At 59.6% G+C, this 54,906-nt stretch carries 58 protein-coding genes and 1 pseudogene (2 of these 59 only partly in view); 31 read left to right on the forward strand and 28 right to left on the reverse strand.

Annotated features, from left to right (window positions below; translation table 11 throughout):
* The 7 genes from ICA15_RS08720 to ICA15_RS08750 all read left to right on the forward strand — a co-directional run.
* Positions 1-127, forward strand: the end of a protein-coding gene (locus tag ICA15_RS08720) for an amidohydrolase family protein (RefSeq protein ID WP_034152486.1). 779 nt of this gene lie to the left of the window's left edge; 127 of the gene's 906 nt are visible here — the last part of the coding sequence; the start codon falls outside the window, past its left edge; the stop codon is at positions 125-127.
* A 318-nt stretch (positions 128-445) separates the two neighbouring features.
* Positions 446-1,831, forward strand: coding sequence for a UbiD family decarboxylase (locus ICA15_RS08725; RefSeq protein WP_210553019.1), 1,386 nt, complete (start codon positions 446-448; stop codon positions 1,829-1,831).
* Positions 1,832-1,842: 11 nt separating this feature from the next.
* Complete coding sequence (locus ICA15_RS08730) at positions 1,843-2,463, forward strand: UbiX family flavin prenyltransferase (RefSeq protein ID WP_215731295.1); 621 nt, start codon at positions 1,843-1,845, stop codon at positions 2,461-2,463.
* A 110-nt stretch (positions 2,464-2,573) separates the two neighbouring features.
* Positions 2,574-3,629, forward strand: a complete 1,056-nt coding sequence (locus ICA15_RS08735) for a CobW family GTP-binding protein (protein WP_210553021.1) — start codon at positions 2,574-2,576, stop codon at positions 3,627-3,629.
* Positions 3,630-3,978: 349 nt separating this feature from the next.
* Complete coding sequence (locus ICA15_RS08740) at positions 3,979-5,346, forward strand: nucleobase:cation symporter-2 family protein (protein WP_210553022.1); 1,368 nt, start codon at positions 3,979-3,981, stop codon at positions 5,344-5,346.
* A gap of 13 nt (positions 5,347-5,359) precedes the next feature.
* Complete coding sequence (locus ICA15_RS08745; RefSeq protein WP_210553023.1) at positions 5,360-6,748, forward strand: amidohydrolase family protein; 1,389 nt, start codon at positions 5,360-5,362, stop codon at positions 6,746-6,748.
* A 198-nt stretch (positions 6,749-6,946) separates the two neighbouring features.
* Positions 6,947-7,147, forward strand: coding sequence for a hypothetical protein (locus ICA15_RS08750; protein ID WP_150615275.1), 201 nt, complete (start codon positions 6,947-6,949; stop codon positions 7,145-7,147).
* A 708-nt stretch (positions 7,148-7,855) separates the two neighbouring features.
* Here ICA15_RS08750 and ICA15_RS08755 read toward each other — a convergent pair.
* Positions 7,856-8,302 carry an NUDIX hydrolase gene (locus ICA15_RS08755; protein ID WP_210553024.1) on the reverse strand — a complete coding sequence of 149 codons (447 nt, stop codon included), beginning with the start codon at positions 8,300-8,302 and terminating at the stop codon, positions 7,856-7,858.
* Between the two features lie 509 nt (positions 8,303-8,811).
* Between ICA15_RS08755 and ICA15_RS08760 the strand changes: the two genes are divergently transcribed.
* Positions 8,812-9,240, forward strand: a complete 429-nt coding sequence (locus ICA15_RS08760; protein ID WP_210553025.1) for a nuclear transport factor 2 family protein — start codon at positions 8,812-8,814, stop codon at positions 9,238-9,240.
* Between the two features lie 165 nt (positions 9,241-9,405).
* Here the strand turns inward: ICA15_RS08760 and mqo are convergent, their stop codons facing one another.
* Positions 9,406-11,055, reverse strand: coding sequence for a malate dehydrogenase (quinone) (mqo, locus tag ICA15_RS08765; protein WP_210553026.1), 1,650 nt, complete (start codon positions 11,053-11,055; stop codon positions 9,406-9,408).
* A gap of 536 nt (positions 11,056-11,591) precedes the next feature.
* Between mqo and ICA15_RS08770 the strand changes: the two genes are divergently transcribed.
* Complete coding sequence (locus ICA15_RS08770; RefSeq protein WP_210553027.1) at positions 11,592-12,023, forward strand: nuclear transport factor 2 family protein; 432 nt, start codon at positions 11,592-11,594, stop codon at positions 12,021-12,023.
* 289 nt (positions 12,024-12,312) lie between these two features.
* On the opposite strand, the gene ICA15_RS28565 is transcribed toward ICA15_RS08770, so the two are convergent.
* Positions 12,313-13,176, reverse strand: a complete 864-nt coding sequence (locus ICA15_RS28565; protein ID WP_411959650.1) for a methyl-accepting chemotaxis protein — start codon at positions 13,174-13,176, stop codon at positions 12,313-12,315.
* Positions 13,171-13,926, reverse strand: a pseudogene (locus ICA15_RS28570) (MCP four helix bundle domain-containing protein); the annotation flags it as partial. The gene ICA15_RS28565 and the pseudogene ICA15_RS28570, both read right to left, overlap by 6 nt.
* Positions 13,927-14,171: 245 nt before the next feature.
* On the opposite strand from ICA15_RS28570, the gene sodC reads away from it, so the two are divergent.
* The 3 genes from sodC (at position 14,172) to ICA15_RS08790 (ending at position 15,626) form a co-directional block, all read left to right on the forward strand.
* Positions 14,172-14,693 (forward strand): superoxide dismutase family protein, encoded by a 522-nt coding sequence (gene sodC, locus ICA15_RS08780; protein WP_210553029.1) that lies wholly within the window; start codon positions 14,172-14,174, stop codon positions 14,691-14,693.
* A gap of 136 nt (positions 14,694-14,829) precedes the next feature.
* Positions 14,830-15,144: a DUF2388 domain-containing protein gene (locus tag ICA15_RS08785; protein ID WP_210553030.1), complete on the forward strand. Its 315-nt coding sequence runs from the start codon at positions 14,830-14,832 to the stop codon at positions 15,142-15,144.
* A gap of 80 nt (positions 15,145-15,224) precedes the next feature.
* Positions 15,225-15,626 carry a hypothetical protein gene (locus ICA15_RS08790; protein ID WP_210553031.1) on the forward strand — a complete coding sequence of 134 codons (402 nt, stop codon included), beginning with the start codon at positions 15,225-15,227 and terminating at the stop codon, positions 15,624-15,626.
* On the opposite strand, the gene ligD is transcribed toward ICA15_RS08790, so the two are convergent.
* From ligD to ICA15_RS08805, 3 genes are read right to left on the reverse strand one after another with little or no spacing between them, the layout of a single operon-like run.
* On the reverse strand, positions 15,627-18,227 hold the full coding sequence (gene ligD, locus ICA15_RS08795) for a DNA ligase D (protein ID WP_210553032.1): 2,601 nt from the start codon (positions 18,225-18,227) through the stop codon (positions 15,627-15,629). It abuts the gene before it with no gap.
* Between the two features lie 17 nt (positions 18,228-18,244).
* Positions 18,245-19,198 (reverse strand): methyltransferase, encoded by a 954-nt coding sequence (locus ICA15_RS08800; protein ID WP_150615263.1) that lies wholly within the window; start codon positions 19,196-19,198, stop codon positions 18,245-18,247.
* A gap of 11 nt (positions 19,199-19,209) precedes the next feature.
* Complete coding sequence (locus ICA15_RS08805; RefSeq protein WP_210553033.1) at positions 19,210-20,586, reverse strand: iron-containing redox enzyme family protein; 1,377 nt, start codon at positions 20,584-20,586, stop codon at positions 19,210-19,212.
* 322 nt (positions 20,587-20,908) lie between these two features.
* Here ICA15_RS08805 and ICA15_RS08810 point away from each other — a divergent pair, with 322 nt between their 5' ends.
* A complete protein-coding gene (locus ICA15_RS08810) occupies positions 20,909-21,367 on the forward strand; it encodes an REP-associated tyrosine transposase (protein ID WP_210553201.1) in 459 nt (152 codons plus the stop codon).
* Between the two features lie 167 nt (positions 21,368-21,534).
* Here ICA15_RS08810 and ICA15_RS08815 read toward each other — a convergent pair whose 3' ends face one another.
* On the reverse strand, positions 21,535-22,287 hold the full coding sequence (locus ICA15_RS08815; RefSeq protein ID WP_210553034.1) for a tellurite resistance TerB family protein: 753 nt from the start codon (positions 22,285-22,287) through the stop codon (positions 21,535-21,537).
* Between the two features lie 259 nt (positions 22,288-22,546).
* Here ICA15_RS08815 and pcsA point away from each other — a divergent pair, with 259 nt between their 5' ends.
* On the forward strand, positions 22,547-23,269 hold the full coding sequence (gene pcsA / locus ICA15_RS08820; protein WP_042559811.1) for a phosphatidylcholine synthase: 723 nt from the start codon (positions 22,547-22,549) through the stop codon (positions 23,267-23,269).
* A 135-nt stretch (positions 23,270-23,404) separates the two neighbouring features.
* Here pcsA and ICA15_RS08825 read toward each other — a convergent pair whose 3' ends face one another.
* From ICA15_RS08825 to ICA15_RS08835, 3 genes are all read right to left on the reverse strand, one after another.
* Entirely contained in the window at positions 23,405-24,217 is an 813-nt protein-coding gene (locus ICA15_RS08825; RefSeq protein ID WP_210553035.1) for a class I SAM-dependent methyltransferase, read from the reverse strand.
* Positions 24,218-24,381: 164 nt separating this feature from the next.
* Positions 24,382-25,593, reverse strand: a complete 1,212-nt coding sequence (locus ICA15_RS08830; RefSeq protein ID WP_210553036.1) for a cytochrome c biogenesis protein DipZ — start codon at positions 25,591-25,593, stop codon at positions 24,382-24,384.
* Positions 25,594-25,665: 72 nt separating this feature from the next.
* Entirely contained in the window at positions 25,666-25,929 is a 264-nt protein-coding gene (locus tag ICA15_RS08835; RefSeq protein ID WP_042559815.1) for a DUF2790 domain-containing protein, read from the reverse strand.
* A 294-nt stretch (positions 25,930-26,223) separates the two neighbouring features.
* On the opposite strand from ICA15_RS08835, the gene ICA15_RS08840 reads away from it, so the two are divergent.
* Both ICA15_RS08840 and ICA15_RS08845 read left to right on the forward strand, forming a co-directional pair.
* Positions 26,224-26,964 carry a response regulator gene (locus ICA15_RS08840; protein ID WP_150615256.1) on the forward strand — a complete coding sequence of 247 codons (741 nt, stop codon included), beginning with the start codon at positions 26,224-26,226 and terminating at the stop codon, positions 26,962-26,964.
* The gene (locus ICA15_RS08845; RefSeq protein ID WP_210553037.1) at positions 26,961-28,262 is read left to right on the forward strand and encodes an ATP-binding protein; all 1,302 of its coding nucleotides are present in this window, start codon (positions 26,961-26,963) and stop codon (positions 28,260-28,262) included. Before ICA15_RS08840 ends, ICA15_RS08845 begins: the two co-directional genes overlap by 4 nt.
* Positions 28,263-28,796: 534 nt before the next feature.
* Here ICA15_RS08845 and ICA15_RS08850 read toward each other — a convergent pair.
* Together ICA15_RS08850 and ICA15_RS08855 are read right to left on the reverse strand one after the other, a co-directional pair.
* Positions 28,797-29,546, reverse strand: coding sequence for a DUF2063 domain-containing protein (locus ICA15_RS08850; protein WP_210553038.1), 750 nt, complete (start codon positions 29,544-29,546; stop codon positions 28,797-28,799).
* Positions 29,539-30,378 carry a DUF692 domain-containing protein gene (locus ICA15_RS08855; RefSeq protein WP_210553039.1) on the reverse strand — a complete coding sequence of 280 codons (840 nt, stop codon included), beginning with the start codon at positions 30,376-30,378 and terminating at the stop codon, positions 29,539-29,541. The genes ICA15_RS08850 and ICA15_RS08855 overlap by 8 nt, the downstream gene beginning before the upstream one ends.
* A gap of 538 nt (positions 30,379-30,916) precedes the next feature.
* On the opposite strand from ICA15_RS08855, the gene ICA15_RS08860 reads away from it, so the two are divergent.
* Together ICA15_RS08860 and ICA15_RS08865 are read left to right on the forward strand one after the other, a co-directional pair.
* Positions 30,917-31,963, forward strand: coding sequence for a class I SAM-dependent methyltransferase (locus tag ICA15_RS08860; protein ID WP_150615845.1), 1,047 nt, complete (start codon positions 30,917-30,919; stop codon positions 31,961-31,963).
* An 87-nt stretch (positions 31,964-32,050) separates the two neighbouring features.
* Positions 32,051-32,902 (forward strand): NAD-dependent protein deacetylase, encoded by an 852-nt coding sequence (locus ICA15_RS08865; protein ID WP_150604209.1) that lies wholly within the window; start codon positions 32,051-32,053, stop codon positions 32,900-32,902.
* Between the two features lie 94 nt (positions 32,903-32,996).
* Here the strand turns inward: ICA15_RS08865 and ICA15_RS08870 are convergent, their stop codons facing one another.
* The 3 genes from ICA15_RS08870 to ICA15_RS08880 all read right to left on the reverse strand — a co-directional run bounded on the left by ICA15_RS08870 (position 32,997) and on the right by ICA15_RS08880 (position 35,755).
* Positions 32,997-33,692 carry a hypothetical protein gene (locus ICA15_RS08870; protein WP_210553040.1) on the reverse strand — a complete coding sequence of 232 codons (696 nt, stop codon included), beginning with the start codon at positions 33,690-33,692 and terminating at the stop codon, positions 32,997-32,999.
* Between the two features lie 263 nt (positions 33,693-33,955).
* Positions 33,956-34,342, reverse strand: a complete 387-nt coding sequence (locus ICA15_RS08875; RefSeq protein ID WP_150615251.1) for a c-type cytochrome — start codon at positions 34,340-34,342, stop codon at positions 33,956-33,958.
* Positions 34,343-34,423: 81 nt separating this feature from the next.
* The gene (locus ICA15_RS08880) at positions 34,424-35,755 is read right to left on the reverse strand and encodes a PLP-dependent aminotransferase family protein (protein WP_210553041.1); all 1,332 of its coding nucleotides are present in this window, start codon (positions 35,753-35,755) and stop codon (positions 34,424-34,426) included.
* An 89-nt stretch (positions 35,756-35,844) separates the two neighbouring features.
* On the opposite strand from ICA15_RS08880, the gene ICA15_RS08885 reads away from it, so the two are divergent.
* On the forward strand, positions 35,845-36,738 hold the full coding sequence (locus ICA15_RS08885; RefSeq protein ID WP_210553042.1) for a DMT family transporter: 894 nt from the start codon (positions 35,845-35,847) through the stop codon (positions 36,736-36,738).
* A gap of 3 nt (positions 36,739-36,741) precedes the next feature.
* On the opposite strand, the gene ICA15_RS08890 is transcribed toward ICA15_RS08885, so the two are convergent.
* Complete coding sequence (locus ICA15_RS08890; protein WP_210553043.1) at positions 36,742-37,557, reverse strand: AraC family transcriptional regulator; 816 nt, start codon at positions 37,555-37,557, stop codon at positions 36,742-36,744.
* A gap of 132 nt (positions 37,558-37,689) precedes the next feature.
* Here ICA15_RS08890 and ICA15_RS08895 point away from each other — a divergent pair, with 132 nt between their 5' ends.
* Positions 37,690-38,202 (forward strand): carboxymuconolactone decarboxylase family protein, encoded by a 513-nt coding sequence (locus tag ICA15_RS08895; protein WP_150615248.1) that lies wholly within the window; start codon positions 37,690-37,692, stop codon positions 38,200-38,202.
* Between the two features lie 503 nt (positions 38,203-38,705).
* Here the strand turns inward: ICA15_RS08895 and ICA15_RS08900 are convergent.
* Positions 38,706-40,151 carry a SulP family inorganic anion transporter gene (locus tag ICA15_RS08900; protein WP_210553044.1) on the reverse strand — a complete coding sequence of 482 codons (1,446 nt, stop codon included), beginning with the start codon at positions 40,149-40,151 and terminating at the stop codon, positions 38,706-38,708.
* Positions 40,152-40,324: 173 nt separating this feature from the next.
* Between ICA15_RS08900 and ICA15_RS08905 the strand changes: the two genes are divergently transcribed.
* Entirely contained in the window at positions 40,325-40,645 is a 321-nt protein-coding gene (locus tag ICA15_RS08905; protein WP_210553045.1) for a hypothetical protein, read from the forward strand.
* Here the strand turns inward: ICA15_RS08905 and ICA15_RS08910 are convergent.
* The 3 genes from ICA15_RS08910 to ggt form a co-directional block, all read right to left on the reverse strand.
* Positions 40,635-40,829: a lysozyme inhibitor LprI family protein gene (locus tag ICA15_RS08910; protein WP_210553208.1), complete on the reverse strand. Its 195-nt coding sequence runs from the start codon at positions 40,827-40,829 to the stop codon at positions 40,635-40,637. The genes ICA15_RS08905 and ICA15_RS08910 overlap by 11 nt on opposite strands.
* A 192-nt stretch (positions 40,830-41,021) precedes the next feature.
* Positions 41,022-41,555, reverse strand: a complete 534-nt coding sequence (locus ICA15_RS08915; protein WP_210553046.1) for a cysteine hydrolase family protein — start codon at positions 41,553-41,555, stop codon at positions 41,022-41,024.
* A gap of 65 nt (positions 41,556-41,620) precedes the next feature.
* Positions 41,621-43,348, reverse strand: a complete 1,728-nt coding sequence (gene ggt, locus ICA15_RS08920) for a gamma-glutamyltransferase (protein ID WP_210553047.1) — start codon at positions 43,346-43,348, stop codon at positions 41,621-41,623.
* 151 nt (positions 43,349-43,499) lie between these two features.
* On the opposite strand from ggt, the gene ICA15_RS08925 reads away from it, so the two are divergent.
* The gene (locus tag ICA15_RS08925; RefSeq protein ID WP_210553202.1) at positions 43,500-44,015 is read left to right on the forward strand and encodes a methylated-DNA--[protein]-cysteine S-methyltransferase; all 516 of its coding nucleotides are present in this window, start codon (positions 43,500-43,502) and stop codon (positions 44,013-44,015) included.
* A 65-nt stretch (positions 44,016-44,080) separates the two neighbouring features.
* On the opposite strand, the gene ICA15_RS08930 is transcribed toward ICA15_RS08925, so the two are convergent.
* The 3 genes from ICA15_RS08930 to ICA15_RS08940 form a co-directional block, all read right to left on the reverse strand.
* Positions 44,081-44,671 (reverse strand): NUDIX domain-containing protein, encoded by a 591-nt coding sequence (locus tag ICA15_RS08930; protein ID WP_210553048.1) that lies wholly within the window; start codon positions 44,669-44,671, stop codon positions 44,081-44,083.
* Between the two features lie 122 nt (positions 44,672-44,793).
* Positions 44,794-45,429 carry a lytic polysaccharide monooxygenase auxiliary activity family 9 protein gene (locus ICA15_RS08935; protein WP_210553049.1) on the reverse strand — a complete coding sequence of 212 codons (636 nt, stop codon included), beginning with the start codon at positions 45,427-45,429 and terminating at the stop codon, positions 44,794-44,796.
* 221 nt (positions 45,430-45,650) lie between these two features.
* Positions 45,651-46,088: a hemerythrin domain-containing protein gene (locus ICA15_RS08940; RefSeq protein ID WP_042559835.1), complete on the reverse strand. Its 438-nt coding sequence runs from the start codon at positions 46,086-46,088 to the stop codon at positions 45,651-45,653.
* A 147-nt stretch (positions 46,089-46,235) separates the two neighbouring features.
* Here ICA15_RS08940 and ICA15_RS08945 point away from each other — a divergent pair, with 147 nt between their 5' ends.
* Complete coding sequence (locus ICA15_RS08945; RefSeq protein WP_210553050.1) at positions 46,236-46,661, forward strand: GNAT family N-acetyltransferase; 426 nt, start codon at positions 46,236-46,238, stop codon at positions 46,659-46,661.
* A 103-nt stretch (positions 46,662-46,764) separates the two neighbouring features.
* Here ICA15_RS08945 and ICA15_RS08950 read toward each other — a convergent pair whose 3' ends face one another.
* Positions 46,765-47,115, reverse strand: coding sequence for a hypothetical protein (locus ICA15_RS08950; RefSeq protein ID WP_150597235.1), 351 nt, complete (start codon positions 47,113-47,115; stop codon positions 46,765-46,767).
* 134 nt (positions 47,116-47,249) lie between these two features.
* Here ICA15_RS08950 and ICA15_RS08955 point away from each other — a divergent pair, with 134 nt between their 5' ends.
* From ICA15_RS08955 to ICA15_RS08990, 8 genes are all read left to right on the forward strand, one after another.
* The gene (locus ICA15_RS08955; RefSeq protein ID WP_210553051.1) at positions 47,250-47,579 is read left to right on the forward strand and encodes a DUF6388 family protein; all 330 of its coding nucleotides are present in this window, start codon (positions 47,250-47,252) and stop codon (positions 47,577-47,579) included.
* Positions 47,580-47,604: 25 nt separating this feature from the next.
* A complete protein-coding gene (locus tag ICA15_RS08960; RefSeq protein WP_210553052.1) occupies positions 47,605-48,309 on the forward strand; it encodes a YoaK family protein in 705 nt (234 codons plus the stop codon).
* Between the two features lie 184 nt (positions 48,310-48,493).
* Positions 48,494-48,886: a sulfurtransferase complex subunit TusD gene (gene tusD / locus ICA15_RS08965; RefSeq protein ID WP_210553053.1), complete on the forward strand. Its 393-nt coding sequence runs from the start codon at positions 48,494-48,496 to the stop codon at positions 48,884-48,886.
* Position 48,887: 1 nt separating this feature from the next.
* Positions 48,888-49,244, forward strand: coding sequence for a sulfurtransferase complex subunit TusC (gene tusC, locus ICA15_RS08970; RefSeq protein WP_210553054.1), 357 nt, complete (start codon positions 48,888-48,890; stop codon positions 49,242-49,244).
* Positions 49,244-49,537, forward strand: coding sequence for a sulfurtransferase complex subunit TusB (gene tusB, locus ICA15_RS08975; protein WP_210553055.1), 294 nt, complete (start codon positions 49,244-49,246; stop codon positions 49,535-49,537). The genes tusC and tusB overlap by 1 nt, the downstream gene beginning before the upstream one ends.
* Positions 49,534-49,869 carry a TusE/DsrC/DsvC family sulfur relay protein gene (locus ICA15_RS08980; protein WP_150604188.1) on the forward strand — a complete coding sequence of 112 codons (336 nt, stop codon included), beginning with the start codon at positions 49,534-49,536 and terminating at the stop codon, positions 49,867-49,869. The genes tusB and ICA15_RS08980 overlap by 4 nt, the downstream gene beginning before the upstream one ends.
* Positions 49,866-50,867, forward strand: a complete 1,002-nt coding sequence (locus ICA15_RS08985; RefSeq protein WP_210553056.1) for a glycosyl transferase family protein — start codon at positions 49,866-49,868, stop codon at positions 50,865-50,867. Before ICA15_RS08980 ends, ICA15_RS08985 begins: the two co-directional genes overlap by 4 nt.
* Positions 50,868-50,958: 91 nt before the next feature.
* Positions 50,959-51,960, forward strand: coding sequence for a glutathione S-transferase family protein (locus ICA15_RS08990; RefSeq protein ID WP_210553057.1), 1,002 nt, complete (start codon positions 50,959-50,961; stop codon positions 51,958-51,960).
* Between the two features lie 94 nt (positions 51,961-52,054).
* Here the strand turns inward: ICA15_RS08990 and cysG are convergent, their stop codons facing one another.
* The 3 genes in view from cysG to crcB are tightly spaced (at most 15 nt apart) and all read right to left on the reverse strand, a layout consistent with a single transcriptional unit that may run on beyond the window.
* Positions 52,055-53,449: a siroheme synthase CysG gene (gene cysG, locus ICA15_RS08995; RefSeq protein WP_210553058.1), complete on the reverse strand. Its 1,395-nt coding sequence runs from the start codon at positions 53,447-53,449 to the stop codon at positions 52,055-52,057.
* The gene (serS, locus tag ICA15_RS09000) at positions 53,450-54,730 is read right to left on the reverse strand and encodes a serine--tRNA ligase (protein WP_150592299.1); all 1,281 of its coding nucleotides are present in this window, start codon (positions 54,728-54,730) and stop codon (positions 53,450-53,452) included.
* A gap of 15 nt (positions 54,731-54,745) precedes the next feature.
* Positions 54,746-54,906, reverse strand: the 3' end of a protein-coding gene (gene crcB / locus ICA15_RS09005; RefSeq protein WP_150615234.1) for a fluoride efflux transporter CrcB. It continues 214 nt past the right edge of the window; the window shows 161 of its 375 coding nt (coding positions 215-375); its start codon lies off the right edge, out of view; the stop codon is at positions 54,746-54,748.

A 54,906-nucleotide genomic window follows, 5' to 3' on the forward strand; every position in this document is an offset into this window, starting at 1 on the left:
GATCGATGAGGATCATCTGGAAGACTACCTGGGCAACAACATTGCCCGGTTGTGCGGGATCGAACCGACGCCACCGCCCAAGGATCTGGTCGAGGCCGACATTCGGCTGACCACGACGTACCTCTGACTTTACGCAAACCTTAGTGTGGAAATGGAGTTTTCTGTGGTGAGGGGATTTATCCCCGATGGGCTGCGCAGCGGCCCCAAAACCTGCCACCGCGTTGTATCAGGCAAACCGCGTTGACTGGTTTTACGACTGCTTCGCAGCCGATCGGGGATAAATCCCCTCGCCACAAAGGCCCTCGCCACAGGGGATCCGCGCACAGAGCACACAGCGACTTTACAGGCACGAAGATGACCCGGCGTTCGCTCGACCGGCAGGCCAACGGCTTGTCGATCGAACGCCCTCTCACCCCTGCGTGCCTGCTTTTTACGAGGTGAAACCATGACCCGTTCGACGCTCGGCGATTCTCAGGATTTTCACGTATTCATCGATGCCTATCGCCGCGAGTACCCGGACGATGTGCTGACCATCACCCATCCGATTTCTGCCGATCAGGACGTTACCGCCCTGGTCGACGCCCTCGCCGCCCAAGGCCGCGATCCACTGCTGATCTGCGAAAACGTCGGCAGCCTCGGTGTGCCGGTCGCGACCAACCTGTTCGCCTCCCGCACCCGCATCGCCCGGTTGTTCGGCGTAACCCCTGCGCAACTGCACGAAACCTTCCAGACCCGCGCCAACCAGCCAATCCCGCCGCGCTATGTAGAGACCGGCCCGATCCTCGATGAAGTCTTCGAAGGCGAGGCGCTGGACCTGGCATTGCTGCCGATGCTCAAGCATTTCGACAGTGATCGCGGGCCGTACATCACCAACGCAATCATCATTGCCGAGGACCCGGTGACCGGCATCGCCAACATGAGTTACCACCGCTCGATGCGCCATGCCCGCCAGGCCCTCGCCACCAGTCTGCACTCACGCGGGCACCTGTGGCGGATGCTGCAAACCGCTCGCGAACGCGGCGAAGAACTGCGCGTGGCGATGGTGGTCGGCGCGCATCCATTGTTCATGCTCGCCGCTGCGGCGCGCCTGCCCTATGGCAGTGATGAACGCGCGGTGGCTGGCGGTTTGTTCGGTGCGCCGCTGGAGCTGGTGAAGACCCCGCGCTATGGCATTGGTGTGCCGGCGTATGCCGAGTTTGTGCTGGAAGGCGCCATTGATCCGGCGGCCTACGCCGAGGAAGGCCCGTTCGGGGAATTCAGTGGTTACTCCTCGGATCGCTCGACCAACAATGTGCTGCGCGTCGACACCCTCCTTCGCCGCAAGGATGCCTGGCTGGTTGACGTGATGGGCGGTCGTTACGCCGAGCATCTGACGCTTGCGCGCCTGCCGCGGGAAGCGGAGATGAGCGAGAAGCTCAGGGCACGTTTCCCCGCCGTCACCGCCGTGCACTATCCGAACTCCGGCACGCATTTTCACTGCTACGTGGCGCTGGATCAGAGCCGCGACGGCGAGGCGCGGCAGATCATGCTGGCCCTGCTCGGCTGGGACCCGTATCTGAAAACCGTGATTGCGGTGGACAGTGATATCGACATCAGCGACGACAGCCAGGTGCTGTGGGCGCTGGCCACGCACTTCCAGCCGCATCTGGACATTTTCACCATCGATGGCTTGCCCGGCAGCCCGCTCGACCCATCGTCCTCGGTCAATGGCACCACCTCGCGGATGGGGCTGGATGCAACACGCGGTTCCGGGTTCGACGGGATCAAGGCGCAGCTCGATCAGGACGTACTCGAACGCGCGCGGCAATTGCTCAAGGGGCTGGAATCGTGATTCGGCAACGGATGGTGGTCGGCATCAGCGGCGCGTCCGGCTTTATCTACGGCGTGCGCCTCCTGCAATTGCTCGCCGAACTGGACATCGAAAGCCACCTGATCATCAGCCGCGCGGCGCTGCTGACCATGGCCCACGAAACCGACTACAAACTGGCCGACGTTACTGCGCTGGCCAGCCACTACCACCGCGCCGATGACGTCGCCGCCGGGATTGCCAGCGGTTCGTTTCGCTGCCTGGGGATGGTCGTTGCGCCGTGTTCGATGCGCACATTAGCGGAGATTGCTACCGGCACTTCATCAGGGCTGATCGGCCGCGCCGCCGACGTCACCCTCAAGGAGCGCCGCACGCTGGTGCTGATGGCCCGCGAAACGCCGCTAACCCTCGCGCACCTGCGCAACATGACCGCCGTCACCGAGATGGGCGGAATCATCGCCCCGCCGGTACCGGCCTTCTATGCCCGTCCCGACAACCTCGCGCAAATGGTCGACCACAGCCTTGGCCGCGTGCTCGACCTGTTCGGCCTCGATGCAGGCACCGCCACACGCTGGAGAGAAAACACAGAAACAACTGTAGAACCGAATCCTTGTGGTGAGGGGATTTATCCCCGATCGGCTGCGCAGCAGTCGTGAAACCATCTTACGCGGTGTGCCTGGTTCATCGCGGTTACAGGTTTGGGGCCGCTTCGCGACCCAACGGGGATAAATCCCCTCGCCACACAGGTCAATCAAAGGAGCTTCATATGAACACCCCATTCAACGCCCCAACCCCGAACACCAAAATCCCGGTAACCATCCTCACCGGGTTCCTCGGTGCCGGCAAAACCACCTTGCTCAATTACATCCTCAAGGAAAACCACGGCCGCAAGATCGCCGTGATCGAAAACGAATTTGGTGAAGTCGGCATCGACGGCGATCTGGTGCTGAGTTCGGAAACCGAAGAAATCTACGAGATGGTCAATGGCTGCGTGTGCTGCACCGCCGAGGTTCGCGAGGATCTGGTGCGCATCGTCCGCGAACTGGTGGCGCGCCCGGTGCGGCTCGACCACATCCTGATCGAGACCAGCGGTCTGGCCGATCCGTACCCGGTGGCGCAGAGCTTTTTCATCAATGACCCAATTGCCGATGAAGTCGAACTCGACGCCATCGTGACCATGGTCGACGCCAAGCACATCGCCCAGCACCTGGAAGATCTGCAACTGGACGGCGTCGACAATCAGGCGGTCGATCAGATTGTCTGTGCCGACCGCATCGTCATCAACAAGGTCGACCTGGTCAGCGCTGAAGAAGTCGAAGCCTTGCGCGGCAAGATCCGTGGATTGAATGCCACGGCGGATCTGGTGACGTCCACCCACGCGCAAATCGACCTGACGAAGATCCTCGGCATCGGCGCTTTCGAATGCACGCAGAAGCTTATGGAAATCGGCGCTGAACCTGAGCATCACGATCACCACGACCATCACCATGAGCACACCATCGAAGAGCAGGATCACCAACACGACCCGAGCGTGTCATCAGTGGGTATCGCCGTCAACGGCGCGGTCGATCTGATGGCGTTCCACCGCTGGATCAGCGAACTGCGCTCATCCCAGGCCGACAACCTGTACCGCATGAAAGGCGTGCTGGCGGTGGCCAACGAAGACCAACGCTACGTGCTGCAAGGCGTGCACAGCCTGGTGGAATTCCGGGCGTCGACCGCGTGGGGCACGGAGCCCCGCTCGAGCAAGATCGTGTTCATCGGCCGCGACCTGGATCGTGCGGCGCTGAACCAGGGCTTCGCCGCCTGCCTGGCAGGCTGAACAAGGCATCGGAGCCGGTGGATGGCGGCTTCGCAGCACGAATGACTGATGCCCACCGAGCGCTGTAAATCTGTGGAATGAACTTTGTGGTGAGGTCCCTTGTGGCGAGGGGATTTATCCCCGATGGGGTGCGAAGCGCCCCCAAAACCTGCCAACGCGGAATATCAGACAAACCGCATTCACAGGATTTGCGACTGCTGCGCAGCCGATCGGGGATAAATCCCCTCGCCACGGATCCCCCACTGAACAAATGACCTCACTCCTACAAGGGATCTTCAGTGTTTCAAGGTTCCAGGCATCAGACGAATACCCCTCTCTTCCGCATAAAAACAGCCAGAGGTGTTTCCCCATGTCGTCAGCCACATCCCCATCGCAAAGCGCTTCCACCGTCCATCCCGTCGACCAGGTTCTGCCGGTGCGACAGATGCTCACCCTCGGCCTGCAACACATGGCCGTCTCGTACATCGGCGCCATCGCCGTGCCGTTGATTGTCGCCAGTGCCCTGAAAATGTCCCACGCCGAAACGGTGGCGCTGATCAGCACCACGCTGTTCTGTTCCGGCATCGCCAGCCTGTTGCAAACCGTCGGTTTCTGGAAATTCGGCGTGCGCTTGCCGATCCTGCAAGGCGTTGCGTTCAGCAGCGTTGGCCCGGTGATCGCCATCGGTAGCAACCCGGAGGTGGGGTTTGCCGGCGTCTGCGGAGCGGTGATCGGTGCCGGGATTTTTACCATGCTGATCGCGCCGTTCGTGGGTCGATTGCGGCGGTTTTTCCCGCCGGTGGTAACCGGTTGCATCGTCACGGTGATCGGTTTGCAGCTGTTCCCGATCGCCTATGAATGGGTCGGCGGCGGACGCAATGCGAGCAACTTCGGCGCGCCGGCATTCCTCGGCGTGGCGGTGGTGGTGTTGCTGACGATTCTGCTGGTCAACCGCTATGGCAGCCCGCTGCTGCGCAACATGGCGGTACTGGTGGGCATGCTGGTCGGCGCCGGTCTGGCCTACGGTTTGGGCATGGGCAGTTTTCATAGCGTCGAAGAAGCGCCGTGGCTGACCGTGCCCTATCCGTTCTACTTCGGTCTGCCCACGTTCAGCCTGATCCCCATCGCGACCATGGTGGTGGTGATGATCGTGCAGATGGTCGAGTCGATGGGGTTGTTCGTGGCCATCGGCGACATCGTCGAAAAACCGGTCGAAGACAAACAGGTCATCAACGGTCTGCGCGCCAACGGTCTGGCCAGCACCATCGCCGGGATGTTCGCCGCGTTCCCGTTTATTGCCTTCATGGAAAACGTCGGTCTGGTGATCCTGACCGGCGTGCGCAGTCGTTGGGTGGTCGCGGTCAGCGGTTTGCTGATGTGCTCGATTGCATTGGTGCCCAAGGCCGGGGCGATCATCGCCTCGATGCCGACGGCCGCACTGGGTGGTGCCGGTATCGCCATGTTCGGCGTGGTCGCGGCGGCGGGGATTCAGACCCTGGCCAAGGTCGACTACGAGCGCAATCGCTACAACGTGCTGATCGTTGGTTTCACCCTCGCCGCCGCGCTGGTGCCGGTGCTCGCGCCAACCCTGTTCAAACAATTACCCGAGTGGTCGCAGCCGTTCCTGCACAGCAGCGTGGTCATCGCCTGCCTGGTGTCGGTGCTGCTCAACGCCGCGCTGAATGGCGTCAGCGTGCCGCAAACCACCGCCGCCAAATCCGCCTCGCACATCCTTTGACTGGAGCCTGCCCATGACTCAACTTCAGAATATCCTGATCAAGAACCCGGTCGCGGTCATGACCGGCCTGCGCGGCACGCGTGCCCGAGCGGGCGCCGTGGACATCCGCGTGGTCAATGGTCGCATCGCCGAAATGGCTGCCGATCTCGCCGCGCAACCCGGCGAACGGGTGATCGACGCGCGCAACTGCGTGGTTTATCCGGGCTGGATCAACACCCACCATCATCTGTTTCAGAACCTGCTCAAAGCCGTGCCCGAAGGCCTGAATCAGGACCTGCAAGGCTGGCTCGCCAGCGTGCCCTACCCACGTTTGAACCGTTTCACCCCGCAACTGGCGCGGATCGCCGCGCGCCTGGGGATGGTCGAATTACTGTTGTCCGGCGTCACCACCTGCGCCGATCACCATTACCTCTATCACGCCCACGGCAGCACCGAGACCGGCGACTTGCTGTTCGACCTGGCGGATGAATTCGGCCTGCGTTTCGTCCTGTGTCGGGGTGGCGCACTGGAGTCGGCCAGCGCCCATCCGGGTTTCTCGAAAACCGCGCTGCAACCGGAGAGTCTCGACCAGATGGTCGGCGATATCGAACGGCTGAAATCGCTGTATCACCAGGACACGCCGGACGCATTGCGCCGTGTCGTGATCGCGCCCACCACGCCAACCTTCTCGCTGCCGCCCACCCTGCTGCGCGAACTGGCCCACACCGCGCGCGGCCTCGGTCTGCGCCTGCACACGCACCTGTCGGAGACGCAGAATTACGTGAATTTCTGCCGGGAAAAATACAACTGCCTGCCCGTGGAGTTCGTCGCCGAACACGAATGGCTCGGCCCTGACGTCTGGTTCGCCCACGCCGTGCACCTGCAACCCGGTGAAATTCGCATGCTGGCGCAGACCGGCACCGGCATTTCCCACTGCCCGGTGAGCAATGCACGCCTGGGCAGTGGCGTTGCCCCAGTGCCGCAGATGTACGAGGCGGGCGTGCCGATCTCCCTCGGAGTCGACGGCGTCGCCTCCAACGAATCCGGGAGCATGGTCGGCGAGGCGAACACCGCATGGCTGATCCACCGCGCCGAACAAGGCGCCTCGGCGACGACAGCCGAAGATGTCATCCACTGGGGTACGGCGGGCGGCGCGCAGGTGTTGGGCCTTGGCGCCGTTGGTACGCTGGAAGTCGGCCAAGCGGCGGATCTGGTCGTCTACGGCCTCGACCACCCACGCTTCTACGGCTTCCACGACAGGGCCGTCGCACCGGTGGTGGCGGGCGAACCGATCACGGTGAAATACAGCCTGGTCGGCGGGCGGATCGTGGTGGATAACGGCGTGATTCCGGGGCTGGATATCGAACGCATGCGCGCCGAGGCATGGGAGGGGGTGCAGGCGATGATGAAGGTCGACGATTGATCGAAATACCCTGTAGGAGCTGCCGGAGGCTGCGATCTTTTGATCTTGTTTTTCAACATCAAGATCAAAAGATCGCAGCCTTCGGCAGCTCCTACACGGGGTACGCATTCGCACGATACGGGTTTGTCGTCTAGGGTTATTACCTCATCGGACAGAGTCCCTGCCAGCAACACCGGGCTCTTGATCAAGGAGAGACTGATGACGTCCCGCCGCAACATCGAACAGACCTATCGCACTTGGTCCAGCCCCATTCTGCTGGAATTGAAAAAGCGCGAACACCAAATGAAGCCCGTCGAGCGTCAGGCGCTGGAGAACGTATTGGTGGAAAGAAGATTGCTCGACACTGGCAATCCTGAAGGCAGTGAGCGCCGCCAGAGCCCGGCGAATAAAAACGGATAATTACCTGTAGGAGTGAGCCTGCTCGCGATGGCGTCGGCGCAGCCAAAATTTGTATCGCCTGACACTCCGCTATCGCGAGCAGGCTCACTCCTACAATTTCCGTGACACGGCTGAGGATTCAGCACACGCCCGAGGCCCCTGTGGGAGCTGGCTTGCCAGCGATGAGGCCGACAGCCCTTACATCGATGTTGCCTGACCCAAGGCCATCGCTGGCAAGCCAGCTCCCACACTGATTGGCAGTGTTTTCACACTCTGAGGTCAACACAAAACCCTGTAGGAGTGAGCCTGCTCGCGATGGCGTCGGCCCAACCAAAATTTGTGTCGCCTGACACACCGCTATCGCGAGCAGGCTCACTCCTACAAAGTCCGTGACATGGCTGAAGATTCAGCACACGCCCAAGGCCCCTGTGGGAGCTGGCTTGCCAGCGATTTGGCCGACAGCCTTTACATCAATGTTGCCTGACCCAAGGCCATCGCTGGCAAGCCAGCTCCCACAATGATTGGCGGTGTGTCAACACTCTGAGGTCAACACAAAACCCTGTAGGAGTGAGCCTGCTCGCGATGGCGTCGGCGCAGCCAAAATTTGTGTCGCCTGACACACCGCTATCGCGAGCAGGCTCACTCCTACAATTTCCGTGACATGGCTGAGAACTCAGCACGCCCCCGAGAACCCTGTGGGAGCTGGCTTGCCAGCGATAATGGCTCAGGTCAGTCCAGTAATCCGGCGCTTTTTAGCAAATCGCCCAATCCCTTCGGCACCAATGGCGCCTGCTCGCTGAAGCTTGAGCTGTCATGCCAGCGCACGGTAAAGGGCGCGCCGTCGCTTTCGTGGCCTTTGATTTGCGCATGCGTGTACACACCAGGATCGGCAAACGACGCGTCGTAGACCTGGACGATCTCGTGTCCCGGTTTGCCGTTATAGATGAACAGGCTTTCCAGCGTGCCAAGCAGGCGCAGGTCCGTTATTGACTGACCCAATTCCTCCTGCACTTCGCGCACGATGGCTTCGGCGCTGGTCTCGCCGAAATCGATTCCGCCGCCGATAGGCCGAAAGCAGGTTTGCTGGCTGACAGGGTCACGAAACTCGTTAACCAGAATGCTGCCATTGTGGTGAAAAACACAGAGTGCGAGGGCGCGGATACGCGGTTCGGCCATGGGGGTAAATCCATTTACAGGTGTGAGGCGCGGCATTTAAACATGATTTGCGCGGCACACCTGTGGCCATCATTTGCAGCACATCACCTCAGACCGGAGAAATCGTCGCGAGCATGCCAATCAGAACGGTGAGAACCAAAAACCCACCCAGAAAATACGCCATCTTGTTCATGTTGCTCTCCTTAATGCTGAGCTTGCGGTGCACTGGACGCTTCGGGATGAAGGACTGTCGCGAGTGACCGAACTGCGGGGGCAGTTTGATCCTGCATCTGAACCGAATACAGAGGCAGATTGAAACGAAAAAAGCGTATCAGATGGGATCTGATCTGTAGGAGTTGCGGCACGCTGCGATCTTTTGATCTTTAAAACAGGATCAAAAGATCGCTGCCTCGCTTCGCTCGAGAGCTCCTACAGGGAATGTCATAGAGCGATATCAGGCAGCGACATTAAACTTGCCCTGCCGGCGCTTTGATCTAGAGTCGAAGAACAATAAAAATCCAGAGGTGCAAATGACTGATCTGAACCTGCAACCCGGTGCCGCCGAATCCCTGAACCGCTGGCACGAGATGATCCGTACCGGCGACCTGAGCGCCCTGCCCGCGCTGCTTGATGCCAACGCCGTGTTTCGCTCGCCGATGGCGCACACGCCTTACCCTGGCGCGCAGGTCGTGGCGATGATTCTCAACACGGTGTTTGAGGTATTCGAGGACTTTGAATATCACCGCGAACTGGCGACAGCTGACGGTTTGAATGTGGTTCTGGAGTTCAGTGCCAAGGTGGGCGCGAAGGAACTCAAGGGCATCGACATGATTCGTTTCGATGAGCGCGGCAAGATTGTCGAGTTCGAAGTGATGGTGCGGCCACTCAGCGGCCTGCAAGCGCTGGGCGAAGAAATGGGCCGACGGCTTGGTGCCTACCTGGCTGCCGCCAAAGCCTGAACTCAGCACAATCCCCTGTAGGAGCTGCCGAAGGCTGCGATCTTCTGACTTTGCTTTGAAAAGCAAGATCAAAAGATCGCAGCCTTCGGCAGCTCCTACATGAGGGCACAAAAAAAGCCCACTGACCGTCGCCGGTTCAGTGGGCTTTGTGTGTCAGGGGTCTAGTTACAGAGCCATGTCACGTGCAGCGTTTTCCTTTGGTGCTTCAGCTTTTTCAGCCGGAGCAGTTGCCGCCGGAGCAGCAACCTGACCGATCACTGGAGGCGTCGGCAGTTCGAGGATTTTAGCGGTGTAAGCCCACTCTGCAGCCACTTTGGCTGGATCGCTGTTCAGCTGAGTGCCGTAGCTTGGAACGATCTGGTGCAGTTTGGATTGCCACTCTGGGGTCGCGACTTTGTCTTTGAAGACTTTCTGCAGCACGCTCAGCATGATCGGTGCAGCGGTCGACGCGCCTGGCGATGCGCCCAGCAGGCCGGCGATCGAGCCGTCTTGCGAAGCAACGATTTCGGTGCCCAGTTTCAGCACGCCGCCAGCCGCTTCATCACGCTTGATGATTTGCACGCGTTGGCCGGCCTGCCACAGGCGCCAGTCTTCGGCTTTGGCGTTCGGGAAGTATTCCTTCAGCGCGTTCAGGCGGTCTTCATCCGACAGCATCAGTTGACCGGCAAGGTACTCGACCAGCGGGTATTCCTTGATGCCGACCTTGGTCATAGGCCAGATGTTGTGGGTGGTGGTACTGGTCAGCAGATCCAGATACGAGCCTTCCTTCAGGAACTTGGTGCTGAAGGTCGCGAATGGGCCAAACAGAATGACGCGCTTGCCGTCCAGGACACGGGTGTCCAGGTGCGGAACGGACATCGGCGGTGCGCCAACCGAAGCTTTACCGTAGGCCTTGGCCAGATGCTGCTCGGCGATGGTCGCGTTGTCGGTCACCAGGAACGAGCCGCCAACCGGGAAGCCTGCGTATTCCTTGGCTTCAGGAATGCCCGACTTTTGCAGCAGGTGCAGTGCACCGCCGCCCGCGCCGATGAACACGAACTTGGCGTCGGTTTCGTTTTTGGTGCCGTCTTTCAGGTTTTTGTAGCTGACGCGCCAGGTGCCGTCTTCGTTCTTGGTGATGTCCTGCACTTCGCTGGACAGTTTCAAGTCGAAATTAGGCTTGGTCTGCAGGTAGCCGGCGAACTGGCGGGTGATTTCGCCGAAGTTCATGTCGGTACCCAGCGGGCTCCAGGTGGCCGCGATTTTCTGGTTCGGGTCACGCCCTTCCATCATCAGCGGGACCCACTTCTTGATCACAGCCGGGTCTTCGGAGTACTGCATGCCGGCGAACAGCGGGCTCGCTTGCAGGGCTTCGTAACGCTTTTTCAGGAACTTGATGTTGTCATCGCCCCACACAAAGCTCATGTGCGGAGTGGTGTTGATGAACGAGCGAGGGTTCTTCAGAACGCCTTGCTGAACCTGCCAGGCCCAGAACTGACGGGAAACCTGGAACGCTTCGTTGATCTCGACGGCTTTCGGGATCGTGACGTTGCCTTTGTCGTCTTCCGGGGTGTAGTTCAGCTCAGCGAGAGCCGAGTGACCGGTACCGGCGTTGTTCCAGCCGTTGGAGCTTTCCAGGGCGACGCCATCGAGGCGCTCGACCATTTCCATCGACCAGGTCGGTTCCAGCTCATTGATCCACACACCCAGGGTGGTGCTCATGATGCCGCCGCCGATCAGCAGTACGTCGACTTTCTTGGCCTCTGCCGCATGAACGGAGGTCAGCCCCATCGACAAAGCCAGCCCTAGCAAGGCCGTGTTCACTTTTTTAAACATCTGTTGCACCTATGATAAAACGCCTTCCGCCCGCCTCTGTTATCTGCATGCGATCCGCTTTGATGACGCTCAGGCTGGCGTCGCAGATTCCGGCACACTTCAATTTTGACGGGTGGGCACACAAGGCCGACATGCCGCATCGACCTCAGTTAATGTCCCTTCTGAACTGACTTCTTATCATTATTGGCTCAGCTACTTGAGCGACAGGGATTCCATCTGCCCGCCCGTAAGGCAAGCAAACTGAATAAGGTCAAACCAAGTTGGCGCGCAGAATATCACGTCAGGGCAAACCCGCGCGTCTGTTCCCGACCTGAGAGTCTTTTTCCGCTCAGGGACTTATCGGCAGCCGGGCGCCGAACATGACCCTGATGATAGTTGCCGGCTGAAAGCGCTCTGCATTCAAGTGTAGTTACGTGTGTGATGAAGTGCCTTGAGCCGCTGTGTAATCAATTAATAACCTGCTACGTTGTACGATGACTGATGAATGCTATCGAGTAATCAGTCATCAACCTCATAACAACAAGGAAACAGCACTCATGACCAAGTCCCGCCTCCTGATCGGATTTCTTTGCGCCTTTAGCGGCTACACCATGGCCGCCGCTGCCCCGGCCGAGAAGGATGTTGCCCAAGCGGTCGATCATCTGACCCAGGCGATGCTGCACAAAGACATTGCCGAACTGAATGCCCTCACCGCGCCCAACCTGACCTACGGCCATTCCAGCGGCAAGATCCAGGACAAGAAAGCGTTCATCGCCGATATCGAAACCGGCAGGAGCGCCTTCAAAACCCTGGAGATGCAAAACCAGACCATCACCCTGTCAGGCGACACCGCGCTGGTGCGCCATCACTTCTCCGCCCAGGCATTGAAGGGCACTGAAGTGATACCAACCGAGATCGAGAACTTTCAGATCTGGCAGAAGCAAGGTGGCAAATGGTTGCTGGTGGGTCGGCAGGCTTTCAAGTTCTGAATGATGTGAATATGGCCTGAATGGTTGTGGGCTGATATGGCCCCATCGCGAGCAGGCTCACTCCTACAGGGGTCGGTGGTGTTACGCACAAAACCTGTGGGAGCTGGCTTGCCAGCGATGAGGTCGGCATATCCAGCATCGATATCGACTGACTCACCGCTATCGCTGGCAAGCCAGCTCCCACAGGGATTTTCGGTGTACGCAGGATGCGTACACATGGCTTAAAAATGTGGGAGGGAGCCTGCTCGCGATGACGGCCGACCGGACTCCACAAATCCACAATCAACCATCACAACCGAAACCGATCCACCGACTGCGCCAACTGCCCCGCCAGGCTCGACAACTCATCCGTGGTATTCGCCGTTTGCCCAATCACTCGACTATTGCCCTCGGACATCCCCGCAATCATTTCCACCTGATGGGCGATTTCGTTACTGGCCAGGCTCTGCTCTCCGATCGTGCGGGTGATGTCGTTCACCAGTTGCGTGGTGCTCAACGTCGCTTCAAGGATTTCGCGAATCGCCCGCTCGACGTCGGCGGTCACCGCCATGCCCTTGTCGACCTGCGCCACGCCGGCCTCCATGCTACTGACGGCCTCGCGCGTGCTGTGCTGAATGCGTGCAACCATGGCGGCGATTTCCTGGGTTGATGCACTGGTTCGCGCGGCCAGACTGCGCACTTCATCAGCCACCACCGCAAAGCCCCTGCCCTGCTCGCCCGCCCGGGCCGCTTCGATGGCGGCGTTGAGCGCCAACAGGTTGGTCTGGTCGGCAATGCCCTTGATCACCTGGATGATGTTGAAAATGCCTTCTGACTCCTGATCCAGTGTGCGAATAACCTGCGCCGACTGTTGCGCCGAACGAGCGATATCATCCATGTCGCTCACCACTTGATGGATCACCTGGCCACCATTTTTCGCCAGGGACTGCGCCTGATTGGCCATGCCCAGAGCGCGTTCGGCGTGGCGGGTAATGTCCTCGATACTCGCGGTCATCTGGCTGGCGGCGGCAGCCATGGTCCCGGCGGCGGCGCTTTGCTGCTGGCTGCTGTCGGCAACCTGATGGCAGCCGTGGCTCAGTTGTTCGCTCATGCCGCTGACGCCTTGGGCATTGCGCCGAACCACATCGATCATGTTGCGCAGGTCCCGCTGCATGGTTGCCAGCGTGCGAATCAAGACGCTGGCCTCGTCCTTGCCTGAGGGCTCGACGATCGGCTCACTGAGGTTGCCGTGGGCGATGCTCTCAGCGATGCGACTCGCAGACTTCAATGGCCCGAGAATACTCAGCATCACCCAGCGCCCCTGCGCCAGCAGCAAAAGCAAACTGGCGACCAACACAACGCCGAGTGCGATATTGGCATTGTGGATCGCCGCTTCAGTACCTTGGCTGGTCTGTGCCGTATTGGTTTCAATCAACTCACTCAAAGCGCCCATTTGCTCTTCGAGCTGACTGAAAACATTGTTGAAACTACCGAGTTGCTGCTGCGCCGCTTCCGGGTTATCCAGCGCCAGCCCGACAATGCGCTCACCAGTGCTTATATACGTGTCGAGGCTGGGCTTGATCTGCTCCAGCGCCGTGCGCAATGCCGGGTTGATCGGCAGCTTGATGTTCTCGTCGAGCACTTCGCGAAAATGCCCCGCGTGTTCACCAATCGAAGCGCGTACCTCGGCCGCCGTGCTGGTGCTTTTACCCAGGCCCACCAGCATCGCCGAGTAGACATCGGCACGCAGGGCGTCGTGCATCATGTCGGCTTCCATGTGGTTGCGCAGCGCGCTCATGCTGACCGCGTTGTCGCTGACCGCCGTGGCCATCCGCAGGTTGCCGACGTAGCTGACCAGACTGACGATCAATGCCGTCAGCAGACTGGTAACAATCAGCAACACTAAACGCAGTTTGATCGTCACAGTGGAATCCTCTCTGGGTACGCTGAAAAAGCCCTTGTCAGCCCTTCAGTTAAGCCTGTTTGCGCCGTTCTGCTGCGCCAGAACGTGTCAGCAGTTGTCTGCGCGAAGACGCAACCCGGCAAAACTTTCGGAATGTGCGACGAGTCTCATTTTGCAACGTAGCCGAATCCAGCGTTCATCGCCCGTTAATGCGCATTGGTTATTGAATCGGCCTTCTGAAAATCGTGTAGCAAAAGGAAACGCTTATGAAACGCGCAGTCTGGTTGGGTTTGCTCGGCACCTTGGCCATCGGTACCGCTCAGGCGGCAACGGAAAAAGTCTCCATCAATCTGGTTAGCGCTGACGGTGCACCGCAGGCAATCGGTGCAGTGACGATCAGCGAGACGCCTTATGGCCTGCTGTTCACACCGGATCTGAAATCCCTGCCGGCCGGCGTTCATGGCTTTCATGTGCATGAAAACGGCAGCTGCGAGGCCGGCATGAAGGACGGCGTCAAAGGTGCTGCACTGGCCGCTGGTGGCCACTTCGATCCACAGAAAACCGGCAAACACCTCGGGCCCTATGCAGACGGTCATTTGGGCGACCTGCCGGCGGTTTACGTGACCGCTGACGGTATCGCCAACTATCCGGTGCTGGCGCCACGCCTGAAGAAAATCTCCGAAATCAAAGGCCACGCCCTGATGATCCACGCCGGCGGCGATAACCACGCCGACATGCCCAAGCCTTTGGGTGGTGGCGGTGACCGTATGGCGTGCGGCGTAATCTGATAGCCATCAGGCCGGGTGACTCGCGACAGTGTCACCCGTGTCTGTCATGCGCACCCTCAGGGAACTCCCGCCCCTCGCGCCCCTCTCACCTATGTAGTACTTCCCTTTTGCTTCGCGCTTGTGGAGGAATACCGTCATGCGCAAGTTAGTGCTCGTTTCTTCTTTACTCTTATGCCTGCCCGTGGGTACTGCTCTGGCCAAAGTTGATGCCGGAGATGTCGCGACCTCTGCAGGTGTCTCCGCGTCGCTGTATTCGACCTTCAAGGATCACAAAATGGTGATTCCGGCTCGTGACGACCTGTCTGCATTTGTCGCCAGTGGCGGGGCCATTCGTGGGGTTTATCTTGAATCGGTGCTGCAACAGGTGCGTCAGAACAATCCCGGCATCAATGCCAGCGATGAAGACCTGGCCAACGCGATTCTGGTGCATTACGAAGGGTTGAATCAGTAGCTGTCACGGACGAAGCCGCCGATGGACGGCAGCTGAAGGCGCATAGGCAAAATTGTCCGACGGCCTCTATGATGGAGGCCATGACGACTCCTGCGCCAATGCGCTCACCCTGCCCCCCCGGCGCCTGCAATTGCGGGCGCGACCCGTTGGTGGAGAAACCCGACGCAGATCTTCGCATCCTGCTGCTGACCCGCGAGCAGGAAAAAGTCTTGCTCGCACGACTGGAAAAGCTCAAAGACCTCGCCGATCTCCGACATCTGCAAAACCGCATGTTTGAGCAGTTGGGGATTCGTGTAGACATATCGCCCGGTTTTCACGAAGTCCGCACCATGCTGGGCATCGACATTCAGATCGAGGAAATCCCGGGGCTGTGCCGCAAGACGCGCAAATCGATACCGGCAGCCATTCGCCGCGGACTCAACAATAATCCCGAAATCGCTTTCGAACTGCTCAACGCCCACGATTTGCTGCGCGGTACCTGATCACTTCTTCATGCCCACCCGTTTGCGCATCTCGGCAGTGATGCTCTGACGGGTTTTCTTCATGTCCGCCCAGGGCTCGTCGCCGACCTCCGCCAGCCGCTCATGGACGTTGTGGATATTCCACTGATTGCCACCCTTGATCTCGGCGACCTCCTCCCGAAACAGCGGCACCGATACCGGCAGGCCTTCGCGAGTACGCGCCGCATAAGTGCAAATAGTCGTGGCTCCGAGGCCGTTACGCAGGTAATCAATGAAGATCTTCCCGACGCGATTTTTCGGCCCGGACACCGCCGAGAAACGATCCGGCAACAGCTTGGCCATATGACTGACAATCGCGTGGCTGAAATCCTTGACCTCGTCCCAACCCAGTTTGCGTATCAGCGGCACCACTAGGTGAATGCCCTTGCCGCCGCTGGTCTTGAGGAACGCCTTGAGCCCCAGTTCATCCAGCACCGTGAGGGTCAGCGCAGTAGCTTCGACCATGCTTTTCCACGGCAGCGCCGGGTCCGGATCGAGGTCGAGAACGAAGCGGTCGGGCTTGTCCAGGTCAACCGTTGTGGCGTTCCAGGTGTGTAGTTCAACGGTGCTCATCTGCACCGCGCCAATCAGCGCTTCGGCGTTATTGATCAGCATCACCGGTTGGCCGGTGATGTCTTTGTCCAGCGTAGTGATTCCGGGTATCGCCAAGCGCTCGGCGTTTTTCTGGAAGAACAGTTCGCCGGCGATGCCATCCGGCGCGCGGACCAAGGCGACCGGGCGATCCTTGAGTTGCGGCAGAATCCATTCGGCGACGCTGGCGTAATATTCGGCCAACTGCATTTTGGTGGTGCCACTGACGGCATCGATCACTCGATCGGGGTGGGTGATGCGCACTTTGCCATTGGCCAGGCCGAGCTGCGATGGCGCGGTTTCGGCCTGCGAAGGTTTGCTCTCTGCGGCTTTCTTCGCCGGTTTCTTCGCGGGGGCTTTCTTCTCTGAAGTCTTCACGGGCTTGGCTCGCTCCTCAGTGATGTCCTTCGCCGGTTTGTCATCGCGCAAACCATGAAACACTGCGTGGCGCACTGAGCCATCCTTGGTCATTTCGGCAAACGCCACTTCCGCCAGCAACTTCGGCTTGAGCCAGTGCACACCTTTTGCCTCGAAACCGCTGGGTGGATTGACCACCGCGGCGGTCTTTACCTGCAACGGTTTGAGTTGGGCGAGGATGCTTTTCAGCGTTGTTTCATTGAAACCGGTGCCGACCTTGCCGGCATAGCGCAACTCACCGCTGTCGCGGTCATGCAGCCCTAGCAACAATGCACCAAACGCACTGCGCGCACCTTTGGGATCGGTGTAGCCGACGATGACGAATTCCTGACGATGTTTGCACTTGAGCTTGATCCAGTCACCGCTACGTCGCGACACGTAGGGCGAGCCGAGGCGTTTGCCGATCAGGCCTTCCATCTGCATCTGACACGCGCTGTTGAGCAGCGCATCCGGGGTCTCATCAAAGGCTTCAGAGAACCGCAACAAGGGCTGCTCATGGGCGCCGAGAACCGTGGACAATGCTGCGCGACGTTCCTCGACCGCGACTTCACGCAGGTCGACGCCGTTGAGATAGGGCAAGTCGAAAAGGTAATAGAGGATGTTGGTGCTTTTGCCGGAATCGAAAGCATTTTGCAGCGCCTGAAAATCCGGCACGCCCTGCTCGTTGGCAACCACCATTTCACCGTCGAGCCAGGCCGATTCCAGTCCCAGCGCGGCAAGGGCCTCGGCCTGTTTCGGTAACTTGTGCGTCCAGTCGTGACCATTGCGCGTGAACAACTGCACCTGGTCATGATCGATCCGCGCCATGATCCGGTAGCCGTCAAACTTGATTTCGTAACTCCACTCGCCGGCCGGGGCGCTGTCGACCAAGGTCGCCAACTCGGGTTTGAGCTGCGCGGGGATCTTCGCTTTGTGTGCGCCGGTCAACGTGCCCGAAGGCTTTTTGCGGGTCTTGGGGGCGGCCTTCTCCAGCGGTTTAACCTGCTTGGCCGCAAGCTTCGGTTTGTCGACCAACGTACGCTCGCTGAGCACGCTGTCCGGCTCGGCCACCAGCACGTCGTAGTCGTCCTGCGGGCGGGCGGCGCTGTCCTGATGTTTGATCAGAAACCAGTTTTCCTTTTTGCCCGGCATGTGCGTGCGCACCAGATTCCAGACGCCGGCCAATTTCTCGCCCTGCAGTTCAAATTTGAGCTTGCCCTTGGCGTAGGCCTTTTGCGGATCTTCCAACGGAATCCATACGCCGCGATCCCAGACAATCACATCCCCGGCGCCGTAATGCCCTTCGGGAATGCTGCCTTCGAACGTAGCGTAATCCAGCGGATGATCTTCGACATGCACCGCCAGGCGTTTGACCTTGGGGTCGAGCGACGGCCCCTTCGGTACCGCCCAGCTCTTCAGCGCGCCATCGAGTTCGAGGCGAAAATCATAATGCAGGTGCGAGGCGTCATGTTTCTGGATGCAAAACTGCAAGGCGTGATCACCGGCCGTTTTCTTGCCCGAACGCTTTACCGCCGCCGGTTCAGACGTTGCCGAGAAATCGCGCATGCGGTTGTAGTCATCGAGGTTCCTGCTCATGGCACACCTGCCTTGTTTCAGCCAATACGGGTCACGGTCAAGGCGACCACGGCAATCCGGTCGACTCGCTGATAACCGGGGTTTATCAGTTCTTCACCGAACACATCCGGGTCGAGCTCGCGGTACGTCCAGCCAAAGCGCGATTCATCGAGTCGTGGCAACACTGTGTCGAGAAACGGGTCGCGACCATCGACCATCGCCACTCCGGTGTACAGCACCAGGGAACCGCCAGGAGTCAGCCGGTTGAGTGCCTGCTCGACAATGCGCAGCGACAACCCGGCGCCCAATGTGCCGCCACCATGCCGGTAGGCGCGTGCGGCCGGATCAGCCATGTACGGCGGGTTGGCAACGATCAAGTCGAAATCGCCGTCAACGCCTTGCAGAATGTCGCTGTTACACGCTTCGACGTTGGCCACTTCCGCCAGTGCCGCATTGATCGTGGTCAGGCGCAGCGCGGCGGGGTTGATATCCAGCGCCAGCACCTGCGCCTCGCGGCGGGCACGGGCGATCAGGATCGCGCCGACGCCGGCGCCACATCCGATGTCGACGGCGCGGTGGATCGGCGCGAAGTTCTGCTGCAAATGCGCGTGAATCAATTGCGCGAAACGGTAGGTGTCCGGGCCGAAAAATACCGAGTCGGCGGCATCCGTGGGAAACGCCGAATGTACAAACAACATATCGTCCAGGCTCGACCAGCGCACCCGACTCTTCAGGTGCCCTTCGTACGTGTCGATGACTTGAGCGTCCAGCAGTTGCTGCTGCTCATCAGCGGACAACAAGCCCGGCTCAAACGGCCGTGACCAGCCAAACACATCGCGCAGAGAGTCGGCAAACTGACCTTCGTCGCGCTGGTTGACCCGCTGATGGGTCAGCGGCGTCGGGGTGGTGAAACGGTAGCCGTCAGCCTGCAAGCGCCGGCCCAATTGCAGCAGCGCGAGGTCATGGGTGGACAGTTGATCTTCCTGAGTCATTGACGATTTCCTTAAGGCAAACGGGATTTGAGATCGATGAACCGGCGGGTCGCGAGCAACCCGGCCGGGTGCGCATGCCGGGCCGGCGCGAGCCATGGGATGAGCGTCGCCATTTGGGCGTGGCCATCCTGCCCTTGCAGCGTGTCGTTGAGCTGCTGCACATCGGGGTCCTGTTCAGGCACCTCGATCGGGGAGTTGGCGGGGGCGTGTCGACGCAACGCGGTGGGTTTGTTCGCGGGTTTCCAGTCGCCGGCAATCCAGTCGTGCACCAGTTGTTTTTCGTAGGCGCTGAACACCCCGAACATGGCCGCGCCATCGCCGTCGATCAACTGCCAGAAACGGCTGGCCTGCGGGTCTTCGTGGCGTTTGATCCAGCCCTTGTTCTGGAGCGCTTGCAGGAAGCCGGGCAGATGCTCGGGTTCGGCCAGCCACTGGTTGACGGTCTTGCCTTCAAAGCGGCAATAGTCCGAGTGCATGTGCTGAGCGAACGGGCACTTGCGCTCCAGCATCGCCAGCAATTCGCGCTCAAGGTCGAAGCCTTCGATGATCGCGCGGCTGCCCTGCCCCAGATCATTGAGCCGATAACCCAGCGATACCCGACGCAGAAAATCGGCGCGATCCGCCTCAAGCGGCAACAGATCCAGAACGGCCTGCACGGCTTTTTGCGCATGGCCGGTGCTGGCGTTGTCGATGGTCACGTGGAGGGTGAAATAGTACGGATCAATGCCCAACTCGCTGAGTTCGTAACTGCTGATCAGCAAATGCAACGGCAGTTGTTCGTAGCCGAGGTTGTAGCCGATTACCTCGGGCAAAAATTCATCGCCGCAGGCACCGAGAGCCAGTTGCAGCGCGCCCTGCAGATAGCGTCCGTCTTCCAGGAGGCTGGCATGATCGAGGTCGTGCTCGGCCAGCAGTTTGCGGTAGATCACCACATGGTTTTGCGCCGGATTACCCTCCCCCAGTTCTTCCAGATACGTGCAGAGCAAACCGCTGAAACGTGGATCGCGCCAATGCTGCAACAAGCCATACAGCCACGCGCCATCGACCAGTTTGGTTGGCGCCACCGCTTGTAGAAAGTACAGCGCATGAGCCTTGCTGGTGAAGAATTGCCGTGGCCCACCGGCCTTGCGTTGTTGCAGATACTCGGCGTATTGCCGGGCGACGTCGGCGCAGTGCTCGGCCACCCAGGTGTGCCAGGCCGATGGATCGTGCGGGAGTTCCTCGGGCAACGCTGCGGCGCGTTGCAGTTGTTCGTTCAAGAACGTTTGCGCGAGGCCTTGGGAGTTCTCCTCGCGCAATAGCGTTTCGTAAATGCCACGCAGATTGCCGGCAGGTGTGATCGCTTGTGCTTGGGCCGGCACAGATTGCAAACGTGTCAGGACAGTCATGGCAATATTCTCGGTCGATTGGTACGGCGCTGTTTCGCGCCTCTACAGCAGCAGAGGGGCTGCGCGTGCCAAAAATTCAATCGACCTCAAAAATGCCCTGACGGACGGCGTACCACCGTCGCTGACCACACTCCCCTGTAGGAGCTGCCGAAGGCTGCGATCTTTTGATTTTGATTTTTTAGAAGCAGGGTCAAAAGATCATCCGATCGCGGCCCGAGCCTTCGGCAGCTCCTACAGAGTTACATGGTGCAATGGTTCGAAGTCACGGTGGGCTGGGCCTCGGCTAACGTTGAGGGACTTGAAAGCAATTGAGGGCAATGGAATGCCTGTAGCTGCAAAAGCGTGTGGCTTGCGCAAGGGGCGGTGTAGCGAGATGGGGCGTGTTTATCTGCTGACTGCGGTTGTGTATGAGCGGCGGCCGGTATTTTCAGATTGGCGCGTGGGGCGGTTGTTGGTTGAGCAGATGCGCGCTGTTGATGAGGAAGGAATGGTTCAGTCGCTTGCCTGGGTGGTGATGCCGGATCATATGCATTGGCTGGTAGAACTGAGGCGCGGTTCGTTGGCTGAGTTGATGCGCCGCGTCAAATCGAGGAGCTGCCGCGCGATCAATCTGAAGTGCGGGAGTCAGGGGCGGCTGTGGCAGCGGGGTTATTACGATCGGGCATTACGCAAGGAGGACGACCTGAAAGCGGCTGCACGCTACATCGTCATGAACCCATTGCGGGCCGGATTGGTTCAGCGGTTGGGGGATTATCCACTTTGGGATGCGATCTGGCTTTAAGATCAAAAGATCGCAGCCTTCGGCAGCTCCTACACGTAGATCCCTGTAGGAGCTGCCGAAGGCTGCGATCTTTTGACCTTATAACAAGACGGCACCCCAAGCAGGCAATCACCACCCCCTGTAGGAGCTGCCGAAGGCTCGGGCCGCGATCGGACGATCTTTTGATGTTATGCCGTGCCGCTGGCCTGTTGTTCCAGATGCACCTGCAACTCAGGATCAATCCCCAGCGCCGCCGCCAACTCGTCCAGATAAGTGCGTTCGGCATCTTGCTGGTCGTCCACCAGCAGGATGCTGGCCAGGTACATTTCGGCCGCCACCGCCGGGTCGTCGTTTGCGGCTTGTGCGACTTCGGCGGCATTGAGCGGCTTGGCGACTTCGGCGTCCAGCCATTGCTGTAGTTGCGGATCATCGGTGTGTTTGCCGATTTCACTGCTTATAAGATGTTTTTCCGTTTCGTCGATGCGCCCGTCCGCCTTGGCCGCAGCGATCAAGGCGCGCAACACCGCGTGGCTGTGCTCTTCGATTTCCGGGCCGGCGAGCAGATTGGCCGTCTGCGGCGTTTGTTGCGGTGCCGTGCTGGCCTGATTGCGTTGCCAGGCTTGATACGCCTGCCAGGCCATCATCCCCAGTGATGCCAGCGCCGCATAATTAGTCCCGCCGGAACGGCTTTGCGTGCTGCCACCCAGTGCGCCGCCCAACCCACCGCCACCGCCGCCGAGCAGCCCGCCGAGCAAACCACCCAACCCGCCAAGCCCGCCAGCCGCGGCGCCGCCACGCGTGCCTGTGGAATTCGCGCCACCGAGCAAGCCACCCAGCAAACCACCGAGGCCGCCCAAACCGCCACCGGCCGCCGCACCACTTTGTTGACCCGCCGCGCCCTGGCCCCGCAGCAGTTGTTCAAGCAAATCGCTGGTGTTCATGACGTCATCCTCAAGCATTGAGATTTACTGCGTCTGGCAACGATAGACCGCTGCGGGCGTTGCGCCAGCACCGTTTGGCCGATGCCGTAGCCGCTGAATTATTTCGCTCGCGTATTTTTTCGATGGACAGCTAAGATTCAGGGTAGGTGAACCTTATCCCGGCCCGACCGGTCGATAGCTGCAACCCGAACCGGTTTGCCGGCACTCTTGCTGTCCAAGGGTGATACCCGGCTGGCATTAATTTCTGGAGAACGCCCCCGTGATATCCACCGTCCACATAGCCAGGCTAAAGGCCTGGGGCGCCCATGGTTTTACCGCGACCGGCGTGGTCACCGCATTTCTGGCCACCCTCGCCCTGCTGGAAAACCAGCCGACCCACTGCCTGATGTGGCTGGGGGTGGCGCTGATCGTCGATGGCCTTGACGGCGCACTGGCGCGCAAGGTCAATGTGCAGTCGGTGCTGCCGAGTTTCGACGGCTCGGTCCTTGATCTGGTGATCGACTACCTGACTTACGTGTTCATTCCGGCACTGTTCATCTATCGCTACATTCCGCTGCCGGATTACACACTGTTGCTGACGGTGTCGCTGATTCTGGTGTCGTCACTGTTCTGTTTCTGCAACGTCAACATGAAGAGCAAGGACAACTACTTCGTCGGCTTCCCTGCGGCGTGGAACGTGGTCGCATTGTGCCTCTACATCATCGGCCCTGGGCCATGGATCACCTTTCTGACCGTCATCGGCCTGGCGCTGCTGACCGTGACACGGATGAAGTTCCTGCATCCGTTTCGTGTGCGTCGGTTCATGCCGATCAACATTGCCGTAACGGCGATCTGGCTGTTGTGCAGTCTGTCGCTGGTGCTCAACCATCCGGTGATCAACCCATTGGTGATGGGTTTGTGGTTGCTGATGTCGGCGTACTTTCTGGGGATCTGCATTTGGCGTACGGCGCTGGAGTGGTTTGATCGGTCGCAGGTGAAGTAGTCCTTCACTTCAAAACATCTCTCATTGTAGGAGTGAGCCTGCTCGCGATTACGGTGTATCAGCCAAGTTTTATTTCGACTGAATAACCGCTATCGCGAGCAGGCTCACTCCTACACGGGTTCATCTCTGAATGCACTAGCGCTTGTTGATCACCACCTCCAGATATTCACTCGGCACCACCAGCGAGTCCTTTCCCGCGCGGTTCAACCGGTTGAGCAAATCCGCCAGGTCACTTTCCAGCGCCTGACCGCTTTCCGGTGGCAGCGCGGCGAAAGCCTTGTGCACCGGCCCGTACCAGTGCCGAAAGATGTCGATGAAATGCGCTGCCGAGCGATAACGGAAATTGAATTCGCGCCGCGTTACCTGCACGACAAAATCCTGATCATCGAAATGTTTGTGCAGCCACACCTCCGTGCCCCAGTTCGACGGCGGCTGTGCGCCGGCCGGCGGTGGCAGATGCCGGCCGAGGGTCTTGAACATTTGCCCGACAAAACCTTCCGGGGTCCAGTTGGCCAGACCGATCCGTCCACCACGCCGGCAGACGCGTGCCAACTCGGCAGCGGCCTTGTCCTGATCCGGCGCAAACATCACCCCGAACGTCGACAGCACCGCCGCAAAACTGCCATCGGCGAACGGCAAGGCTTCGGCGTCGGCGACTTGAAACGTCACGTCCAGATGTTCGGCGCGGGCGCGATCCTGGCCGCGCTCCAGCAGTGCCGCGACGTAATCGGTCGAGGTGACCCGACAACCACGTCGCGCCGCCGCCAGCGTCGCATTGCCGTTGCCGGCAGCCACATCCAGCACGTCTTCATCGCAGCGCAGATCGCAGGCTTCGGCGAGGTTTTCGCCGACAATTTGTAGTGTGGTGCCGATCACGGCGTAATCGCCGCTGGCCCAGGCGACTTTCTGGCGTTCCTTCAAGGCAGTGAGATCAATCGGGGTACTCATAACTACGAGCTCCGTTGTTTTTAAAGGGCAGCGCCGAGGGCCCTGCTCAGCCACTATCGCGCCGAGTCAGGCCAGCGTCCCTGCCGGTCGTCTGGAGGCCTCGAAAACAGCCGTTTTGCCGATAAGTGGTGGAGATCTGTAAAGCGTCTGCAACAGATCAGGCATCAGGCAGCCGGGGCCTTGGCCTCTTCCAGCAACTGCTTGATCATCTGCTCCTGCGCTTCGTAGCGACCTTCGCCGAAGTGGCTATAACGCATCTGCCCCTTGGCGTCGATCAGGTAATGCGCCGGCCAGTACTGATTGTTGAAGGCGCGCCAGATCGCATAGTTGTTGTCGATGGCCACTGGATAAGTGATGCCGAGTTTCTCCACTTGGTCCCGAACATTGTCGATGATCCGCTCGTAGCCGTATTCCGGAGTGTGTACGCCAATCACCACCAGGCCATCCTTGTCGTACTTCTTCGCCCAGTCCTTGACGTACGGCAGGGTGCGCTGGCAGTTGATGCAGTCGTAGGTCCAGAAATCCACCAGCACGACTTTGCCACGCAGGGATTCGGCACTCAGCTGCGGTGAATTGAGCCATTGCACGGCACCGGACAGCGACGGCATCGCGCCTTTACTCTCGTCCATCATCGAATCTGCGCGAACTTTGCTGACGAGGAAGTCGACCACTTTCGGCACGTTCTCCAGCACGTTTCTCTCGACGCTGGTGACGCCTTCGGACGACGTGCCGGCCAGCAAGGTTTTATCGGCGCCAGTGGAAATCACTGCCACAGCGGCAAGCACTGCGACACCTGCGCCGCGACGAAACCACCCGGTGAACGGAATCGAGGGTTTCAAGCGATTGACCAAACCACGACCAGCGAAGATCAACGTCCCCAGCGACAGCGCACTGCCCGCGCCGTAGGCCAGCAGCAACAAGCTGGTCTGGGCGTTGGCGCCTTGCAGCATGGCGCCAGTGAGGATCACGCCGAGGATCGGCCCGGCGCAGGGTGCCCAGAGCAACCCGGTGGCCACGCCGATCATCACCGAACCCGTGGGCCCGGCCTTCTTGCTGGCGTCCGGGTCGAGGCGGTTGCCGAGCAACACAAACGGTCGCGCCAGCCAGTCACCCACGCGCGCCGAGATCAGCGACAGCGCAAACAGCGCCATGACGATCAAGGCGATGTGGCGGCCGGTGTTGCTGGCCTGAATCACCCACTCACTGCTGACCACGGCCAGACTGGAGATCAGGGCGAAGGTCAGGGTCATGCCGCCGAGGGTCAGCAGAACCGAGGAACGTTTACGGTCGGCGTTGGCGAACAGGAACGGCACCACCGGCAAGATGCAGGGGCTGAGCACGGTCAACAAACCGCCGAGGAACGCGATCAAGTACATAAAATCACCCTGGGTTGGCGGGGAGGAACCGAGAGACGTTGTTCATCGGTTCTGCCTGTAAAAACGTGATATTCAGTTGCCGTCGTTGCAACCGTCAGCGAATTTGCTGTAATCGAGTACGCGGGTTTTGCCGGCCGAATCCAGATAGGTCATGCGCGCATCGACAATCCCGCAGGTCACCGAGTTGTCCTGGGTCAGCGAAATGACTTTCTGGATATCCAGGTGGGTGCCGTAGTTGTAAGTTTGCGCGGTGACTTCGGCTTCGGCGCGGGCCGACAGGGTGCAGATGTTCAGAGCGGCAAACAGGCAGGCGGCGATAACGGACGAGTTTTTCATGGCGTGTTCCTCATGGCTGCAAAGGGTTTGAGCCGAGGCGTCATGGAGTGCCTCGATGGAGCCTATTTGAGGCTCACGAGGTATCGCGCATGTGTCGGAAAATGGCTGCTAACCCTCGCTGTGTATCTGCGCCGCCCGGGGATACACAGCGATACAAAACCCTGAAAAATCGCTTTTTTGCGTCTGCGTGTATCGCTTGTAACGCCAGATACACTGCAATACAAAGGCAGGCAGGCGAGCCCCCGAAGGCTCGATAGACTGCGTGACATTCCCCTTTGCCAGAGGCCAGGCCCCATGGAACATGTCGATCACATTCTCATCGTCGACGACGACCGCGAGATCCGCGAACTGGTCGGCAACTACTTGAAGAAAAACGGCTTGCGCACCACCGTCGTCGCCGATGGCCGGCAGATGCGCAACTTTCTCGAAACCAACACGGTCGACCTGATCGTGCTCGACATCATGATGCCCGGCGACGATGGACTGCAGTTGTGCCGCGAATTGCGCGTGGGCAAGCACAAGGCGACGCCGGTGTTGATGCTCACCGCACGCAACGACGAAACCGATCGCATCATCGGTCTGGAAATGGGCGCGGACGACTACCTGACCAAACCCTTCGCCGCCCGCGAACTGCTGGCGCGGATCAACGCCGTACTGCGGCGCACGCGCATGCTGCCGCCGAATCTGGTAGTCACCGAAGCCGGTCGCCTGCTGGCGTTCGGTCGCTGGCAACTAGACACCTCGGCCCGGCACCTGCTGGACAAGGACGGCACCATGGTGGCGCTCAGTGGCGCCGAATATCGCTTGCTGCGGGTATTTCTCGACCATCCGCAACGGGTACTCAGCCGCGATCAATTGCTCAACCTGACCCAGGGCCGCGACGCGGATCTTTTCGACCGGTCCATCGATTTGCTGGTCAGCCGTTTGCGCCAGCGCCTGCTCGATGACGCCCGTGAGCCGGCCTACATCAAGACCGTGCGCAGCGAAGGTTACGTGTTCTCGCTGCCGGTCGAGTTACTCGGTGCCCCGGCATGACCCTTAACCTGCACTGGCCGCGCACGCTGGCCTCGCGCTTGTCGCTGATTTTTCTGATCGGGCTGATTCTCGCCCAGGCGCTGTCGTTCGGTGCGCAGTATTACGAGCGTTATCAGAGTGCAAAAAGCACCATGCTCGGCAATCTGCAAACCGACGTCTCGACCTCGATTGCGATTCTTGATCGCCTGCCGGCCGAGGAGCGTCCGGCCTGGCTCGAGCGCCTGGCGCGGAACAATTACGGCTATCTGCTGAGCGAAGGCGACGGCGGTATGCCGATCAAGTCCGCCGACGTGCCCATTGCGGTCACCTCAATCACTGAGGTCCTGGGCGATAAATACCCCCTGACCTTCACCGATATTCCCGGCCCGAAAAAGCATTTTCAGGGCCACCTGCGCCTGAGCGACGGCAGCCCGGTGACCATCGACGTGCGCCCCGCGATGACACCACTGTCGCCATGGTTGCCAGTGGTGCTGCTCGGGCAACTGGCGCTGATGATCGCCTGCACCTGGCTGGCCGTGCGCATCGCCATCCGGCCCTTGACGCGGCTGGCCAACGCCGTGGAAACCCTTGATCCCAACGCGCACCCGATTCAACTGGACGAGAAAGGTCCGAACGAAGTGGTCTACGCCGCCCGTGCCTTCAATACGATGCAGGCGCGGATTGCCACCTATCTCAAGGAGCGCATGCAACTGCTGGCCGCGATCTCCCATGATCTGCAAACCCCGATCACGCGGATGAAACTGCGGGCCGAGTTCATGGACGATTCAGCAGAGAAGGAAAAACTGTGCAACGACCTCGGCGAAATGGAACATCTGGTACGCGAAGGTGTGGCCTACGCCCGTAGCATCCATGGCTCGACCGAAGAAAGTCGGCGCACCAACATGGATTCGTTCCTCGAAAGCCTGGTGTTCGACTATCAGGACATGGGCAAAGAGGTGCAGCTTGTCGGCAAGAGTGAGGTGGTCGTCGACACCCGTCCGCACGCGTTGCGCCGGGTGTTGGTGAACCTGACCGACAACGCCTTGAAATTCGCTGGCGCGGCCGAAGTGTGGGTCGAAGCGAACAAGGGAAGGCTGTCGATCACCGTCATGGATCGTGGCCCGGGCATCGCCGAAGCCGAACTGGCGCAAGTGATGGAGCCGTTCTACCGCGTGGAAAACTCGCGCAATCGCAGCACTGGCGGCACAGGTCTGGGCCTTGCCATCGCCCAGCAATTGGCAATAGCCCTCGGCGGCTCACTGACCTTAAGCAACCGCGAGGGCGGCGGGTTGTGTGCTGAACTCAAGCTGCCGCTCTAAACCCGCCCACCACAACCCCCCTGTAGGAGCTGCGGCACGCTGCGATCTTTTGATGTTGTTTTAAAGATCAAAATCAAAAGATCGCAGCCTCGTTTCACTCGACAGCTCCTACAGGTGTTTGTGTTGGACCAAGGCTTTGTGAGCGACGTTGAAACCTGTAGGAGCTGCGGCACGCTGCGATCTTTTGATGTTGTTTTAAAGATCAGAATCAAAAGATCGCAGCCTCGTTTCACTCGACAGCTCCTACAGGGGGTTTGTGTTGGACCAAGGCCTTGTGAGCGACGTTGAGACCTGTAGGAGCTGCGGCACGCTGCGATCTTTTGATGTTGCTTTTAAAGTTCAAAACCAAAAGATCGCAGCCTCGTTTCACTCGACAGCTCCTACAGGTGTTTGTGTTGGACCAAAGCCTTGAGCGACGTTGAAACCTGTAGGAGCTGCGGCACGCTGCGATCTTTTGATGTTGCTTTTAAAGTTCAAAACCAAAAGATCGCAGCCTCGTTTCACTCGACAGCTCCTACAGGGGGTTTGATGTGTTCAAGTAATACCGATTACGCCGTCTTCATGCATTTGCTGCAACAACGCCAATCCACTGGCCATGAACGACTCGTCTGCGAATTGCCCGGCCTCCTGCGCCAGGACCTGCAACTGCTCACGCCCGGTCAATGACGGCAACTCGCCGATCCGCTGCAGCAACCGCCACGCCAACGAGCTCAACTGTGAAAACTTCACGCTGAAATCCGCCTCCCGCCGTACCAGTAACAGCGTCGGATGCGCCGGGGCGGTTGAGGGCTGATAATCCGGGCCAAGCCGCTGCACCGGCCACGTGTAAGCCAAAGGCCAGGCGAGCGCCGAGACCCGCAATGGCCGTTCCAGCAACAAGCCTTTATCCGTCGCAGGCAAGGGATCGGCGTCGGATTGCTGCAAGACCATCTCCACCCATTCGTAATGCGCCAGCTCCAGCAAAAACGCGGGCCACGGCCCCTCGCTCAACACCGCAAGCTGCGTGGCGAGATAGTCGAGGAACGCCTCGGCGATCTCAGCAAACTTCGGCGTTTGCGCGCGGTAATCGCGCAAAAATCCACGAATCAATGTTTGCCAGCGTCGATCGCCGATGATCCGGATCAATACTGGAAAGGTGCCACTCAATAATTGCGAGAGATTGTTGAACACCAAGTCGCGGTACACATTGACCCGCGCGGTATTCATTTCAGCAGGAGGCACGTGGTGGTCGGGATCACGCAGATAACCCGTCAGCGCCCGTTGTTGCCGTTCAAGGTTATCCACGCTGAGCTCCTTCGCCTTGCAGACGGCGAATGGTCTGTAGCTCGGCGACCAGTTCGGCAAATGCCGGGAAATTGAAATCACGCTCCAGCAGTGTCGGCTGCGCGCCGAACCGTGCGTAGGCTTCGGCCAGCAACGACCACACCTGCGGTTTCACCGAGGCACCATGGGTGTCGATCTTGAGGCTGTCGGACTCATCGAAATGCCCGGCCACGTGCATCCCGACCACCCTGCCCGGCTCGATCCGGGCCAGAAAATCCTGCGGATCAAAACCGTGGTTGATGGCATTGACGTAGACATTGTTGACGTCCAGCAGCAGGTCGCAATCCGCCTCGCGCAACACCGCGTTGGTGAAGGTCACTTCGTCCATGTCCTGACGCGGAGCGGCATAGTAGGAGACGTTTTCCACGGCCAGGCGGCGACCGAGAATGTCCTGGGACTGGCGGATACGCGCGGCGACGTGGCACACCGCTTCCTCGGTGAACGGCAAGGGCAATAGATCGTAGAGATGGCCGTCGTCGCTGCAATAACTCAGGTGTTCGCTGTAATGCTCAACACGGTGATGATCAAGAAAACCCCGCACTTCCTGCAGAAAACCGCAGTCAAGTGGCGCCGTGCCGCCGAGCGACAACGACAAACCGTGACAGGACAACGGATAACGCTCGGCCAGTTCGCGTAACGCCGCGCCATGGACGCCGCCGACGCCGATCCAGTTTTCCGGGGCGACTTCCAGAAAGTCGAAATCGCCGGCGGGAGCGGCTTGCAGATCTTTCAAAAGACCACGGCGCAGACCCAGCCCTACGCTGGGTTGCCTTGATACATGAGGGGTTTGCATGGTGGCTGACCTCGGTGGTTGACCCACTCAGTTGAGCCGGTGGCTGTATCGGCACTGTGTTCAACCCTCCCGATATTTGCAGCCTCCTGTATCCCCCAGCCCCGGCGATACACAGTGATACACACCCGTTGAACTCACTGAAAAACTCTGTGGGAGCTGGCTTGCCAGCGATGGCGGTTTACCATCCAACATGGATGGTGACTGGCCCACCGCTATCGCTGGCAAGCCAGCTCCCACAAGGATTAGCGGTGTTCACAGTTTTTAATCTCCACACTGCTTTTCTGTAGGAGTGAGCCTGCTCGCGATAGCGTTATTTCAGTCAAATGTGCAGTGGCTGGCCCACCGCTATCGCGAGCAGGCTCGCTCCTACATTTGCTCCGCGTCAATCAACAAAACCGGGCTAGACTCATTCATGACCCAGTCGAGGGGGCCGCAGGACTTTTGCCGTGACCTGCCTGTTTCCATGACCACCGCCCGGTGGCGTATGCCTCGACGCTCAACGCCGCCGGACTGTGATCCTGTTTCAGGAGCACACATGATGGACGAGGCCCGACTCAACGAATTCATGGGCAAACTGGTCAACGACATGGGCGGCGCGGCAATGCTGGCCAATGTCATCGTCGGCGAAGAACTCGGGCTGTACCGGGCGATGGCCGACAGTCAGCCGATCAGCCCCGAAGCCCTCGCGGCAAAAACCACCTGCAACCCGCGCCTGGTGCGCGAATGGCTCAGCGCTCACGCCGCCTCCGGCTACATGGAGCACCACGACGGGCAGTTTCGCCTGCCAGAAGAACAGGCCATGGCGCTGGCCGTCGAGGACTCGCCGGTTTACGTCGCGGGCGGTCTGGGGGTGGTGGCGTCGTTTTTCCACGACAAGGACAAACTGGTCAAAGCCATGCGCGGCAACGGCGCCCTGCCTTGGGGCGATCACCATCCGTGCATGTTCACCGGCACCGAACGGTTTTTCCGCCCCGGCTACAAAGGCCACCTGATCGCCGAATGGCTGCCGGCATTGAACGGTGTCGTGGCCAAACTCGAAAACGGCGCGAAAGTCGCCGACATCGGCTGCGGCCACGGCGCCTCGACCGTGATCATGGCCCAGGCGTATCCCAACTCGCGTTTCGTCGGCTACGACTTCCACGCACCCTCCATCACCGTCGCTACCCAGCGCGCCGAGGAAGGTGGGGTCAGCAGTCGGGCGACTTTCTTCCAGGGCTCAGCGAAAAACTACCCCGGCAATGACTATGACCTGATCTGCTATTTCGATTGCCTGCACGACATGGGCGACCCGGTCGGCGCGGCGCGCCACGCCTACGATTCGCTTAAAGACGACGGCACGGTGTTGCTGGTCGAGCCGTTCGCCAACGATACGCTGGACGACAACATCAACCCGGTGGGACGGCTTTTCTACGCGGCATCGACGTTCATTTGCACGCCCAACTCGCTGTCTCAGGAAGTCGGCCTGGGCCTTGGTGCGCAGGCCGGTGAAATGCGCTTGCGCAAAGTGTTTACCGAGGCCGGATTCAAGCAGTTCCGGCGTGCGACGCAGACGCCGTTCAACCTGATTCTGGAGGCTCGCAAATAACCGCGAATCTTTGGCGAGGGAGCTCTCTCCCTCTCCACGGATGTCAGTGCTAACCTGCATGGCACTCATCGCTAATGGATGCCATCCATGCTCGACAGCCCGATCCGCGAATACCTCGACACGCTGCAACAGGCGATGATTGATGGCGACTTTCTGGTGCTCACCGGAGCCGGCATCAGCACCCCCTCGGGCATCCCCGACTACCGCGACAGCGACGGCGTGCGACGCGGCCGGCAACCGATGATGTATCAGGAGTTCCTCGGCGCCCCCGAATCACGCCGCCGCTATTGGGCACGGGCGATGCTTGGCTGGCCTCGGGTGCGTCAAGCGCAACCGAATGCAGCGCATGAGGCGCTGGCCAGTTTGCAGCGTCATGGCAGGATCAGCGGCCTGATCACGCAGAACGTCGACACCTTGCACGATCAGGCCGGCAGTCATGATGTGATCGAACTGCACGGCAGCTTGCACCGCGTGCTGTGTCTGGATTGTGGTCAGCGCAGCGAGCGCGATTCGATTCAGCAACTGATGGAACAGCAGAACCCGTATCTGGCCGGCGTCGATGCAGTGCAGGCGCCAGACGGCGACACCCTGCTCGACCCGGCGTTCGAAGCACGTTTTCAGGTACCGCACTGCCCGTTTTGTGCGGGCGAGCGGATGAAACCGGACGTGGTGTTCTTCGGCGAAAACGTCGCACAGCACACGGCGGCTCGGGCCATGGATGCAGCGCAGACGGCGGCGGGAATGCTGGTGGTGGGGTCTTCGTTGATGGCCTATTCGGCGTTTCGCCTGTGCCGGGTGATCGCCGATCGCGGCAAGCCGTTGATTGCGATCAATCTGGGCAAGACACGGGCGGATGATTTGCTGGATTTGAAGATTGAGGGGGATTGCGAACAACTGCTGCCCTTGCTGACACAACACCTGACGACTGAACCCCGGTAGGTGTTGATGCCGGTTGCGGGTCCGTCGATTGCCGAGGTGACAAGCACATTGCGACAAGCCTTCAACCCAGACAACCCTTGAAAGTCGTCGCTGGCTACTGTTTCAAATCATCGACCAGTTTGTTCATGACCAAGTCAGACACGTGGGTAAATGCCTTTCGCAACGTCTCGGGATCGGTGGCGTATTGCTCAGGCGTATAGGCGATTGTGTTGGCGTCATTGAACACAGTAACCGTCTCGAAATTTCGCCACACCGCCGAGCCGTTGCGTTTGATTGAAGCCGTGGCGCCGATAACCGGATACAGCACGGTGCTGTAGTTCTTCAGGCACAGCCCCCATTGCGACACCAGAATTTCGATCTCGGCGTCGGCGGCTTCGCCTTCCCCTGCCAAGGTGAACAGGCGTTCCTGTTCTATCCGCTTGGCAAAACTTTGCCGGATCAACTTGCTCAGGTCGATATCGTTGTTTTTCATATTGTTGAGGATGGCCCGAGAAATATCCCCGGTCGCCACATCAGCCACTTGCGTCCCGGCGACGGCGCCGACGCCTGTCAGGGCCGTTGTCCCCACTGCCGACGCACCGGACGCCATGCCGGTCGCGGCCCCGACCCCGGCACCGAGCCCCGCTCCCCATGCCTGAGTCATGCTGGTGTACTTGAAGTTATCGACGGCAACATAAACCGGAAGCACTTTCAGAGTCTTGATCTGTTGCCGGTCTTCATTGCTCAGATCCTTGGTCACACAGCCAGAGAGCAATGCCAGTGCACAAACAATACCGACGAGAGTCTTCATGTCATTCCATTTATCAGGGCTTGGGTGGCAAGCATATCGCCCGAACAATCCGATTCTTGAATCTCCATGGACTCTACAGCCGGCGACTGCGCAACGTGCAAGCACTAAGATCTGAGCGGGTTGACCACACAGGCCATCAACCAAATCCCACTGTAGGAGCTGCCGCAGGCTGCGATCTTTTGATCTTGATTGTAAAAAACAAAGCCAAAAGATCGCAGCCTTCGGCAGCTCCTACAGGGGGATTGTGGATGTCAGCTGGATTTTTACTCGGGGAAGGTCTGCAGGTACGCCAGCAAATTCTCAAGCTTCTCCTCATCACTCAGCCCCCAGAAAATCATCCGTGTACCCGGCACCACGCCTTTCGGATCTTTCAGATAAGCCTTCAGCGTTTCGTGGTCCCAGGTCACGCCTGAGTTTTTCATCGCATCGGAATACACATAGTTCGCCGACGTCCCGGCCGGGCGGCCGATGATGCCGTTGAGTTCCGGACCGAAACCCGGGCGGGCAGATTCGCCGACTTGATGGCAGCCGCCGCACAGGCGCGGGAAGATTTTTGCGCCGGCCTCGGGGTCGCCTGCTGCGTGGGCCGGTGCGCTGAGCAGGCCAGCGGTGAGGATCAAGGCGAGGGACAGTGAAGCGGGGTTTTTCATCGGACGATCCAAAGCAATTTGATGCGATTGCGCCAAGGCTAACATTTTGTGGCTCGGGATTTTGCTCCCTCGCCAAAGGTTCTACAGGTAAGCGCCGACGACTTTTCTGACGGTGATCAACGCTTGGCGCAACACGTTCATATCCACCGAGCCCAATGCCAGGCGAATCGCATGCGGTGTATGCGTCGCCACCGAAAACGGTTCGGCGCTGGTGACCGAAATCTGTTCGTGCATCAACTCCATGACCATCTGATCGGCGCGCACATCTTCCGGCAGCGGCAACCACAAGAAATACGAGGATGGATGGCCAATGTAAGGCAGCCCTTCGAGCAGCTCGGCGGCCAGTGCCTGACGAGCCTTGGCGTCGTTGCGCTTTTGTTCTTCAAGCAAAGTGACGGTGCCGTCGTCGAGCCAGGCGCAAGCAATGGCGGTCATCACGCCGGGAGTGTTCCAGGTGGTGGCGCGGATAATTCGCTCCAGCGCCGGCACTTTGGCCACAGGCGCAGCGATGAAACCGACGCGCAAACCGGTGGCGATATTCTTGGAAAGTCCCGACACATAAACCGTGCGCTCCGGCGCCATGTCAACCAGCGCTGGCGGTGGGTTTTCGACCAGAAAGGCGTAGGCCGCGTCTTCAATGATCGTCAGATCATGCTGACGGGCAATCGATATCAACTGCTCACGTTGCTCAGTCGGCATCACCCAGCCCAGCGGATTGTGCAGAGTCGGCATGCTGTACACGGCGCGCACCGAGCGGCTGCGACAGAGTTTATCCAGCGCCGCCAGATCCGGTCCGTGGTCACCGATCGGGATCGCCACCACTTCCAGATGCAGCGCTTCGGCCAGCACCTTGAACCCAGAATAGGTCAGCGCATCTGCCGCGATCACATCGCCCGGTTTGAGCAGCGCCATCAGCGTCACCGCCAGCCCTTGCTGGGCGCCATTGACGATCAGCACTTGCTCGGCCTCGACGCTCACCCCGCGACTCAGCAGATGCCGCGCAACCGATGCGCGCTCATGTTGGCGGCCAGCGTGTGGTTGATAACGAAGCAGTGCTTCGAGGTCACCGGACAACGCCAATTGACGCAACGCCGTGCGTAAAAGGTCAGCCTGACCGGGCAATGACGGGTAGTTGAAATTGAGGTCGATCATGCCGACCGCGACATCCTTCTGATCGATGCCCTGCCCCGGCGACAACGAGGTTTCCCGCACAAAGGTGCCGCGCCCGGTTTCGCCACTGACCAGTCCCATCGCCTCCAGCTCGGCGTACACCCGCGAGGCCGTGACCAGCGCCAGCCCTTCGCTCATGGCCAGTTGCCGGTGGGTCGGCAGTCGTGTGCCGGGCGCCAAACGTCCCGAGCGGATGTCTGCCGCATAGGTATCAACAAGGTTCTTGTAGCGGGAACGTGGCATGTCGGGATGTATCCATGACAATTTTTTGATTGTCCTGATTCTCACTCCTAGGATTCGCCTGACGCAACCCCACTTCTGAGCGACCTCGTATGGAACGGACTTCAAACCTGGCTAACCCGACAATGGAAAAAACCAGCGGCTGGATCAACGGTTTTATCGGCGTGGTGATCTTCAGCGGCTCGCTGCCGGCCACGCGCCTGGCGGTGCTGGAGTTCGACCCGGTGTTTCTTACCGTGGTGCGTGCGGCCATCGCGGGGGTATTGGCGGTGGGTCTGCTGTGGCTTTTTCGCGAGCGCCGTCCGGCGCGCAGTCAGTGGTTCTCGCTGTTCATTGTCGCGATGGGCGTGGTGCTGGGTTTCCCGCTGCTGACCGCGTTGGCGTTGCAGCACGTGACGTCAGCGCATTCGATTGTTTTCGTAGGATTGCTGCCACTGGCCACGGCGATTTTCGGCGTGCTGCGCGGCGGTGAGCGTCCTCGACCGGTGTTCTGGTTTTTCTCGATTCTGGGCAGCGCTCTGGTGGTTGGATTCGCGTTATCCCAGGGGCTGACCGCTTCGCCGACCGGTGACTTGCTGATGCTCGCGGCGATCCTGGCCTGCGGCCTCGGTTACGCTGAAGGCGCCAAGCTGTCGCGCACCCTTGGCGGCTGGCAGGTGATCTGCTGGGCGCTGGTGTTGTCATTGCCGCTGATGACGGTGCTGAGTCTGTGGCTGGCGCCCGCCTCGTTCAGCAACATCAGCCTGTCGGCATGGCTGTGCCTGGCCTATGTCTCGCTGTTCAGCATGTTGATCGGATTCGTGTTCTGGTATCGCGGACTGGCGCAGGGCGGGATCGCGGCGGTTGGGCAGTTGCAGTTGCTGCAACCGTTTTTTGGCCTGGCACTGGCGGCGACGTTGCTGCATGAACAGGTCAGCATCGGCATGCTTGCGGTGACATTGGGGGTGATTTTGTGTGTCGCCGGGGCGAAGAAATTCGCCAAATAACGCTCAGATCCCGGCCTTCCACTCCCGAGGACTGAGGCCGGTTTTGCGGCGAAACGCGCGGGCCAGCGCCGAAGGACTTTCGTAGCCGACCTCTTCGGCGATCAACGCAATCGGCCGGCCTTCGCGCAGACGTTTCTGCGCCAGACTGACCCGCCAGCTCAGCAGATAATCGCCCGGTGTCTGCCCGACAACGCGGTGAAACTGCTCGGCAAATCCTGCGCGAGACAGGTTGGCAGCCGCCGCCAGATCGGCCACGCTCCATGGCTTTTCGGGCTGTTCATGCATCAGGTTCAAAGCGCGTGACAGGCGCGGATCGGCCAGCCCGGCCATCATTCCAGGTGCTTGATCACGACTATTGATGAGGTGGCGCAACAGCAGAATCACCAACAATTCGAACAACCGATCCATCACCGCCACACGTCCGCAATGGCCTTCGAAGGCTTCCTTGAACAGCCATTCCAGGGTGCTGGCCAATTCTGGAATCTCGGTGAGTTCGAGCACCAGATAATCCGGCAGCGCCGCCGCCAATGCATTGCCCGAACCGCCGTCAAACGTCAGCGTTGCGCAGACCAGTCTGGTCTCCATGGACGCGTCGGCAACCATGCGGTGGGCAAAGGGGCCGGGAAAGAAAATCAGCGACGGCTGATCGAGGCGGATCTCACGTTCATTGCCAGGCTTGAGCAGCAACTCACCCGCCTGCAACAGATGCACGTACCCACTCGGTTCACCCTCATGAACACCGACGCCGCAAAAGTCGCCGCTGTGAAACGTACCGGCATGCACAGCGAAATGGCTGAGCAACGTGGAAAGGCGATCCATGGGCGACTCCCGAGCGAATATCTGGACTATCTGCCGCATATCCTCGACGATTTGACGCCAAAGCACCACTAGCGCTGATTAACATCACCTCCATCGCCGGTGCACTTCGCACCGGACCTTCGGAGAATCACCATGAGCCGCATCAATGCCATCAGCCTGGAATCTGCCACCGACACCACCCGCCCGGTACTGGAAGGCGTGAAAAAGAAAATCGGCTTCCTGCCCAATCTTTTCACCACCCTGGCCAAGGCGCCGGTAGCGCTTGAGACCTACGTACAAGCCTCGGCAATCCTTGGGAAAACCTCGTTGAGTGCCAAGGAGAAAGAAGCGGTCTACCTCGCCACGTCGCAGGTCAACGGTTGCGATTATTGCCTCGCGGCGCACACCCTGTTTGCCGGCAAGGCCGGGCTGTCGGCGCAGGACATCGTCGCGGCACGTGAGGGCGAACTCAACGCCTACGCCGCCCTCGCCCAGCAACTCACGCAAAGCCGCGGCCACTTGAACGACGAACAAATCACCGCCGCCCGCGCTGCCGGAATCGACGACGTAAAAATCATTGAAGTGATCGCACTGGTCGCCGTGCAAACGCTGACCAACTACCTGAACAACGTGGCACTGACCGATATCGATTTCCCGGCGATCTAAACCTTGCCACACACAAAACCCTGTGAGAGCTGGCTTGCCAGCGATGGCGGTGGATCAGTCGACATCAATATTGACTGTGCCGGCCTCATCGCTGGCAAGCCAGCTCCCACAGGGTTTTGTGTGTGGGCCGCGAGTTTGAGTCGATCAGAGTCAAATGTGGGAGTAAGCCTGCTTTTCGCTCTCAACCACTCAACACAATGAGCGTTAGCTCGAGTGCAGCTTTTGATCTCGAAGGCCCGTCGGCAGGCTGAGTGGAGGGATTGATCCGGGGGTGGGAGCGCAGCGACTGTTCGACGGAGTCGAACACATCGAGAGGAGGTGCAGCGAAGCAAACCGGAGGCGATGCGCCCGGATCGATCACGGGGCGAAGGAACCCGAGCCACAGCGAGGGCCGTACGTCAGGGTAAAGCCTTTTGGGTTACCTTTTCGGCGTTTGGAAAAGGTGACCCGCCGTAAGGGCGGAACCCCAATCAGCCCCACCCGCAGCAACGGATATGCCCCCCTCAATCGTGATCAACGCCACCGCGCTTAAGCAACTTCTTACAGCGCTCCGACAAATGAAACACCCGCAAATGCTTGCCCGCCTTCGCATAGCGCTCGCGCAGAGTCTTCAGGGCAGCAATCGCCGAATAATCAACAAAACTCAAATGCTGACAATCGAGCGTTACGAGCGCCGGATCATTGGCCGGGTCAAACCGATTGAGGAACGGCGTGGTCGAAGCGAAAAACAGCGTCCCGTGCAGTCGATAAAGTTTGCTGCCGTCAGCTTCCAGATGCTCATCGGCATACAACTCGCGAGCCTGCTGCCAGGCAAAATTCAGCGCAGCGATGATGATGCCGCACAACACGGCCGTGGCCAGATCGGTGAACACGGTGATAGTGGTCACGGCGATGATCACCAGCACATCGTTGAGCGGCACTTTGTTCACCACCCGCAACGACGCCCAGGCAAATGTCTGCTGCGACACCACAAACATCACGCCGACCAGCGCCGCCAGCGGAATACGCTCGATCAGTGGCGAGAGAAACAGGATAAACAACAGAATCAACACGCCCGCGACGATGCCCGACAAACGTCCGCGACCACCGGAGCTGAGGTTGATCACGGTCTGGCCGATCATCGCGCAACCGCCCATACCGCCGAACGCGCCCGAGACCATGTTCGCCGCGCCAAGCGCCACGCACTCGCGATCCGGGTAGCCACGGGTTTCAGTGATCTCGTCGGTAAGATTCAGCGTCAGCAGGGTTTCCAGCAAACCGACCAGCGCCATCAGAATCGCGTACGGCGCGATGATGCCCAGGGTTTGCAGGTTCCACGCAATGTCCGGCAAGGCGAAAGTCGGCAGGCCACCGGCAATGTGCGCCATGTCGCCGAGGGTGCGGGTCGGCAGGCCGAACAGATAAACCAGCAGGCCCACGCCAAGAATCGCCACCAGCGCCGGCGGCACTGCGCGGGTCAGGCGCGGCAGGATGTAGACAATGGCCATGGTCAGCGCCACCAGCCCGGTCATCAGGTACAGCGGCGTACCGCTGAGCCAGTCTTCACCGCTTTTGAAATGTTCCAGTTGCGCCAGCGCAATGATGATCGCCAGGCCGTTGACGAAGCCGAGCATCACCGGGTGCGGCACCATGCGCACCAGTTTGCCCAGGCGCAGCAGCCCGAACGCCATCATGATCAAACCGCCCAGCAACACGGTCGCCAGTAGATATTGCACACCGTGCTGCACCACCAGCGCCACAATCACCACCGCCATCGACCCCGCCGCACCGGAGACCATCCCCGGGCGACCGCCGAACAATGCCGTCAGCGTACAAATGATGAAAGCGCCATAAAGGCCCATCAGCGGATTGAGGTGAGCCACCAGCGCGAAAGCAATGCATTCGGGCAACAGGGCAAACGAGGTGGTGAGTCCGGCCAGGACATCGGCGCGCAGACGTATCGGTTTCATGGCTTACCTGACTGAGCGGCCGCCGGGCACGGCCGCGGATTTGCTGAACAGAGTGCAGCGAATAAAGAGGGTTGCGGATATTACGGAAATGTCCGGCATCGAGCCAGCAATACGCTGACACATAGCGGCACACGCCTTATGCTGGCGCGTTCCTGTACGCATCGAGTCCAAGCATGTCTGCATTTCTGACCGCCCGTGAGGTTTGCCAGCGACTGCGCGAGGCTGCGCTGGGCGTGCTGGAGTTCAGCTGCGAGGCACGCACCGAGGCCGGCCTGGTCACGGTCGATATCGACGGCTGGTGCCTTGTGCTGGATTTTGAAGGCGAACGGTTGCATCACTGTGAATACGCCCGCAACGGCGATGGCGATGAAGGTGCACTCAATAGCTGGCAGCGCTTCGGCACCGATCCGGTGAGTCTGCTCAGTACCTGGGAACTGGCGCAGATCGAACGGCTGCTGATTGAGTCCGGTCAGCCCTGCGCTTCTAACAAATGACAGATCCGGCAAAGCGCCAGCGCGCCGCGAGCTTTTCGTCGAGCCCCGAAAGGTAAGGGTCGGCACAAATGGCTTTTTCAGTTTTGCTGCTGGCGCTGGCGCAATCGAAACTGCTGGCGTGGACGAAGGGTGCAAAAGCGAGAGATGTCAGCAATAAAGCGTGACGGGGGTTGAAAGGCAACATCGAGAGATTCCATTCTTCAGACGGCGGGCAGTATGCCAGTGCTGTCGTCGGAAATCCTCGGTGGGCGCAGGGGCTTGGCCGAACACAAATCCTGTGGGAGTGAGCCTGCTCGCGATGGCGTCCTGTCAGTGAGTGATGTTCTGGATGACAAACCGCTATCGCGAGCAGGCTCACTCCTACAGATTTTTGTGGTTAGAACTGGATTTCCGCGGCGGGTTTTACATCGATCCGCGCCACCGAGCCGGTCAGGTGCGCGAGATCCTTGTTGTGCTCGCCGATGATGTCTTCGGCGCTCATGTTGCCGTTGTCGACGGTGGAATGGGCGTCGGCCGCCAGCACCACGTCGTAACCCGATTCATGGGCCTGGCGCACGGTGGCGTTGACGCAGTAATCGGTTTGCAGACCGCAGATCACCAAACGCTCGAAATCTTCGCTCGGCAGCAGTTTGCGCAGATCGGTCTGGTAAAACGAATCCCGGGTGGTTTTGCGAACGCGCAGATCTTGCGGGGCCGTCTCAAGCCCTTCCGCCAATTGCCAGCCTTCGGCACCTTGGGCCAGTGGACTGTCCTTTTCTTCATGCTGAATCAACACAACCGGCACGCCAGCCTTTCGCGCGCGGTTGCTGAGATTGTTGATGGTGTCGATTACGCGGTGGATGTCGTGGCATTGGTATTCGCCCGAGCACAGAGCGCGCTGGACGTCGATGATCAGTAATGCGGTGGTCATGATGGGCCTTCCTTGATCAGTCCTTGAAACAGGGGCGACGTACGCCCGCCCCCTTTTTACGCCTCTCAGTAACCCAATGACAAGCCAGTATTGCGCCGTGGATCGTTGGCGCCGTAGAAGCGGTTTTTGCCGACCGGTTTACCGCCCAGCGACGGTGCGCCCACCAGAATCGCGGCGATGTGGTTGGCATCCTGCGGCCCGGCGAACTTATGGCCCCAACTCTCGAGAATCTTCTTCGTGTCGGGACTGGCGGCGAAGTCTTCGAGGTTGGTTTCTTCCGGCATCCATTGCTGATGGAAACGCGGCGCATCGACCGCCTCCTGCAAGCCCATGCCGTAGTCGATGACGTTGAGCATGGTCAGCAAAGTCGCGGTGATGATGCGGCTGCCGCCAGGCGTGCCGACCACCATGACCACTTTGCCATCCTTGGTGACGATGGTCGGGCTCATCGACGACAGCGGTGCCTTGCCCGGAGCGATGGCATTGGCTTCGCCCTGCACCAGGCCGTACATGTTCGGCACGCCGACTTTCGAGGTGAAGTCGTCCATCTCGTCATTGAGGATCACCCCGGTTTTGCTCGCCATCACACCGGCACCGAACCAGTCGTTGAGCGTGTAGGTGACCGAGACCGCGTTGCCCCACTTATCGACGATCGAATAGTGAGTGGTGTTGCTGCCCTCATGGGGCGCTGTGCCGGGTTTAAGTTCGGCGGAGACACCGGCCTTTTGCGGCTGAATGGCGTCACGCAGCTTGGTCGCGTAGTTCTTATCCAGCAGGTGCTCGATCGGGTTCTTGACGAAATCCGGATCACCCAGATAGCTGTTGCGATCAACATAGGCGTGACGCATTGCTTCGATCTGATAGTGCATACCCTGGGCTGAATGGAAGCCCAGATCCTTCATCGGATAACCTTCGAGAATGTTCATGATCTGGCAGATCACCACGCCACCGGAGCTTGGCGGTGGCGCCGATACCACGTGATAGCCACGGTAATCACACTCCACCGGGGCCAGTTCGCGGGTCTTGTATTTGTCGAGATCGGCCTGGGTGATGATGCCTTTGTTCGCCTGACTGGAGGTCACGATGGCGTCGGCCACCCAGCCTTTATAAAAGCCGTCAGCGCCCTTTTCGGAAATGGTTCGCAGGGTTTTGCCGAGGTCTTTCTGCACCAGTTTCTGCCCGACCTGCATCGGCTCGCCATTGCTGAGGAAGATCGAGCCGGAATCGCGCATGTCCTTCTTGAACACGTCGGTGGCGTACTCCAGCAACTCGACGTCGCCTTGCTCCAGCTCAAAACCGTCTTCAGCCAGTTTGATGGCGGGGGCAATCATGTCCTTGCGCTGCTTGGTGCCGTACTTGCTCAGCGCCAGTTCCATACCAGACACAGTGCCCGGCACGCCGACGGCCAAATGGCCGCGGGTACTCAGCTCCGGGATGACGTTGCCTTCCTTGTCGAGGTACATATTGGCGGTGGCCGCCAGTGGGGCTTTTTCGCGGAAATCGAGGAACGTCTTGCGCCCGTCTGCCAATTGAATGGTCATGAAACCGCCGCCACCGAGGTTGCCCGCAGCGGGATAGACAACCGCCAGCGCATAACCGACCGCGACCGCCGCATCCACGGCGTTCCCACCGTTTTTCAATACATCGACACCGACATGCGTGGCCAGATGTTGCGCGGTGACCACCATGCCGTTTTCCGCGGCAACCGGTGCCACCGAGGCGGCGTGAGCCATGAGACAGCTGAGTGCCAGTGAGGTCGCTATCAGCGATTTGGCCAAAGGTTCGTACTTCATGAGTCGATCTCTTTTTTGTTTTTGGGGGCTGTGCAAAACAGAGGGGAACGCGTCAAGAGCAACAAGCAGTATGGTCGGGATTGCGTATTGCGCCTCCCCGATCAACCCGTATGCTGGGCGCTGTTGCCGCACCGATTCGGAGTTTGCTCGCATGTCTTTTACCTTCATCACCCTGCCCTCGCCGGTCGGCGAACTGAAGCTGGTCGCGAACGGCGCTCGACTGGCGGCCATCCTCTGGGAAAACGACCGACCGAATCGCGTGCGACTCGGGCCGATGACCCAAGCACCGGACAATCCGGTCCTGCTGAAAACCGCTCGGCAACTGGAAGAATATTTTGCCGGGACGCGCAATTGCTTTGAGCTCGAGCTGGATTTTGTCGGTACGGATTTTCAGAAACAGGTCTGGGCAGCGTTGCTGACTATCCCGTTCGGGGAGACCCGCACCTATAGCCAGATTGCTCAACAGATCGGCAACCCCGCGGCGGTGCGTGCAGTGGGCGCAGCGAATGGGCGCAACCCGATTTCGATTGTTGCGCCGTGTCATCGGGTGATTGGCGCGTCCGGGAAATTGACCGGGTTTGCCGGGGGGCTTGAGGCGAAGGAGCGGTTGTTGAGGCTGGAGGGTGGTGATTGGTCGGAGATTGGCAGCACTGGGGATTTGTTTTAGAAGATCAAAAGATCGCAGCCTGCGGCAGCTCCTACAGGGGAACACCGAAGGCTGCGGCCGTTGCTTTACAGGTTGAACAGGTTATTCATCGCCGCGTATTGCAGCAGCATGATGGTCTTGGCATCACAGATCTCGCCGCGATGGAAGGCTGCCAGCGCTTCATCGAATGACCACTCCAGCACCTCCAGTTCTTCGGTTTCTTCTTCCAGACCGCCGCCGTCGCTGACCTTCGAGGCCGAGTCGTACTCGGCAATAAAGAAGTGCAGTTTCTCGGTCACCGAACCGGGGCTCATGTAGGCCTCGAATACCTTCTTCACGTCATGTACGCGATAGCCGGTTTCTTCCTCGGCCTCATCGCGAATCCGCTGTTCCGGGGCGGCACCCTCCAGCAAGCCGGCCGCCACTTCGATCAGCAGACCATCATGGCCGTTGACGAACACCGGCAAACGGAACTGCCGGGGCAGCACCACAGTGCGCTTCTCGCGGTTGAACAGCAAAATGGCAGCGCCATTGCCGCGGTCATACACCTCGCGCGTCTGACGCTGCCATTCACCGTTATTGCGGTGGTAGTCGAAGGTGATTTTCTTCAGCAAATACCAGTCATGGGACAACACCTGAGTGTCGACAATGTTGACCCGCTCGGCTGTGTCGCGCATGACGCCTGATCCTTTTTTCATCGAGAGGCCGCCATGGTCGAATAATCGCGCCAATTAAAAAAGCCCGGCAGCGCTACCGGGCTTGTTTATTTTCAGCTATCGAGCAGTTGCCGCAGCTGCCGTTATTTGAAGTCGACGTCGAACGCCTGATAGAAGGCGTTACCGGTGTTGGCAACGATCCACATCAGCACGATGACGTGATGGCCTTTCTTGCTCGCCGGCAGTTTCACCGAGTGGTTGACCTTGGCTTTCAGCTCTGCCGAATGACTGTAGTAAGGCACCTGAGTGTAGAAGTCCTCAAAGAACGGTTGTGCTTCCAGCTGCGCACGGGTGATGCGTTGTTTCGGATCCCAGCCGTCCTTGGTGATCAACCAGCGATAGCCACGGGTGGTGTGCGGCGCGGTGTATACCCATTTGACCTCGAGGATCTGACCCGGGGTGACATTGAGCAGCGGCCACGTGAATGGACGATTGAGTTTCTTGCTCATTTCCTCATGGGTGAAGTTCACGCAATCGCGCGCATCAGACTTGCCGCCGCTGAGAATGTAGCCGTCTGCGGGCGGGGCGACACTGGCGGAGTCGGTTTGGTAGGGTGACGGAAACGGTCCGGCAATCAGCGCCGGAAAGTTCTTGCCCCCTTCCATTTCGTTGACCTGCCAGTCGCCCAGCAGCCCTAGATCAATGGCCACCGAGCCGCGGCTTGCTGGAGAGGTGACGCGACCGTGTCGCAGTTGGGTTTCAGTGTTTGCCTGATTCATGTTTTTCACTCCGTTGATTTAAGAACTCTCCTTCCCGAGGAGAGGCCTTCAAGCTAACGGAGGTGATTTTTTTGTCCATCGGCGGTTTTGACGCGTTCGTCGACCGTCACGCTCAAAACACCAACAAAAACTGTATGCATATACAGCACCCGGCGAAAACACCCACACCGCGTATGGCAAAAGGATTACACGCCGACGCTGCAAAAGCCGCCCTTCTCAACTCAACCTAACTGAGCGTTGAACTCCTTTTCGTATTCCCCGGCCAATTGTTCTTTCTGCTTTTCGCTAAGCAGTTTGCCGGCCATCTGGAAGAACTTCTGCTCCTCTTCCTTGAGGTGGTGATGGACCTTGTCCGAAAGCTTTTTGGCAGTCGCCAGCCATGCCGGGCTGGACATCTCGGTCTCGTCCAGCTCTTCCATCATCTCGTCCATCTCATGGTGCTCGGCGATGGCGTGCCGGCTAAGGTCAACACCGTTGTCGAACGCCATCAGCGGGATATAGAAGTGGCGCTCCTCGGCAGTTTCGTGGGCTTGCAACTCGGCTTTGAGCTGCTTGTACGCTTCGGCCCTTTCAGGGGTATCGCCACTGGTTTTGATCAGGTTTTCGGCGTAGCTGCGCTGGCGATCATGGCTTTCACGAAGGGCTTCGAAAATATTCATGGAGGGTCCTCATCAATCGCGTTCTGAAATGACGCTGTGAATGCTAGACCGCAGCGCGGGAGCGACGGTTCCACGGGGTTGAACGGGACTTGGAGGACACCCCTTGCGCAGGATAGGCTGGGGGCTCACACCACAAGGAAGTCCTGCATGAACTTGCGCATCGAGTTGTCGCAAAACCCCACGGAAGAACAACGTCAGGCCATTCTCCAGCCTTTGATCGCCTACAACGACGCCCAGACGGGTGGCTCGAAATCGGAGCCCTTCGCCCTGATGGTGCGCGATGAGCACGACGCGATTCTCGGTGGATTGTATGGTCGGGTGATTTTTCAGTGGATGTACGTTGAATTGCTGTCAGTCCCGGAGCAGGGTCGGGGACAGGGAATCGGCTCGGAGCTGATGGTCATGGCCGAAGCGATGGCCAGGGACAAGAACTGCCTGGGCATCTGGCTGGACACCTTCAGTTTTCAGGCGCCGGAGTTCTACAAGAAGCTTGGGTTCAGCCAGTTCGGGGAGATCGTTGACTATCCGCCTGGGCACAAGCGGCATTATTTCCAGAAACGCTTGATGGGCTGAATGCACTGGCCCCAATCGCGAGCAGGCTCACTCCTACTTTGGAATGCATTTCAAATGTAGGAGTGAGCCTGCTCGCGATGGCGGCAGTCGCTTCAGCACATGATCAGAGACAAGTCGCCAACGCCGCCAACCGTCGCTTGGCAACAAAATCATCCTTCTGCGCGTAGTAGTTCAACACCGTACCGGAGGCATCCGTACTCACATCGACAAACGACTCCGCCGAGCGCGTGTACACCGTCGAGCCGCCCTTCTTGCCCGGCTGCAGATAAGCCCCGGCATCGACGCCGAACACCGCTTCGTCCTGCCAGGCGAATTGCACGCACTGGGCCACGTTTTTTTCGGGTTTGTTCGAGGTCAGAACCTTGTTTGGGGTTTGGGTGCGGGCATTGTCCATCACCGAACCCGCGCAACCGGCCAGCACCGTCGCGGCCAACGCCACCATCAGAATTCGCATTGCATTCGCTCATTCACAAAAAAGCGGACTGTATCACCGCAGCAGCGGGAATCGTTCTGCTTTACTGCATTTAGAGCGCGACACGCGCGGGCAGCTGCGGCAACCTAAGGTCATCAGCCTCACAAGGAAAACACATGGCGCCTACCGACCAGCGACATGAACACGCTCTGAAACTGTTTCTCGACGCGCACCCCGACTTGCGCGAAACCCTCGACCATCTCAATCCATTGCTGGCCCAGGCCAAAGGTGAAACCCAGGCGCAATATCGCGAGGAGCGCCTGCATGAAGCGTTTGAGGCCGAGGCGGAAAGTCGAGGCTTGTTTGCCTGGGAACTGACCTTGCAACTGACGGCCGAGACGCCTGAAGAGTATCAGGCGCAACGTCTGGAAGTGCATCGTGAAGTCGCGGAGATGGCCGGGATGGATTGGCTGGAATACTGCGATCTGTATGGCATAGAACCGTAATCATTGCTCAAGGATATCCGCACCGATGCTGCCCTCAACCTCGACCCACCGTGCCAGTCCCGGCCATCTGCACAAGCAGAAATGGCGCGGTCGTGTGGGACTGGCGCTGGTGGCCAGCCTGTCGGTGCTGGCCGGGATGACGGATGCAATCGGCTTTATGGCCAGCGGCGATTTCGTCTCATTCATGAGCGGCAATACCACACGCCTGGCCGTGGCGATCAGTGATGGCGACATGGGGCTGACGTTGCGTCTGGTCATTCTGGTGGCCACGTTTGTCCTCGGTAATGCCCTGGGCGTGGTGGTCGCAAGGCTGGGCGGGCGGCGAACGCTACCCTTGCTGCTGTGCATCGCCACCCTGCTCTGCATGGCGGCAGCGTTACCCATTGATGCACAACTGCCGGCGCTGCTGGCGGCAATCATCGCGATGGGCATGCTTAACGCCGCCGTCGAGGAAGTGAACGGCCTTCCGGTCGGGCTGACCTACGTGACCGGGGCGCTGTCGCGATTTGGACGTGGGCTGGGCCGCTGGATGCTCGGCGAACGCCGCGGCGGTTGGCGAGTGCAGTTGGTGCCGTGGAGCGGGATGTTCATTGGCGCGATTCTGGGTGCGCTACTGGAACATCATCTGGGGCTCAAGGCGATGTTCGTCAGCGGTTTGCTGGCGGCAGTGGTGGGGTTGCTGTCCCTGACAATTCCCCGACGCTGGCAATTGGGCTACATGCCCCGTTGAGAACACGATCCCCTGTAGGAACTGCGGCACGCTGCGATCTGTTGATCCTGCTTTTCAAGATCAAAAGATCGCAGCCTCGTTTCACTCGACAGCTCCTACAGGGTTATGGCCAGAAGCAACTTGGGTTTCGCGACTGCGCCGATAAAGCTTTATCATGCCCGCAGTTTTGCTGATCGAGTCCGTCATGAAGTTCGCCATTGCGCTGTTTTCCGCCGCCCATGCGCCCTCCTCGCGCCGAGCCCTGCTGTTTGCGCAGGCTGCACTGGCCGGCGGGCATGAGATTGTCCGGCTGTTTTTCTATCAGGACGGCGTCTACAACGCCTCTGACGCGGTGGTCACGCCGCAGGACGAGCTGGACCTGCCCAAACAATGGCGCGCATTCATCAGTGAGCAACAACTGGATGGCGTGGTGTGCATCGCCGCCGCCCTGCGCCGCGGGGTGCTGAATGCCGAAGAGGCCCAGCGCTATCAGCGAGATGCCGTGTCCGTCAGCGCACCATGGGAATTGTCTGGCCTCGGTCAGTTGCATGACGCGGTGCAAGACGCCGACCGCCTGATCTGTTTCGGAGGGTCTTGAGATGGCCAAATCCTTGTTGATCATCAGCCGCCAGTCGCCGTGGTCCGGCCCTGCTGCCCGCGAAGCGCTGGACATCGTGCTGGCCGGCGGCGCTTTCGATCTGCCGATCGGCCTGCTGTTTCTCGATGACGGCGTGCTGCAACTGGCCGCGGGGCAAAACGCCAGGGCTGTGCAACAGAAAGACCTGAGTGCCAACCTGCAAGCGCTGCCAATGTTTGGCGTCGAAGAGCTGTTCTATTGCGCCGACAGTGCCAGCGCTCGCGGCCTTGGCAAATTGTCGCTGGACGAAGCAGCACCGCTCGCCGCCGAGCAAATCACCGCCCTTATTGACCGTTACGACCAGGTGATCACCCTCTGATGTCGACTTTGCATGTGTTGTCTCATTCCCCGTTTGGCGACGATCGCCTGAGCAGTTGCCTGCGCTTGATCGGCAGCGCTGATGCGTTGCTGCTATCCGGCGACGCGGTCTACGCGTTGCAACCGGGTACCGCGCCGTTTACCGAACTGCAAAGCCGCCAGATCAAATTATTGGTTCTGGCCGAAGATATGGAGGCTCGCGCCATCGACACTCCGGACTGGGCCGAAGCCATCGATTATCCGGCCTTCGTCGAACTGTCGATCCACCACGACAAGGTCAACAGTTGGCTATGAATTCCATGACCGTCGGCGCCCGCGCCATCGAACTGGACAAGGACGGCTTTCTCGTCGACCTCAGCGACTGGTCACACGACGTCGCCAGTGCCCTCGCTGCCGCTGAAGACATCGAATTGACCGCCGAGCACTGGGAAGTCCTCGAACTGCTGCGCAGCTTCTATGCAGAATTCCAGCTGTCCCCGGCCACGCGGCCGCTGATCAAGTACACCGCGCTGAAACTCGGCGTGGACAAAGGCAATAGCCTGCACCTGAACCGACTGTTCAAAGGCACCCCTGCCAAACTCGCCGCGAAACTGGCGGGCCTGCCCAAACCGACGAATTGCCTATGACCGACTATCCAGCGCTGACCCTCGAAACGCCCGCCGAGCATCCATTCGCCCAGTTCGTGCGAATTCTTGGCAAGGGCAAGCGTGGCGCTCGCGACCTGACTCGCGTTGAGGCCCGGGAAGCAATGGGCATGGTGCTAGACGACAAGGTCGAAGACACCCAGCTCGGCGCATTCCTGATGCTGCTGCGCCACAAGGAAGAAAGCGCCGAGGAAATGGCCGGTTTCACCGAAGCGCTGCGTGAGCGTTTGCAGGCACCAGCCTTGAATGTCGATCTGGACTGGCCAACCTACGCGGGCAAGAAGCGCCATCTGCCGTGGTATCTGCTGGCGGCCAAGTGCCTTGCGCAGAACGGTGTGCGCATCTTCATGCATGGCGGCGGCGCGCACACTGCCGGGCGTCTGTACAGCGAGCAACTGCTTGGTGAGCTGAGCATCCCTTTGTGCCGCAACTGGCAGCAAGTCGGTACGGCGCTGGACAACGGCGGTCTGGCGTTCATGCCACTGGTGGACTGGGCGCCGCAATTGCAGAAGATGATCGATTTGCGCAACACCCTGGGCCTGCGCTCGCCAATCCACTCGCTGGCGCGGATTCTCAATCCGCTGGGCGCGCGCTGCGGTCTGCAAAGTATCTTCCACCCCGGTTATCAAGCCGTGCACCGCGATGCCAGCGGTTTGCTCGGCGATACGGCGATTGTGGTCAAGGGCGATGGCGGTGAAATTGAAATCAACCCGGATGCTGACAGCCATCTCTACGGCACAACGGGCGGCGAGAGCTGGGACGAGGAATGGCCGCAATTGTCGGCGCAACGTCACGTCAAACCAGCCTCTCTGGATGTTGAGCATCTGAAAGCCGTATGGCGCGGCGATGTAGTCGACAGCTATCCGCAGATGGCCCTGATTTCGACCATGGCGTTGGCGTTACGCGGTCTCGGCCAGCCCCGTGAGCAGGCGTTCGAAACGGCCGAGCAATTCTGGGCGGCGCGGGACAAATCGATTTAACCGATCATTCGCGCCCGATCTTTGCGCTTTTTGTTCGAACTCATCGGAATAGACTCCACTCCAACGCTTATTGGTTTACGGAGTCTTGATCATGGGTTTACTCGTTGATGGCCGCTGGCAGGACAAGTGGTACGAAAGCAGCAAGGATGGCGCGTTCCAGCGCGAACAGGCGCAACGGCGCAACTGGGTCACCGCCGACGGCCAGCCAGGCCCGAGCGGCGAAGGCGGCTTTGCTGCCGAGGCCGGACGCTATCACCTCTACGTTTCGCTCGCCTGCCCGTGGGCGCATCGCACACTGATCCTGCGCAAACTCAAAGGCCTGGAAAGCCTGATCGACGTTTCCGTGGTCAGTTGGCTGATGCTGGAAAACGGCTGGACCTTCGACACCGCGCTCGGCTCGACCGGCGACAAGCTCGACCACTTCGACTTCATGCACCAGCGCTACACCGCCGACACGCCGAACTACACCGGGCGCGTTACCGTGCCGGTGCTGTGGGACAAAAAACTCAAACGCATCGTCAGCAATGAATCGGCGGAGATCATCCGCATGTTCAACAGCGCATTCGATAGTCTGACCGGCAATGATCTGGACTTCTACCCGGCGCCGCTGCGTAGCGAGATCGATGCCTTGAACGAGCGGATTTATCCGGCGGTCAATAACGGTGTCTATCGCGCCGGGTTCGCCACCTCGCAACAGGCTTATGAAGAGGCGTTCGATGAAGTGTTTGCCGAACTCGATCACCTGGAACAGGTACTGGATGCCAATCGTTATCTGTCGGGTGAGTACCTGACTGAAGCGGATATTCGTCTGTTCACCACGATGATTCGGTTTGACGCGGTGTATCACGGGCACTTCAAATGCAACCTGCGGCGGATCGCCGATTACCCGAATCTGTCGAACTGGCTGCGTGAGCTTTATCAGTGGCCGGGGATCGCCGAAACGGTGGATTTCCAGCACATCAAGAACCACTACTACGGCAGCCACAAGACGATCAACCCGACAGGGGTTGTGCCGAAGGGGCCGGAGCAGGATTTCACTGTGGCCCATGACCGGGCGCGGCTGAGCGGGAAAGGGGTTTGGTCTAAGGGCTAACCACAAAAGCAAAAGATCGCAGCCTTCGGCAGCTCCTACATGAGAATGCGTTCCCTGTAGGAGCTGCCGAAAGCTGTGATCTTTTTGCTTTGACTCAGACTTGCGCCTGAGCACCTTCAAACCACGCCAGTTTCTCGCGCAGCTGCACCACTTCACCGACGATCACCAATGTCGGCGCATGCACTTCATGCTCCGCCACCAAACGCGGCAAATCGGCCAGCGTGCCAGTAAAGACCCGCTGATTGACCGTAGTGCCCTGCTGAATCAACGCCGCCGGGGTATCCGCCGAGCGACCATGCTTGATCAACTGCTCGCAAATGACCGGCAAGCCCACCAGGCCCATGTAGAACACCAGCGTCTGCGCCGGCGCGACAAGGTCGGCCCACGGTAGATCGGTGGAGCCGTCCTTCAAATGCCCGGTGACAAATCGCACCGACTGCGCGTGATCGCGATGAGTCAGCGGAATCCCGGCATACGCCGCGCAACCGCTCGCCGCGGTAATGCCCGGCACCACTTGAAATGGAATGCCGTGGGCCGCCAGCTCTTCAATCTCTTCGCCACCACGGCCGAAAATAAACGGATCGCCGCCCTTCAACCGCACCACCCGCTTGCCGGCCTTGGCCAGATCGACCAGTTGCTGATTGATCTGATCCTGCGGCACAGCGTGATCGGCGCGGCGCTTGCCGACGTAAACCCGCTCGGCATCGCGACGGCACAGGTCAAGAATCGCCGGTGCGACCAGACGGTCGTACAACACCACATCGGCTTGTTGCATCAGACGTAAAGCCTTGAAGGTCAGCAAATCCGGATCGCCTGGACCTGCGCCGACCAGATACACCTCACCGGTGGTGATGGTCGCTTCGCCGTCGATCTTGGCTTGCAACAGCCGTTCGGCTTCAGAGCCTTGGCCGGCCAGTTGCCGATCGGCAATCGGGCCTTGAAAGACGTCTTCCCAGAACCCGCGACGCTGCTGCACATCCGGAAACAGGTTTTTCACCTGATTGCGGAAACGCGCCGCCAGACCGGCCAATTGGCCGTAGGTGGAAGGAATCCAGGTTTCGATCTTGGCGCGGATCAAACGGGCCAGCACCGGCGCGTCGCCGCCGCTGGAGATCGCGACAATCAGCGGCGAGCGGTCGACGATGGCCGGGAAGATCACGCTGCACAAGGCAGGCGCATCGACCACGTTGACCGGCACGCAACGCCGATGAGCATCGGTGGAGACCTGTGCATTCAGCGTTTCGTCGTCGGTGGCGGCGATAATCAGCACGCAGCTGTCCAGATCCGCTTCGGCGTAACCGCGCAACAGGCACTCGCCACCGCTGGCGACCACCAATTCACGCAGTTGCGTTTCGATTTCAGGTGCGACCACCCGCAGCAGCGCACCGGCGTCGGCCAGCAGGCGGGATTTGCGCAAGGCAATTTCCCCCCCACCGACGACCAACACACGACTGCCGCGCAGGTTGTGAAACAGCGGCAGATATTTCATTTAGCCGATGACCTCAAGGCCACCCATGTACGGCTTCAGTACGTCCGGCACGCGGATCGAACCGTCGGCCTGCTGATAGTTTTCCAGCACGGCAACGAGGGTACGACCGACCGCCAGGCCAGAGCCATTCAGGGTGTGTACCAGCTCAGGCTTGCCGGTTTCCGGGTTGCGGAAACGCGCCTGCATGCGACGGGCCTGGAAATCGCCGCAGTTGGAGCACGACGAAATTTCGCGGTACTTGTCCTGGCTCGGGATCCACACTTCGAGGTCGTAAGTCTTGACCGCGCTGAAGCCCATGTCGCCAGTGCACAGCGCCAGGGTGCGGTAAGGCAGGCCCAGCAACTGCAGGACTTTCTCGGCGTTGGCAGTCAGGCCTTCCAGCGCTTCCATCGAAGTCGATGGCTCAACGATCTGGACCATTTCAACTTTGTCGAACTGGTGCTGACGGATCATGCCGCGGGTGTCACGACCCGACGCGCCCGCTTCGCTACGGAAGCACGGCGTGTGCGCAACGAACTTGATCGGCAGCAGTTTCGAATCGACGATTTCGCCAGCAACAATGTTGGTCAGCGACACTTCGGCGGTCGGGATCAGGTACAGATCGGCTTCGCCTTCGCGGGCGATCTTGAACAGGTCTTCTTCGAACTTCGGCAGTTGACCGGTGCCTTGCAGCGCCGGGGCCTGGACCAGATAAGGCGTGTAGGCCTCTTCATAGCCGTGCTCGTTGACGTGCAGGTTGATCATGAACTGCGCCAGTGCGCGGTGCAGACGAGCAATCGGGCCACGCAACAGGGCGAAACGTGCGCCGGACAGCTTGGCGGCGGTTTCAAAATCCAGCCAGCCGAACTTCTCGCCCAGGGCTACGTGGTCTTTGACTTCAAAATCAAACGCAGTCGGCGTACCCCAGCGGCGCACTTCAACGTTGTCGTCTTCGTCTTTGCCGACTGGAACGGATTCGTGCGGCAGGTTCGGGATGCCGAGCAGGATCGAGTCCAGTTCGGTCTGGATCGCGTCCAGTTCGACTTTACCGGCGCTCAATTCGCCTGCCATGCGCTCGACGTCCGCCATCAACGGCGCGATGTCTTCGCCGCGCTGTTTGGCCTGACCGATGGATTTGGAACGCGCGTTACGCTCAGCCTGCAGTGCTTCGGTGCGGGTCTGGACGGTCTTGCGCTGTTCTTCCAGCGCTTCGATGCGCGCGGTATCCAGGGCATAGCCACGGGAAGCCAGGCGGTCCGCTACGTCCTGAAGGTTGCTACGTAACAGTTTGGAATCGAGCATGTCGGTTTCTCGTTATCAAAGTTTGGTCAAAGACAGGCCAGCCCACGTTGCGAGCAGCCCGCCGAATACGCTGAGTGCCGCATAGCCCAGAGCCAGCGGTACTTGCCCGCTTTCCAGCAGGCGCACCGTATCCAGTGAAAAGGATGAAAAAGTCGTCAGCCCCCCGAGGAAGCCAA

The organism is Pseudomonas sp. P116 (assembly GCF_020149425.1).
GTDB lineage: Bacteria > Pseudomonadota > Gammaproteobacteria > Pseudomonadales > Pseudomonadaceae > Aquipseudomonas > Aquipseudomonas anatoliensis.

What these genes read in the sequence shown, in the direction of transcription:
- ICA15_RS08725 (WP_210553019.1), top strand. Translation starts at nt 446, where the DNA reads ATGACCCGTTCGACGCTCGGCGATTCTCAGGATTTTCACGTATTCATC.
- ICA15_RS08730 (WP_215731295.1), top strand. Translation starts at nt 1,843, where the DNA reads ATGGTGGTCGGCATCAGCGGCGCGTCCGGCTTTATCTACGGCGTGCGC.
- ICA15_RS08735 (WP_210553021.1), top strand. Translation starts at nt 2,574, where the DNA reads ATGAACACCCCATTCAACGCCCCAACCCCGAACACCAAAATCCCGGTA.
- ICA15_RS08740 (WP_210553022.1), top strand. Translation starts at nt 3,979, where the DNA reads ATGTCGTCAGCCACATCCCCATCGCAAAGCGCTTCCACCGTCCATCCC.
- ICA15_RS08745 (WP_210553023.1), top strand. Translation starts at nt 5,360, where the DNA reads ATGACTCAACTTCAGAATATCCTGATCAAGAACCCGGTCGCGGTCATG.
- ICA15_RS08750 (WP_150615275.1), top strand. Translation starts at nt 6,947, where the DNA reads ATGACGTCCCGCCGCAACATCGAACAGACCTATCGCACTTGGTCCAGC.
- ICA15_RS08755 (WP_210553024.1), bottom strand. Translation starts at nt 8,302, where the DNA reads ATGGCCGAACCGCGTATCCGCGCCCTCGCACTCTGTGTTTTTCACCAC.
- ICA15_RS08760 (WP_210553025.1), top strand. Translation starts at nt 8,812, where the DNA reads ATGACTGATCTGAACCTGCAACCCGGTGCCGCCGAATCCCTGAACCGC.
- mqo (WP_210553026.1), bottom strand. Translation starts at nt 11,055, where the DNA reads ATGTTTAAAAAAGTGAACACGGCCTTGCTAGGGCTGGCTTTGTCGATG.
- ICA15_RS08770 (WP_210553027.1), top strand. Translation starts at nt 11,592, where the DNA reads ATGACCAAGTCCCGCCTCCTGATCGGATTTCTTTGCGCCTTTAGCGGC.
- ICA15_RS28565 (WP_411959650.1), bottom strand. Translation starts at nt 13,176, where the DNA reads ATGCAGCGGGACCTGCGCAACATGATCGATGTGGTTCGGCGCAATGCC.
- sodC (WP_210553029.1), top strand. Translation starts at nt 14,172, where the DNA reads ATGAAACGCGCAGTCTGGTTGGGTTTGCTCGGCACCTTGGCCATCGGT.
- ICA15_RS08785 (WP_210553030.1), top strand. Translation starts at nt 14,830, where the DNA reads ATGCGCAAGTTAGTGCTCGTTTCTTCTTTACTCTTATGCCTGCCCGTG.
- ICA15_RS08790 (WP_210553031.1), top strand. Translation starts at nt 15,225, where the DNA reads ATGACGACTCCTGCGCCAATGCGCTCACCCTGCCCCCCCGGCGCCTGC.
- ligD (WP_210553032.1), bottom strand. Translation starts at nt 18,227, where the DNA reads ATGAGCAGGAACCTCGATGACTACAACCGCATGCGCGATTTCTCGGCA.
- ICA15_RS08800 (WP_150615263.1), bottom strand. Translation starts at nt 19,198, where the DNA reads ATGACTCAGGAAGATCAACTGTCCACCCATGACCTCGCGCTGCTGCAA.
- ICA15_RS08805 (WP_210553033.1), bottom strand. Translation starts at nt 20,586, where the DNA reads ATGACTGTCCTGACACGTTTGCAATCTGTGCCGGCCCAAGCACAAGCG.
- ICA15_RS08810 (WP_210553201.1), top strand. Translation starts at nt 20,909, where the DNA reads ATGCCTGTAGCTGCAAAAGCGTGTGGCTTGCGCAAGGGGCGGTGTAGC.
- ICA15_RS08815 (WP_210553034.1), bottom strand. Translation starts at nt 22,287, where the DNA reads ATGAACACCAGCGATTTGCTTGAACAACTGCTGCGGGGCCAGGGCGCG.
- ICA15_RS08825 (WP_210553035.1), bottom strand. Translation starts at nt 24,217, where the DNA reads ATGAGTACCCCGATTGATCTCACTGCCTTGAAGGAACGCCAGAAAGTC.
- ICA15_RS08830 (WP_210553036.1), bottom strand. Translation starts at nt 25,593, where the DNA reads ATGTACTTGATCGCGTTCCTCGGCGGTTTGTTGACCGTGCTCAGCCCC.
- ICA15_RS08835 (WP_042559815.1), bottom strand. Translation starts at nt 25,929, where the DNA reads ATGAAAAACTCGTCCGTTATCGCCGCCTGCCTGTTTGCCGCTCTGAAC.
- ICA15_RS08840 (WP_150615256.1), top strand. Translation starts at nt 26,224, where the DNA reads ATGGAACATGTCGATCACATTCTCATCGTCGACGACGACCGCGAGATC.
- ICA15_RS08845 (WP_210553037.1), top strand. Translation starts at nt 26,961, where the DNA reads ATGACCCTTAACCTGCACTGGCCGCGCACGCTGGCCTCGCGCTTGTCG.
- ICA15_RS08855 (WP_210553039.1), bottom strand. Translation starts at nt 30,378, where the DNA reads ATGCAAACCCCTCATGTATCAAGGCAACCCAGCGTAGGGCTGGGTCTG.
- ICA15_RS08860 (WP_150615845.1), top strand. Translation starts at nt 30,917, where the DNA reads ATGGACGAGGCCCGACTCAACGAATTCATGGGCAAACTGGTCAACGAC.
- ICA15_RS08865 (WP_150604209.1), top strand. Translation starts at nt 32,051, where the DNA reads ATGCTCGACAGCCCGATCCGCGAATACCTCGACACGCTGCAACAGGCG.
- ICA15_RS08870 (WP_210553040.1), bottom strand. Translation starts at nt 33,692, where the DNA reads ATGAAGACTCTCGTCGGTATTGTTTGTGCACTGGCATTGCTCTCTGGC.
- ICA15_RS08875 (WP_150615251.1), bottom strand. Translation starts at nt 34,342, where the DNA reads ATGAAAAACCCCGCTTCACTGTCCCTCGCCTTGATCCTCACCGCTGGC.
- ICA15_RS08880 (WP_210553041.1), bottom strand. Translation starts at nt 35,755, where the DNA reads ATGCCACGTTCCCGCTACAAGAACCTTGTTGATACCTATGCGGCAGAC.
- ICA15_RS08885 (WP_210553042.1), top strand. Translation starts at nt 35,845, where the DNA reads ATGGAACGGACTTCAAACCTGGCTAACCCGACAATGGAAAAAACCAGC.
- ICA15_RS08890 (WP_210553043.1), bottom strand. Translation starts at nt 37,557, where the DNA reads ATGGATCGCCTTTCCACGTTGCTCAGCCATTTCGCTGTGCATGCCGGT.
- ICA15_RS08895 (WP_150615248.1), top strand. Translation starts at nt 37,690, where the DNA reads ATGAGCCGCATCAATGCCATCAGCCTGGAATCTGCCACCGACACCACC.
- ICA15_RS08900 (WP_210553044.1), bottom strand. Translation starts at nt 40,151, where the DNA reads ATGAAACCGATACGTCTGCGCGCCGATGTCCTGGCCGGACTCACCACC.
- ICA15_RS08905 (WP_210553045.1), top strand. Translation starts at nt 40,325, where the DNA reads ATGTCTGCATTTCTGACCGCCCGTGAGGTTTGCCAGCGACTGCGCGAG.
- ICA15_RS08910 (WP_210553208.1), bottom strand. Translation starts at nt 40,829, where the DNA reads ATGTTGCCTTTCAACCCCCGTCACGCTTTATTGCTGACATCTCTCGCT.
- ICA15_RS08915 (WP_210553046.1), bottom strand. Translation starts at nt 41,555, where the DNA reads ATGACCACCGCATTACTGATCATCGACGTCCAGCGCGCTCTGTGCTCG.
- ggt (WP_210553047.1), bottom strand. Translation starts at nt 43,348, where the DNA reads ATGAAGTACGAACCTTTGGCCAAATCGCTGATAGCGACCTCACTGGCA.
- ICA15_RS08925 (WP_210553202.1), top strand. Translation starts at nt 43,500, where the DNA reads ATGTCTTTTACCTTCATCACCCTGCCCTCGCCGGTCGGCGAACTGAAG.
- ICA15_RS08930 (WP_210553048.1), bottom strand. Translation starts at nt 44,671, where the DNA reads ATGCGCGACACAGCCGAGCGGGTCAACATTGTCGACACTCAGGTGTTG.
- ICA15_RS08935 (WP_210553049.1), bottom strand. Translation starts at nt 45,429, where the DNA reads ATGAATCAGGCAAACACTGAAACCCAACTGCGACACGGTCGCGTCACC.
- ICA15_RS08940 (WP_042559835.1), bottom strand. Translation starts at nt 46,088, where the DNA reads ATGAATATTTTCGAAGCCCTTCGTGAAAGCCATGATCGCCAGCGCAGC.
- ICA15_RS08945 (WP_210553050.1), top strand. Translation starts at nt 46,236, where the DNA reads ATGAACTTGCGCATCGAGTTGTCGCAAAACCCCACGGAAGAACAACGT.
- ICA15_RS08950 (WP_150597235.1), bottom strand. Translation starts at nt 47,115, where the DNA reads ATGCGAATTCTGATGGTGGCGTTGGCCGCGACGGTGCTGGCCGGTTGC.
- ICA15_RS08955 (WP_210553051.1), top strand. Translation starts at nt 47,250, where the DNA reads ATGGCGCCTACCGACCAGCGACATGAACACGCTCTGAAACTGTTTCTC.
- ICA15_RS08960 (WP_210553052.1), top strand. Translation starts at nt 47,605, where the DNA reads ATGCTGCCCTCAACCTCGACCCACCGTGCCAGTCCCGGCCATCTGCAC.
- tusD (WP_210553053.1), top strand. Translation starts at nt 48,494, where the DNA reads ATGAAGTTCGCCATTGCGCTGTTTTCCGCCGCCCATGCGCCCTCCTCG.
- tusC (WP_210553054.1), top strand. Translation starts at nt 48,888, where the DNA reads ATGGCCAAATCCTTGTTGATCATCAGCCGCCAGTCGCCGTGGTCCGGC.
- tusB (WP_210553055.1), top strand. Translation starts at nt 49,244, where the DNA reads ATGTCGACTTTGCATGTGTTGTCTCATTCCCCGTTTGGCGACGATCGC.
- ICA15_RS08980 (WP_150604188.1), top strand. Translation starts at nt 49,534, where the DNA reads ATGAATTCCATGACCGTCGGCGCCCGCGCCATCGAACTGGACAAGGAC.
- ICA15_RS08985 (WP_210553056.1), top strand. Translation starts at nt 49,866, where the DNA reads ATGACCGACTATCCAGCGCTGACCCTCGAAACGCCCGCCGAGCATCCA.
- ICA15_RS08990 (WP_210553057.1), top strand. Translation starts at nt 50,959, where the DNA reads ATGGGTTTACTCGTTGATGGCCGCTGGCAGGACAAGTGGTACGAAAGC.
- cysG (WP_210553058.1), bottom strand. Translation starts at nt 53,449, where the DNA reads ATGAAATATCTGCCGCTGTTTCACAACCTGCGCGGCAGTCGTGTGTTG.
- serS (WP_150592299.1), bottom strand. Translation starts at nt 54,730, where the DNA reads ATGCTCGATTCCAAACTGTTACGTAGCAACCTTCAGGACGTAGCGGAC.